The organism is Isoptericola sp. F-RaC21 (assembly GCF_038593535.1).
In the GTDB taxonomy this organism is placed as follows: domain Bacteria; phylum Actinomycetota; class Actinomycetes; order Actinomycetales; family Cellulomonadaceae; genus Isoptericola.
Genome location: NZ_JBCFYX010000001.1, coordinates 793,442 through 848,491 on the forward strand (window position 1 = coordinate 793,442; position 55,050 = coordinate 848,491).

The 55,050-nt window shown below is 75.2% G+C and carries 61 protein-coding genes (2 of these 61 only partly in view); 42 read left to right on the forward strand and 19 right to left on the reverse strand.

All coding sequences use genetic code 11. The annotated features are described in order from the left end of the window. A protein-coding gene (locus AAG589_RS03675; protein WP_430565879.1) for an MFS transporter crosses the window boundary here: on the reverse strand, positions 1-536 show its 5' end (the start). 826 nt of this gene lie to the left of the window's left edge; the window shows 536 of its 1,362 coding nt (coding positions 1-536); it begins with the start codon at positions 534-536; its stop codon lies beyond the left edge, outside the window. Then, the gene (locus AAG589_RS03680) at positions 533-1,543 is read right to left on the reverse strand and encodes an alcohol dehydrogenase catalytic domain-containing protein (protein ID WP_430565880.1); all 1,011 of its coding nucleotides are present in this window, start codon (positions 1,541-1,543) and stop codon (positions 533-535) included. Before AAG589_RS03680 ends, AAG589_RS03675 begins: the two co-directional genes overlap by 4 nt. A 73-nt stretch (positions 1,544-1,616) precedes the next feature. Here AAG589_RS03680 and soxR point away from each other — a divergent pair, with 73 nt between their 5' ends. The 13 genes from soxR to pyrF all read left to right on the forward strand — a co-directional run bounded on the left by soxR (position 1,617) and on the right by pyrF (position 14,129). Continuing rightward, positions 1,617-2,096, forward strand: a complete 480-nt coding sequence (soxR, locus tag AAG589_RS03685; protein ID WP_430565881.1) for a redox-sensitive transcriptional activator SoxR — start codon at positions 1,617-1,619, stop codon at positions 2,094-2,096. Between the two features lie 68 nt (positions 2,097-2,164). Further along, entirely contained in the window at positions 2,165-2,611 is a 447-nt protein-coding gene (locus tag AAG589_RS03690) for a type II 3-dehydroquinate dehydratase (RefSeq protein ID WP_430565882.1), read from the forward strand. 84 nt (positions 2,612-2,695) lie between these two features. Beyond that, positions 2,696-3,415 (forward strand): hypothetical protein, encoded by a 720-nt coding sequence (locus AAG589_RS03695; protein ID WP_430565883.1) that lies wholly within the window; start codon positions 2,696-2,698, stop codon positions 3,413-3,415. After that, on the forward strand, positions 3,412-3,789 hold the full coding sequence (locus AAG589_RS03700) for a hypothetical protein (RefSeq protein ID WP_430565884.1): 378 nt from the start codon (positions 3,412-3,414) through the stop codon (positions 3,787-3,789). The genes AAG589_RS03695 and AAG589_RS03700 overlap by 4 nt, the downstream gene beginning before the upstream one ends. Before the next feature lie 95 nt (positions 3,790-3,884). Beyond that, positions 3,885-4,448 (forward strand): elongation factor P, encoded by a 564-nt coding sequence (efp, locus tag AAG589_RS03705; RefSeq protein ID WP_430565885.1) that lies wholly within the window; start codon positions 3,885-3,887, stop codon positions 4,446-4,448. Positions 4,449-4,463: 15 nt separating this feature from the next. Next, positions 4,464-4,880, forward strand: a complete 417-nt coding sequence (gene nusB, locus AAG589_RS03710; RefSeq protein WP_430565886.1) for a transcription antitermination factor NusB — start codon at positions 4,464-4,466, stop codon at positions 4,878-4,880. A 210-nt stretch (positions 4,881-5,090) separates the two neighbouring features. Then, on the forward strand, positions 5,091-5,720 hold the full coding sequence (gene pyrR / locus AAG589_RS03715) for a bifunctional pyr operon transcriptional regulator/uracil phosphoribosyltransferase PyrR (RefSeq protein ID WP_446719668.1): 630 nt from the start codon (positions 5,091-5,093) through the stop codon (positions 5,718-5,720). Continuing rightward, a complete protein-coding gene (locus AAG589_RS03720; RefSeq protein ID WP_430565887.1) occupies positions 5,717-6,724 on the forward strand; it encodes an aspartate carbamoyltransferase catalytic subunit in 1,008 nt (335 codons plus the stop codon). Before pyrR ends, AAG589_RS03720 begins: the two co-directional genes overlap by 4 nt. Further along, positions 6,721-8,067 carry a dihydroorotase gene (locus tag AAG589_RS03725; protein WP_430565888.1) on the forward strand — a complete coding sequence of 449 codons (1,347 nt, stop codon included), beginning with the start codon at positions 6,721-6,723 and terminating at the stop codon, positions 8,065-8,067. Before AAG589_RS03720 ends, AAG589_RS03725 begins: the two co-directional genes overlap by 4 nt. Then, the gene (locus AAG589_RS03730; RefSeq protein ID WP_430565889.1) at positions 8,064-8,606 is read left to right on the forward strand and encodes a PH-like domain-containing protein; all 543 of its coding nucleotides are present in this window, start codon (positions 8,064-8,066) and stop codon (positions 8,604-8,606) included. Before AAG589_RS03725 ends, AAG589_RS03730 begins: the two co-directional genes overlap by 4 nt. Beyond that, positions 8,603-9,901, forward strand: coding sequence for a glutamine-hydrolyzing carbamoyl-phosphate synthase small subunit (gene carA, locus AAG589_RS03735; protein ID WP_430565890.1), 1,299 nt, complete (start codon positions 8,603-8,605; stop codon positions 9,899-9,901). The genes AAG589_RS03730 and carA overlap by 4 nt, the downstream gene beginning before the upstream one ends. Continuing rightward, positions 9,901-13,275, forward strand: a complete 3,375-nt coding sequence (gene carB / locus AAG589_RS03740) for a carbamoyl-phosphate synthase large subunit (protein ID WP_430565891.1) — start codon at positions 9,901-9,903, stop codon at positions 13,273-13,275. The genes carA and carB overlap by 1 nt, the downstream gene beginning before the upstream one ends. Next, positions 13,272-14,129: an orotidine-5'-phosphate decarboxylase gene (gene pyrF / locus AAG589_RS03745; protein ID WP_430565892.1), complete on the forward strand. Its 858-nt coding sequence runs from the start codon at positions 13,272-13,274 to the stop codon at positions 14,127-14,129. The genes carB and pyrF overlap by 4 nt, the downstream gene beginning before the upstream one ends. 67 nt (positions 14,130-14,196) lie before the next feature. On the opposite strand, the gene AAG589_RS03750 is transcribed toward pyrF, so the two are convergent. After that, complete coding sequence (locus AAG589_RS03750; RefSeq protein ID WP_430565893.1) at positions 14,197-14,985, reverse strand: class I SAM-dependent DNA methyltransferase; 789 nt, start codon at positions 14,983-14,985, stop codon at positions 14,197-14,199. A gap of 207 nt (positions 14,986-15,192) precedes the next feature. On the opposite strand from AAG589_RS03750, the gene mihF reads away from it, so the two are divergent. The 7 genes from mihF (at position 15,193) to AAG589_RS03785 (ending at position 22,441) form a co-directional block, all read left to right on the forward strand. After that, positions 15,193-15,504, forward strand: a complete 312-nt coding sequence (gene mihF / locus AAG589_RS03755) for an integration host factor, actinobacterial type (RefSeq protein WP_380323750.1) — start codon at positions 15,193-15,195, stop codon at positions 15,502-15,504. 103 nt (positions 15,505-15,607) lie between these two features. Beyond that, positions 15,608-16,186, forward strand: a complete 579-nt coding sequence (gene gmk, locus AAG589_RS03760; protein WP_430566224.1) for a guanylate kinase — start codon at positions 15,608-15,610, stop codon at positions 16,184-16,186. Between the two features lie 115 nt (positions 16,187-16,301). Then, complete coding sequence (gene rpoZ / locus AAG589_RS03765) at positions 16,302-16,619, forward strand: DNA-directed RNA polymerase subunit omega (RefSeq protein ID WP_430565894.1); 318 nt, start codon at positions 16,302-16,304, stop codon at positions 16,617-16,619. A gap of 66 nt (positions 16,620-16,685) precedes the next feature. Continuing rightward, positions 16,686-17,939 carry a bifunctional phosphopantothenoylcysteine decarboxylase/phosphopantothenate--cysteine ligase CoaBC gene (gene coaBC / locus AAG589_RS03770; protein ID WP_430565895.1) on the forward strand — a complete coding sequence of 418 codons (1,254 nt, stop codon included), beginning with the start codon at positions 16,686-16,688 and terminating at the stop codon, positions 17,937-17,939. 76 nt (positions 17,940-18,015) lie between these two features. Further along, entirely contained in the window at positions 18,016-19,233 is a 1,218-nt protein-coding gene (gene metK, locus AAG589_RS03775; RefSeq protein WP_430565896.1) for a methionine adenosyltransferase, read from the forward strand. A gap of 272 nt (positions 19,234-19,505) precedes the next feature. After that, complete coding sequence (locus AAG589_RS03780) at positions 19,506-21,779, forward strand: primosomal protein N' (RefSeq protein WP_430565897.1); 2,274 nt, start codon at positions 19,506-19,508, stop codon at positions 21,777-21,779. After that, positions 21,779-22,441, forward strand: coding sequence for an HAD family hydrolase (locus AAG589_RS03785; RefSeq protein WP_430565898.1), 663 nt, complete (start codon positions 21,779-21,781; stop codon positions 22,439-22,441). Before AAG589_RS03780 ends, AAG589_RS03785 begins: the two co-directional genes overlap by 1 nt. Positions 22,442-22,453: 12 nt before the next feature. Here the strand turns inward: AAG589_RS03785 and AAG589_RS03790 are convergent, their stop codons facing one another. After that, entirely contained in the window at positions 22,454-22,957 is a 504-nt protein-coding gene (locus AAG589_RS03790; protein ID WP_430565899.1) for a GNAT family N-acetyltransferase, read from the reverse strand. Between the two features lie 81 nt (positions 22,958-23,038). On the opposite strand from AAG589_RS03790, the gene fmt reads away from it, so the two are divergent. Further along, positions 23,039-24,022, forward strand: coding sequence for a methionyl-tRNA formyltransferase (fmt, locus tag AAG589_RS03795; protein WP_430565900.1), 984 nt, complete (start codon positions 23,039-23,041; stop codon positions 24,020-24,022). Beyond that, a complete protein-coding gene (locus AAG589_RS03800) occupies positions 24,019-25,569 on the forward strand; it encodes an RsmB/NOP family class I SAM-dependent RNA methyltransferase (RefSeq protein ID WP_430565901.1) in 1,551 nt (516 codons plus the stop codon). The genes fmt and AAG589_RS03800 overlap by 4 nt, the downstream gene beginning before the upstream one ends. A 26-nt stretch (positions 25,570-25,595) precedes the next feature. Here AAG589_RS03800 and AAG589_RS03805 read toward each other — a convergent pair whose 3' ends face one another. Further along, positions 25,596-26,147 (reverse strand): GNAT family N-acetyltransferase, encoded by a 552-nt coding sequence (locus AAG589_RS03805; protein ID WP_430565902.1) that lies wholly within the window; start codon positions 26,145-26,147, stop codon positions 25,596-25,598. Between the two features lie 38 nt (positions 26,148-26,185). Here AAG589_RS03805 and rpe point away from each other — a divergent pair, with 38 nt between their 5' ends. The 4 genes from rpe (at position 26,186) to AAG589_RS03825 (ending at position 28,710) form a co-directional block, all read left to right on the forward strand. Beyond that, entirely contained in the window at positions 26,186-26,848 is a 663-nt protein-coding gene (gene rpe, locus AAG589_RS03810; RefSeq protein WP_430565903.1) for a ribulose-phosphate 3-epimerase, read from the forward strand. 139 nt (positions 26,849-26,987) lie between these two features. Beyond that, entirely contained in the window at positions 26,988-27,251 is a 264-nt protein-coding gene (locus AAG589_RS03815; protein ID WP_430565904.1) for a phosphoribosyl-ATP diphosphatase, read from the forward strand. A gap of 102 nt (positions 27,252-27,353) precedes the next feature. Then, the gene (gene hisG / locus AAG589_RS03820) at positions 27,354-28,202 is read left to right on the forward strand and encodes an ATP phosphoribosyltransferase (protein ID WP_430565905.1); all 849 of its coding nucleotides are present in this window, start codon (positions 27,354-27,356) and stop codon (positions 28,200-28,202) included. A gap of 61 nt (positions 28,203-28,263) precedes the next feature. Beyond that, positions 28,264-28,710 carry a PH domain-containing protein gene (locus tag AAG589_RS03825; protein WP_430565906.1) on the forward strand — a complete coding sequence of 149 codons (447 nt, stop codon included), beginning with the start codon at positions 28,264-28,266 and terminating at the stop codon, positions 28,708-28,710. Positions 28,711-28,793: 83 nt separating this feature from the next. On the opposite strand, the gene AAG589_RS03830 is transcribed toward AAG589_RS03825, so the two are convergent. Further along, positions 28,794-30,671, reverse strand: a complete 1,878-nt coding sequence (locus AAG589_RS03830; protein ID WP_430565907.1) for a DEAD/DEAH box helicase — start codon at positions 30,669-30,671, stop codon at positions 28,794-28,796. Between the two features lie 237 nt (positions 30,672-30,908). On the opposite strand from AAG589_RS03830, the gene AAG589_RS03835 reads away from it, so the two are divergent. The 8 genes from AAG589_RS03835 to AAG589_RS03870 all read left to right on the forward strand — a co-directional run bounded on the left by AAG589_RS03835 (position 30,909) and on the right by AAG589_RS03870 (position 37,111). Next, complete coding sequence (locus AAG589_RS03835) at positions 30,909-31,520, forward strand: CDP-alcohol phosphatidyltransferase family protein (RefSeq protein ID WP_430565908.1); 612 nt, start codon at positions 30,909-30,911, stop codon at positions 31,518-31,520. Next, the gene (locus AAG589_RS03840; RefSeq protein ID WP_430565909.1) at positions 31,517-32,473 is read left to right on the forward strand and encodes a DUF881 domain-containing protein; all 957 of its coding nucleotides are present in this window, start codon (positions 31,517-31,519) and stop codon (positions 32,471-32,473) included. The genes AAG589_RS03835 and AAG589_RS03840 overlap by 4 nt, the downstream gene beginning before the upstream one ends. Continuing rightward, entirely contained in the window at positions 32,470-32,802 is a 333-nt protein-coding gene (locus AAG589_RS03845; RefSeq protein WP_430558803.1) for a small basic family protein, read from the forward strand. The genes AAG589_RS03840 and AAG589_RS03845 overlap by 4 nt, the downstream gene beginning before the upstream one ends. Before the next feature lie 7 nt (positions 32,803-32,809). After that, entirely contained in the window at positions 32,810-34,210 is a 1,401-nt protein-coding gene (locus AAG589_RS03850) for a DUF881 domain-containing protein (RefSeq protein WP_430565910.1), read from the forward strand. Between the two features lie 204 nt (positions 34,211-34,414). Continuing rightward, positions 34,415-34,891, forward strand: a complete 477-nt coding sequence (locus AAG589_RS03855) for an FHA domain-containing protein (RefSeq protein WP_430565911.1) — start codon at positions 34,415-34,417, stop codon at positions 34,889-34,891. Further along, positions 34,888-35,631, forward strand: coding sequence for a transcriptional regulator FtsR (gene ftsR / locus AAG589_RS03860; protein WP_430565912.1), 744 nt, complete (start codon positions 34,888-34,890; stop codon positions 35,629-35,631). The genes AAG589_RS03855 and ftsR overlap by 4 nt, the downstream gene beginning before the upstream one ends. Positions 35,632-35,788: 157 nt before the next feature. Further along, on the forward strand, positions 35,789-36,304 hold the full coding sequence (locus AAG589_RS03865) for a bifunctional nuclease family protein (protein WP_430566225.1): 516 nt from the start codon (positions 35,789-35,791) through the stop codon (positions 36,302-36,304). A 219-nt stretch (positions 36,305-36,523) separates the two neighbouring features. Further along, on the forward strand, positions 36,524-37,111 hold the full coding sequence (locus tag AAG589_RS03870; protein WP_430565913.1) for a MerR family transcriptional regulator: 588 nt from the start codon (positions 36,524-36,526) through the stop codon (positions 37,109-37,111). 78 nt (positions 37,112-37,189) lie between these two features. On the opposite strand, the gene AAG589_RS03875 is transcribed toward AAG589_RS03870, so the two are convergent. The 3 genes from AAG589_RS03875 to AAG589_RS03885 all read right to left on the reverse strand — a co-directional run bounded on the left by AAG589_RS03875 (position 37,190) and on the right by AAG589_RS03885 (position 40,360). Next, the gene (locus tag AAG589_RS03875; RefSeq protein WP_430565914.1) at positions 37,190-38,488 is read right to left on the reverse strand and encodes a phospholipase D-like domain-containing protein; all 1,299 of its coding nucleotides are present in this window, start codon (positions 38,486-38,488) and stop codon (positions 37,190-37,192) included. A 63-nt stretch (positions 38,489-38,551) separates the two neighbouring features. Further along, entirely contained in the window at positions 38,552-39,655 is a 1,104-nt protein-coding gene (locus tag AAG589_RS03880) for a tyrosine-type recombinase/integrase (RefSeq protein ID WP_430565915.1), read from the reverse strand. A 147-nt stretch (positions 39,656-39,802) separates the two neighbouring features. After that, the gene (locus AAG589_RS03885) at positions 39,803-40,360 is read right to left on the reverse strand and encodes a methylated-DNA--[protein]-cysteine S-methyltransferase (RefSeq protein ID WP_430565916.1); all 558 of its coding nucleotides are present in this window, start codon (positions 40,358-40,360) and stop codon (positions 39,803-39,805) included. A gap of 736 nt (positions 40,361-41,096) precedes the next feature. Between AAG589_RS03885 and arr the strand changes: the two genes are divergently transcribed. Together arr and AAG589_RS03895 are read left to right on the forward strand one after the other, a co-directional pair. Then, positions 41,097-41,522, forward strand: coding sequence for an NAD(+)--rifampin ADP-ribosyltransferase (arr, locus tag AAG589_RS03890; RefSeq protein ID WP_430565917.1), 426 nt, complete (start codon positions 41,097-41,099; stop codon positions 41,520-41,522). Between the two features lie 57 nt (positions 41,523-41,579). Further along, positions 41,580-41,717, forward strand: coding sequence for a hypothetical protein (locus AAG589_RS03895; RefSeq protein ID WP_430565918.1), 138 nt, complete (start codon positions 41,580-41,582; stop codon positions 41,715-41,717). Between the two features lie 38 nt (positions 41,718-41,755). On the opposite strand, the gene AAG589_RS03900 is transcribed toward AAG589_RS03895, so the two are convergent. The 5 genes from AAG589_RS03900 to AAG589_RS03920 form a co-directional block, all read right to left on the reverse strand. Beyond that, a complete protein-coding gene (locus tag AAG589_RS03900; protein ID WP_430565919.1) occupies positions 41,756-43,168 on the reverse strand; it encodes a type II toxin-antitoxin system HipA family toxin in 1,413 nt (470 codons plus the stop codon). After that, complete coding sequence (locus AAG589_RS03905) at positions 43,161-43,415, reverse strand: helix-turn-helix domain-containing protein (protein ID WP_430565920.1); 255 nt, start codon at positions 43,413-43,415, stop codon at positions 43,161-43,163. The genes AAG589_RS03900 and AAG589_RS03905 overlap by 8 nt, the downstream gene beginning before the upstream one ends. A 96-nt stretch (positions 43,416-43,511) precedes the next feature. Next, a complete protein-coding gene (locus tag AAG589_RS03910; protein WP_430565921.1) occupies positions 43,512-44,348 on the reverse strand; it encodes an SDR family NAD(P)-dependent oxidoreductase in 837 nt (278 codons plus the stop codon). Positions 44,349-44,383: 35 nt separating this feature from the next. After that, on the reverse strand, positions 44,384-45,184 hold the full coding sequence (locus AAG589_RS03915) for a GNAT family N-acetyltransferase (protein WP_430565922.1): 801 nt from the start codon (positions 45,182-45,184) through the stop codon (positions 44,384-44,386). 52 nt (positions 45,185-45,236) lie between these two features. After that, entirely contained in the window at positions 45,237-46,277 is a 1,041-nt protein-coding gene (locus tag AAG589_RS03920; protein WP_430565923.1) for a nitronate monooxygenase, read from the reverse strand. A gap of 183 nt (positions 46,278-46,460) precedes the next feature. Here AAG589_RS03920 and AAG589_RS03925 point away from each other — a divergent pair, with 183 nt between their 5' ends. Both AAG589_RS03925 and AAG589_RS03930 read left to right on the forward strand, forming a co-directional pair. Beyond that, positions 46,461-47,066: an AAA family ATPase gene (locus AAG589_RS03925; RefSeq protein ID WP_430565924.1), complete on the forward strand. Its 606-nt coding sequence runs from the start codon at positions 46,461-46,463 to the stop codon at positions 47,064-47,066. A gap of 10 nt (positions 47,067-47,076) precedes the next feature. After that, entirely contained in the window at positions 47,077-47,526 is a 450-nt protein-coding gene (locus AAG589_RS03930) for a pyridoxamine 5'-phosphate oxidase family protein (RefSeq protein WP_430565925.1), read from the forward strand. Positions 47,527-47,529: 3 nt separating this feature from the next. On the opposite strand, the gene AAG589_RS03935 is transcribed toward AAG589_RS03930, so the two are convergent. Further along, positions 47,530-48,549, reverse strand: a complete 1,020-nt coding sequence (locus tag AAG589_RS03935) for an LLM class flavin-dependent oxidoreductase (RefSeq protein ID WP_430565926.1) — start codon at positions 48,547-48,549, stop codon at positions 47,530-47,532. Positions 48,550-48,682: 133 nt separating this feature from the next. Here AAG589_RS03935 and AAG589_RS03940 point away from each other — a divergent pair, with 133 nt between their 5' ends. The 3 genes from AAG589_RS03940 (at position 48,683) to AAG589_RS03950 (ending at position 50,992) form a co-directional block, all read left to right on the forward strand. Beyond that, on the forward strand, positions 48,683-49,486 hold the full coding sequence (locus AAG589_RS03940) for an alpha/beta fold hydrolase (protein ID WP_430565927.1): 804 nt from the start codon (positions 48,683-48,685) through the stop codon (positions 49,484-49,486). 66 nt (positions 49,487-49,552) lie between these two features. Then, a complete protein-coding gene (locus AAG589_RS03945; RefSeq protein ID WP_430565928.1) occupies positions 49,553-50,077 on the forward strand; it encodes a GNAT family N-acetyltransferase in 525 nt (174 codons plus the stop codon). Positions 50,078-50,086: 9 nt separating this feature from the next. Further along, positions 50,087-50,992 carry an alpha/beta fold hydrolase gene (locus AAG589_RS03950; RefSeq protein ID WP_430565929.1) on the forward strand — a complete coding sequence of 302 codons (906 nt, stop codon included), beginning with the start codon at positions 50,087-50,089 and terminating at the stop codon, positions 50,990-50,992. Positions 50,993-50,995: 3 nt separating this feature from the next. Here AAG589_RS03950 and AAG589_RS03955 read toward each other — a convergent pair whose 3' ends face one another. Then, positions 50,996-51,451, reverse strand: coding sequence for an Lrp/AsnC family transcriptional regulator (locus tag AAG589_RS03955; RefSeq protein WP_430565930.1), 456 nt, complete (start codon positions 51,449-51,451; stop codon positions 50,996-50,998). A 253-nt stretch (positions 51,452-51,704) separates the two neighbouring features. Here AAG589_RS03955 and ald point away from each other — a divergent pair, with 253 nt between their 5' ends. Then, positions 51,705-52,817 carry an alanine dehydrogenase gene (ald, locus tag AAG589_RS03960; protein ID WP_430565931.1) on the forward strand — a complete coding sequence of 371 codons (1,113 nt, stop codon included), beginning with the start codon at positions 51,705-51,707 and terminating at the stop codon, positions 52,815-52,817. Positions 52,818-52,897: 80 nt separating this feature from the next. Here ald and AAG589_RS03965 read toward each other — a convergent pair whose 3' ends face one another. From AAG589_RS03965 to galE, 3 genes are all read right to left on the reverse strand, one after another. After that, positions 52,898-53,884: a ribonuclease Z gene (locus AAG589_RS03965; RefSeq protein WP_430565932.1), complete on the reverse strand. Its 987-nt coding sequence runs from the start codon at positions 53,882-53,884 to the stop codon at positions 52,898-52,900. 10 nt (positions 53,885-53,894) lie between these two features. Further along, a complete protein-coding gene (locus AAG589_RS03970; RefSeq protein WP_430565933.1) occupies positions 53,895-54,182 on the reverse strand; it encodes a hypothetical protein in 288 nt (95 codons plus the stop codon). A 74-nt stretch (positions 54,183-54,256) separates the two neighbouring features. Next, positions 54,257-55,050 carry the 3' portion of a UDP-glucose 4-epimerase GalE gene (galE, locus tag AAG589_RS03975; protein ID WP_430565934.1) on the reverse strand. 229 nt of this gene lie beyond the right edge of the window, so the window shows 794 of its 1,023 coding nt (coding positions 230-1,023); its start codon lies beyond the right edge, outside the window; its stop codon occupies positions 54,257-54,259.

Consider the following 55,050-nt stretch of genomic DNA (forward strand, 5'->3'; position numbering starts at 1 on the left):
GCCGGGACCGCCAGCACCGGCACGGCGAGGAACACCCACCGCCACCCGAGGTACTGCGTCACCGCCCCGGCGAGCAGCGGCCCCACCACTCCGGGCACCACCCAGGCCGCCGCGAACCACGCGAAGACCTTCGCCCGCCGCTCCTCGGGGAACACGCGCGCCACGAGCACGAACAGCGCCACCCCCTCGAGACCCGTGCCCGCGCCCTGCAGCGTGCGGCCGGCGAGCAGCACCGGCATGGTCGGCGCGAGCCCCGCCACCACCAGCCCCGTGAGGAACAGCGCGATGCCCGCCCACAGCGGCGGCGTCGGCCCGTGCCGGTCCGTCCACGGGCCGGCGACGAGCATCCCCGCCACCCCCGCGGCGGACGACGCCGCGAACGCGAGCGTGTACAGGCGCAGGCCGTCCAGCTCGGCCGCCACGGTCGGCATCGCCGTCGAGACCGCCAGGGACTCGAACGCCCCCAGCGCGACGTACGCGACCATGCCGACCAGCACCGTGCGCTGCGCGCACGGGTCGAGCAGGATGCCGGTCACCCGAGGACCACCTTCCCGACCGTGCGGCGCTCCTCCAGCTCCCGGTGCGCCCGCGCCGCCTCCGCGAAGGCGACCCGGTGGGTGAGCACGCGCCAGGCGCCCGACGCGGCCCGCTCCAGTGCACGCCGCTGGTAGGCGCGCAGGTCCCCGAACGCCGGCGCGCCCGGGCCGACGACCGGCCGCACCTCGACGGGGTCGCCCGCCGGGGTGACGGCGCTCGCGGCCACGGGGTTCGGGCTCCCGGAGGCCCAGCCCTGCACGACCAGCCGGCCGCCGGCCCCGAGCAGCGCGGCCGCCTCGCCGCCGAGGTCGCCGCCCACGCCGTCGATCAGCACCGACGCGGTCGCGGCGCGCAGACGCCCGAGCGCGCGCCGCGCGTCTGCGGGCCAGCCGTCCGCGGACACGTCGACGACGGCGAGCCGCTGCCCGGCGTCGGGCAGGAGCCCGCGCACCGCCCGGACCTTCCGCGCGCCACCGGCCAGGGCGAGGACCCGCGCGCCGGCCCCGATCGCCGACTGCACGAACAGGGAGCCGAGCCCGCCGGCCGCGGCCGTGACCACCACGACGTCGTCCGGGCGGAGCTGCGCGACCTCCAGCGTCATGAGCGCCATCCGGCCCGTGCCGATCATCGCGACGGCGTCCGCGAGGTCGAGCCGGTCGGGCAGGCGGTGCAGCGCCTCGACGGGCGCGACGGCGAGCCGCGCATACCCACCGCCGTCCGGGGTGGCGCCGAGGTGGGCGGCGACCCGTGCCCCGCGCCAGCCCTCCTCGACGTCGGGGCCGACGGCGACCACCGTCCCCGCGACCTCCCGCCCGGGGATCGCGGGCAGGTGCGGTGCCGGCAGCGGGCCGGAGGACTTTCCCCGGCGCAGGGTGGTGTCCAGGAGGTGCACGCCGTGCACGCGCGCGGCGACGAGGACCTCGCCCGATCCGGGCACGGGGTCGGGGACCTGCTCGAGGACGAGGGTCTCGGGCGGGCCGTAGGTGTGGTGTCGGATGGCGTCCATGCGGCCATGCTGTGACCTGAACTATGGTTGAGGTCAAGGGTCGCAGAGCCGCCGCACGGGAAGGACGTCGATCGTGCCGGAGCACGCCACCGAAAAGGTCCCGTGGGACCACGTCGAGCTGACCGTCGGCGAGGTGGCCGCGCGCAGCGGCGTCGCCGTCTCCGCCCTGCACTTCTACGAGCGGCGCGGTCTGATCGCCAGCCGTCGTACGTCGGGCAACCAGCGCCGCTATCGGCGTGACGTCCTGCGCCGGGTCTCCTTCATCCGCGTCTCCCAGCGCGTGGGCATCCCGCTGGCGCGCATCGCGGAGGCCCTCGACACGCTGCCCGCCGACCGTGCCCCGAACGTCCGGGACTGGGAGCGGTTGTCGAAGGCCTGGCGCGCGGACCTCGACGCGCGCATCGAGCAGCTCGAGCGCCTGCGCGACGACCTCACCGACTGCATCGGCTGCGGCTGCCTGTCCCTGAGCCGGTGCGTGCTCGCCAACCCGCGCGACGCGCTCGGCGACGACGGCCCCGGCCCGCGGCGGCTGCTCGTCGACGAGCCGGAGTGACCGGTCGGAGGGCGGCGCGGTCACGGACGGCCCGGACGGCGGTCGCGATGCCGCCGTACCCTCGGGCCATGACTCACGTCCTCGTCCTCAACGGTCCCAACCTCGGTCGGCTCGGCGTGCGCGAGCCGGAGATCTACGGTCATGCGTCCATGGCCGACCTCGAGCGGGAGGCCGCGGTCTGGGGGAGCGAGCTGGGCGTCACCGTGGACGTGCGCCAGACGGACGACGAGTCCGAGCTGGTGGGCTGGCTGCACGAGGCGGTGGACTCGCGCGCGCACGTGGTGCTCAACCCCGCCGCCTTCACGCACTACAGCTACGCGCTGCGCGACGCCGCCGCCCAGGTGACGACGTCCGGGCTGCTGCTCGTCGAGGTGCACCTGTCGAACCCCGCCTCGCGCGAGTCGTTCCGGCACTACTCCGTGGTGGCGGGCATCGCGACGGGGACGATCGCGGGCTTCGGCTTCGACTCGTACCGGCTGGCCCTCGGCGCCCTCGCGCACAAGCTCCAGTCCTGAAGCGTCCCGGATCAGGGACACAGCCTTGAGCTCTCCCAAGGTGTGAGGCTTGTCGATGCATGCACAAGGTCCTAGCCTTGAACGATGATCGTCCTGACTGCGGACCAGCGGGGCAGCACCCGGGGGCCCGACCGCGTGCCCGAGGCCCTCGCGCTCGTCGGCGCGCGGTCGAGCGGGAGGCCCGGCGTCGTGCTGCCGTTCGACCGGACGGTCGGGGACGAGCTGCAGGGCGTGCTGGCCGCGGACGACGACGGCGCCGCGCTGGCCGTGGACCTCGTCCTCGACCTGGTGCGCGACGGCGGCTGGTCGGTCGGCGTCGGGCTCGGCGCCGTCGACCGGCCGCTGCCGGAGGTGTCGCGCGCGGCGTCCGGCCCGGCGTTCGTCCGGGCACGGACGGCCGTCGACCGGGCGAAGCGGCGCGGTCGCGGCAGCGTGCCCCTGGCCGTCGTGGGGCCGGACGAGGAACCGCGCGCGACCGTCGCCGCGGACGCGCAGGCGCTCCTGCACCTGCTCGGGGCCGTCGTCGCGCGCCGTTCCGCGGCAGGGTGGGAGGCCGTCGACACGCTCGTCGCGCAGCGGGGCCCGGCGCCGCAGCGGGCCTCGGCCGCGGCACTGGGGGTCAGCGAGCAGGCGGTGAGCCAACGGCTGCGCGCGGCGCTGTGGGCCGAGGACGCGGCCGCCCGGCCGCTGGCGGCGCGCCTGCTGCGGGCGGCGGGCGCCGACCCGGACGATGGCCCGGACGACTCCGGCCGGGACGACGACCCGGACGGCACGGACGGGGCAGGGGAGGGGAGCGCGCGGTGAGCTTCGGAGCTGTGGCGGCGGACGTCGCGGTCTGGGTCGTGGGCCTGGCGGCCAGCGTGGGCGGCGGGGCCTGGCTCGTGCCCTGGGTGCTGCGGCACGCCGAGCGGGAACCGCAGGCGGCGGCCGAGGCGGTCGCGGTGCTGCGCGGCGGCACCTGGATCGGGCTGCTCGAGCGGCTGTGCGTCACGGGCTCGCTGCTGGCCGGCTACCCGGAGGGTGTGGCCGTGGTGGTCGCGGTCAAGGGGCTCGGCAGGTTCCCCGAGCTGCGCGAGCACCCCGTCGCGAGCGAGCGGTTCGTCGTCGGCACGCTGGCGTCGCTCGCGTGGTCCGCGGCGCTCGGCATCGCGGGGCACGTGCTGCTGGTGGGGCTGTAGACGCGCTGTAGAATGTCTCGGGCCCTCTGCGGCCCGGAACGTCGACATCTGCACGTCATCCGCTCAGCACCCGACCCCGAGGACGAACAAGAAACGTGGCTACCTCCAACGACATCAAGAACGGCACCGTGCTCCGCATCGACGGTCAGCTCTGGACGATCATCGAGTTCCAGCACGTCAAGCCGGGCAAGGGTGGCGCGTTCGTCCGCACCAAGATGAAGAACGTCCTGTCGGGCAAGGTCGTCGACAAGACCTTCAACGCGGGCACCAAGGTCGAGACCGCGAACGTGGACCGCCGCGACTTCCAGTACCTGTACATGGACGGCGCCGACTACGTCTTCATGGACACCGACACCTACGACCAGATCACCGTGCCCGGCGCCACCGTCGGCGACGCGGCGAACTACATGCTCGAGGGCATGAACATCATGGTCGCGTCGAACGACGGCACGCCGCTGTACGTCGAGCTGCCCTCGTCCGTGGTCCTCGAGATCACGTACACGGAGCCCGGCCTGCAGGGCGACCGCTCCACCGGCGGCACCAAGCCCGCCACGCTCGAGACGGGCGCGGAGATCCAGGTCCCGCTGTTCCTCGAGCAGGGCACCAAGGTCAAGGTCGACACGCGTGACGGGTCGTACCTGGGCCGCGTGAACGACTGACGGGCGCCTGCTGACATGGGCGCACGGACCAAGGCGCGCAAGCGCGCCGTCGACATCCTCTTCGAGGCGGAGCAGCGCGGGCTGGACCCGCAGGTGCTGGTCGCCGACCGCGTGATCGAGCCGCACACCGAGGCGGCGGTGCCGCAGTACACGGTCGACCTCGTCGAGGGCGTCGCCGCCCACCGCGAGCGCATCGACGAGCTGCTGGCCACCTACTCGCAGGGCTGGACGGTGGACCGCATGCCCGCGGTCGACCGGGCGCTGCTGCGGATCGGCACCTGGGAGCTGCTCTACAACGACGACGTCCCCGACGCCGTCGCCGTGGACGAGGCGGTCGACCTCGCCGGGCAGCTCTCGACGGACGACTCGCCGTCGTTCGTCAACGGCCTGCTGGGCCGGCTCGTCGACATCAAGCCGACGCTGCTGATCTGAGATCCCTCGATCGCCGAACAGGCGGTTGCGCACGCTCTCGGGACCGAGAGTGTGCGCAACCGCCTGTTCGGCGTTGTGGGGGCGTGTGACGCACGCCGCGCCCGCATCGTGGGCACGCCCACGGGCCGCCCGCCGTCGAAGGGATAGGGTGGAGGCCGTCAGAACGACACCCTTTAACACCGTCCCGTGAGGCGGAGAAGGAGGTCGCCAGTGACTGCTGGCACCGGCATGCCCGGAACACCCGAACCGCGCGACGTCCCCGAGGGGACCGTCGTGCTCGGCGCGAGCGACGTCGCCCGTGCCCTCACCCGCATCGCGCACGAGATCGTCGAGCGCGCCAAGGGGGCCCAGGACGTCGTCCTGCTCGGCATCCCGACCCGCGGGGTCACCCTCGCCGCGCGCCTCGCGCAGCGGCTCGCGAGCATCGACCCCGCCTTCGACCCCGAGCGCGACCTCGGCGAGCTCGACGTCACCATGTACCGCGACGACCTGCGCCGGCAGCCCACCCGCGCGGTCGGCGTCACCCGGCTGCCGGCGGCCGGGATCGAGGGCAAGACGGTCGTCCTCGTCGACGACGTCCTCTTCTCCGGCCGCACCATCCGGGCCGCCCTCGACGCCATCGGCGACCTCGGCCGCCCGCAGGCGGTCCGGCTCGCGTGCCTCGTGGACCGCGGCCACCGCGAGCTGCCGATCCGCCCCGACTTCGTCGGCAAGAACCTCCCCACGGCCCAGACGGAGCGCGTGCGCGTCCTGCTCGCCGAGGTCGACGGCACGGACGCCGTGGTGATCAGCGGTCGCGAGCCGGGCGCCGTCCTCCCGGGCGAAGGGAGCGACCGATGAGGCACCTGCTCTCCACCGCCGACCTGGCCAAGGACGAGGCGATCGAGCTCCTGGACACCGCCGCGCAGATGGCCGCGACGCAGTCCCGCGAGATCAAGAAGCTGCCGACGCTGCGCGGCCGCACCGTGGTGAACCTCTTCTTCGAGGACTCCACCCGCACCCGCATCTCGTTCGAGACGGCCGCCAAGCGGCTGTCCGCCGACGTCATCAACTTCTCGGCCAAGGGGTCGAGCGTCTCGAAGGGCGAGTCGCTCAAGGACACGGCGCTCACCCTGCACGCCATGGGGGCCGACGCCGTCGTCGTGCGGCACTGGGCCTCGGGGGCCCCGTACCAGCTCGCGCACGCGGGCTGGCTCGACGCCGCCGTGCTCAACGCCGGCGACGGCACCCACATGCACCCCACGCAGGCGCTGCTCGACGCCTACACGATCCGCCGGCACCTCGGCGGTCACGGGGGCGGCCTGCGCCGCGGCGGGGACGACGGCGTCGGGGCCGACCTCGCGGGCGTCAAGGTCGCGATCGTGGGCGACGTCCTGCACTCGCGCGTCGCCCGCGCCAACGTGTGGCTGCTGCGCACGCTCGGCGCGGAGGTGACGCTCGTCGCGCCGCCCACGCTCCTGCCCGTCGGCGTCGAGGCCTGGCCGTGCCGCACGTCCTACGACCTGGACGCCACCCTCGCCGACTGGCAGCCCGACGCCGTGATGATGCTGCGGGTGCAGCGCGAGCGGATGTCCGGGGGAGCGGGCGCCTTCTTCCCGAGCCCGCTGGAGTACACCCGCTACTTCGGCCTCGACGGCCGCCGCCTCGCCGTGCTGCCGGAGCACTCGATCGTCATGCACCCCGGACCGATGAACCGCGGGCTGGAGATCTCCGCCGAGGCGGCCGACTCCGACCGGGCCGTCATCGTGGAGCAGGTCGCCAACGGCGTCGCCGTGCGCATGGCCTCGCTCTACCTGCTGCTGTCCGGCACCTCCACGTCCGCCACCGAAGGGACCGCCCTGTGACCACCACCTATGTGCTGCGCGGGGTCCGCCCCCTCGGCGGCGAGCCCGCCGACGTCGTCCTGGCGGGCGGCGTGATCGCCCAGGTCGCGGCCGCCGGTGCCGCGGACGTGCCCGCCGGCGACGACGTCGTGGAGATCGACGCCGACGGCCACGTGCTCCTGCCCGGCCTGGTCGACCTGCACACCCACCTGCGCGAGCCGGGCCGCGAGGACGCCGAGACCGTCGCGTCCGGCACGCGCGCCGCCGCGGTCGGCGGCTTCACCGCCGTGCACGCGATGGCGAACACGTCGCCGGTGGCCGACACGGCCGGCGTCGTCGAGCAGGTGTGGCGCCTGGGCCAGGAGGCGGGCTGGGTCGACGTGCACCCGGTCGGCGCCGTGACCGTCGGCCTGGGCGGCGAGCGACTCGCCGAGCTGGGCGCGATGGCCGACTCGGCCGCGCGCGTGCGGGTCTTCTCCGACGACGGCAAGTGCGTGCACGACCCGATCCTCATGCGCCGCGCGCTGGAGTATGTCAAGGCGTTCGACGGCGTCGTCGCTCAGCACGCGCAGGAGCCGCGCCTCACCGAGGGCGCCCAGATGAACGAGGGCGTGGTCTCCGCGGAGATCGGGCTGGCCGGCTGGCCCGCCGTCGCCGAGGAGGCGATCATCGCCCGCGACGTGCTGCTCGCCGAGCACGTCGGCTCGCGCCTCCACGTGTGCCACCTGTCGACGGCCGGCTCGGTGGAGATCGTGCGCTGGGCCAAGGGCCGCGGCATCGACGTCACCGCCGAGGTGACGCCGCACCACCTGGTCCTCACGGACGAGCTGGCGCGCACCTACGACCCCACGTACAAGGTGAACCCGCCGCTGCGCACCGCCGAGGACGTCGAGGCGGTGCGCGCCGGCCTCGCCGACGGCACCATCGACATCGTCGCCACCGACCACGCCCCGCACACCCGCGAGGACAAGGACTGCGAGTGGGGCGCCGCCGCGTTCGGCATGACCGGGCTCGAGACCGCCCTGTCGGTCGTGCAGCAGACCATGGTCGACACCGGCCGCCTCACCTGGGCCGACGTCGCGCGCGTCCTGTCCGCCAACCCGGCGCGGATCGGCCGGGTCGCCGACCACGGCCGGCCGGTCGAGGTGGGCGAGCCCGCCAACCTCACGCTGGTCGACCCGGCCGCCACCCGCACGGTCGACGGCGCCGCCCAGGCCACCGCGAGCGGCAACACGCCGTTCGCCGGGCGCGAGCTGCCGGGTCGCGTCGTGGCGACGTTCCTGCGCGGCCGCGCCACCGTGCTCGACGGCGAGCCCGTCGGGCATGCCGCTGCGCCGGCGATCGAGCGGGGTGGCGCACGATGAACCTGCCCATGCCCGTGGCGGTCGGGATCTGGGTCGTCATCGGCGTCCTGCTCCTGCTGGTGGTCCTCACCGGCCGCCGCCGCCTCGCCGCGCGCACGCGCGACACCGTGCCCGTGCCGCCCGCCGTGCCCGAGAATCTCGGCGCCCTGCGCCTGGGCCCGCTCGACGCCACCTACGTCTCCTCGACCCTCGCGGGGGACTGGCTGGCACGGGTCGGTGCCCACCACCTCGGTGACCGGTCCACCGCCCACGTGAGCGTGCACGACGCCGGCGTGCTGGTCGAGCGCGACGGCGCCCCCGGCGTGTTCGTGCCCGTCGCCGCCCTGCGCGGCGTCGGCCTCGCCCCGGGCATGGCCGGCAAGTACGTCGGCGCCGACGGCCTGGTCGTCGTCAGCTGGGAGGACCCGGCCCGCGACGACGTGCCCGCCGTCGGCCTCGACACCGGACTGCGCACCCGCCTCGAGCCCGACCGCTCCCGCCTGGTCGACGCCGTGCGCCACCTCATGACCTCCGCCCCCGCACCGAAGGACGAGCAGTGACCTCCAGCTCTCTCCCCAGCCCCACCACGAGCCCCGCCGCTCGCCCGGACGCCGCCGTCCTGGTCCTCGAGGACGGCACGGTCGCGCGCGGCCGCGCCTACGGCGCCCGGGGCGTCACGTTCGGCGAGATCGTCTTCTCCACCGGCATGACCGGCTACCAGGAGACCCTCACCGACCCCTCCTACCACCGGCAGATCGTCGTGATGACCGCCCCGCACGTCGGGAACACGGGCATCAACGACGAGGACCCGGAGTCGGGCAAGATCTGGGTCGCCGGCTACGTGCTGCGCGATCCCGCGCGCCGCGTCTCCTCCTGGCGCGCGGACCGCTCCCTGGAGGCGGAGCTCGCCGCGCAGGGCGTCGTCGGCATCAGCGACGTCGACACCCGCAAGCTCACCCGGCACCTGCGGGAGCTGGGCGTCATGCGCGCCGGGATCTTCTCCGGCGACGCGCTGGTGCGCGAGGTCGCCGGCGGCACGCTCGTCGAGCGGTCGGTGCCCGAGCTGGTCGCCGAGGTGCAGGCCTCCCCGCAGATGGCCGGCGCCAACCTCTCCCCGGAGGTGACCACGAGCGAGGCGTACGTGGTCGAGCCCGCGGGTGACTTCGCCGGCCAGGAGCCCCTCGCGACGGTCGTGGCGGTCGACCTCGGCATCAAGGCCATGACGCCGGCCCGGCTCGCCGAGCGCGGCGTGCGCGTGCACGTCGTGCCGCAGTCGGCGACCATCGCCGACGTCGAGGCGCTGCTGCCGACCGACGGCTCGCCCACCGGTGTGTTCTTCTCCAACGGCCCCGGCGACCCGTCGTCGGCCACGCACGAGATCGAGCTGCTGCGCGGCGTGCTCGACCGCGGCATCCCGTTCTTCGGCATCTGCTTCGGCAACCAGCTGCTCGGCCGCGCGCTCGGCTACGGCACCTACAAGCTCGGCTACGGCCACCGCGGCATCAACCAGCCGGTGATGGACCGCACCACGGGCAAGGTCGAGGTCACGGCGCACAACCACGGCTTCGCCGTCGACGCCCCGCTCGACGCCGTGTCGACGGCGCCCCACGACGCGGAGCGCACCGACGGCCGCGCCTACGGCCGGGTCGTCGTGTCCCACGTCGGCCTCAACGACCAGGTGGTCGAGGGGCTGACGGCGCTGGACGTGCCCGCCTTCTCCGTGCAGTACCACCCCGAGGCCGCCGCCGGACCCCACGACAGCGCCTACCTCTTCGACCGCTTCGTCGCGCTCATGACGAGCCGCGAGCCCGTGACCGTCCCCGCCGCCACGCTGGCCGCGCTGAAGGAGAACTGATGCCCCGCCGTTCCGACCTCTCCTCCGTCCTGGTCATCGGCTCCGGCCCGATCGTCATCGGCCAGGCCTGCGAGTTCGACTACTCCGGCACGCAGGCCTGCCGGGTGCTCAAGGAGGAGGGCCTGCGGGTCGTCCTCGTGAACTCGAACCCGGCCACGATCATGACCGACCCGGAGTTCGCCGACGCCACGTACGTCGAGCCGATCACCACCGAGGTGCTCACCTCGATCATCGCCAAGGAGCGCCCCGACGCGCTCCTGCCCACCCTGGGCGGCCAGACGGCGCTCAACGCCGCCATCGCCCTCGACGAGGCCGGCGTCCTGGAGCAGTACGACGTCGAGCTCATCGGCGCGAACATCCCCGCCATCCAGAAGGGCGAGGACCGTCAGCAGTTCAAGGACGTCGTCGCCAAGTGCGGGGGCGAGTCGGCCCGGTCGGTCATCGTGCACACGGTCGACGAGGCCGTCGCGGCGGCCGCCGACCTCGGCTACCCGATGGTCGTGCGCCCGTCCTTCACGATGGGCGGCCTCGGCTCCGGCTTCGCCTACGACGAGTCGGACCTGCGCCGCATCGTCGGCCAGGGCCTGCACTACTCGCCGACCACTGAGGTGCTCCTCGAGGAGTCCATCCTCGGCTGGAAGGAGTACGAGCTCGAGCTGATGCGTGACAAGGACGACAACGTCGTGGTCGTCTGCTCGATCGAGAACGTCGACCCGGTCGGCGTGCACACGGGCGACTCGGTCACCGTCGCCCCCGCGATGACGCTCACCGACCGCGAGTACCAGAAGCTGCGCGACATCGGCATCGCCGTCATCCGCGAGGTGGGCGTCGACACCGGCGGCTGCAACATCCAGTTCGCCGTCGACCCGGACACCGGGCGCGTCATCGTCATCGAGATGAACCCGCGCGTGTCGCGCTCGTCGGCCCTCGCCTCGAAGGCGACCGGCTTCCCGATCGCGAAGATCGCCGCCAAGCTCGCCGTGGGCTACACGCTCGACGAGATCCCGAACGACATCACGCGCGTCACCCCGGCCAGCTTCGAGCCCACGCTCGACTACGTGGTCGTCAAGGTGCCCCGGTTCGCGTTCGAGAAGTTCCCGGCCGCCGACCCCACGCTGACCACCACCATGAAGTCGGTCGGCGAGGCGATGGCCCTGGGCCGCAACTTCACCGAGGCGCTCGGCAAGGCGCTGCGGTCCATCGACAAGGGCGGCGTCGCGTTCCACTGGGACGGCGCCGCGCCGTCCGGGGCGGAGCTCGACCAGCTGCTCGCCGAGATCGTGCGGCCCACCGAGCACCGCATGGTCGGCGTGCAGCAGGCCCTGCGCGCCGTCGTCGCCGGGCACACGACGCTCGAGGCGGTGTTCGACGCCACCAAGATCGACCCCTGGTTCCTCGACCAGATCCTGCTGATGAACGAGGTCGCCGCCGAGGTCGCCGCGAGCCCCACGCTCACCGAGGACGTGCTGCGCCGCGCCAAGCGGCACGGCCTGTCCGACGTGCAGGTCGCGCGCCTGCGCGGCATGGGCCCGAACGGCGAGGCCACGGTCCGCGAGGTGCGGCACGCGCTGGGGGTGCGCCCGGTCTACAAGACGGTCGACACCTGCGCCGCCGAGTTCGCGGCCCGCACGCCGTACCACTACTCGTCCTACGACGAGGAGACCGAGGTGGCGCCCCGCGAGCGCGAGGCCGTCATCATCCTGGGCTCGGGCCCGAACCGGATCGGGCAGGGCATCGAGTTCGACTACTCGTGCGTGCACGCCGCCCTGACCCTGTCCGAGCGGTACGAGACCGTGATGGTCAACTGCAACCCCGAGACGGTCTCGACGGACTACGACACGTCCGACCGCCTCTACTTCGAGCCCCTCACCTTCGAGGACGTCCTCGAGGTCTACGAGGCCGAGCTCGCCGCCGGGCCGGTCAAGGGCGTCATCGTGCAGCTCGGCGGGCAGACGCCGCTCGCCCTCGCGCAGCGGCTCGCGGACGCCGGCGTGCCGATCCTCGGCACCTCGCCGGAGGCCATCGACGCCGCTGAGGACCGCGGCATCTTCGGCCAGGTGCTGCTCGACGCCGGCCTGCCGGCGCCCGCGTTCGGCACCGCCCGCTCCCTCGGCCAGGCCCGCGAGGTCGCCGAGACCATCGGCTACCCCGTGCTGGTGCGCCCGTCGTACGTGCTGGGCGGCCGCGGCATGGAGATCGTGTACTCCGAGGAGCAGCTCACCGAGTACGTCGAGCGGGCGCTCGAGGCCGCCGCGGCGGACGAGCGCACGGCTGGCGGCCTGCTCCCGGCGCCGCTGCTCATCGACCGCTTCCTCGACGACGCGATGGAGATCGACGTCGACGCGCTGTACGACGGCGAGGAGATGTTCCTCGGCGGCGTCATGGAGCACATCGAGGAGGCCGGCATCCACTCCGGCGACTCGGCCTGCGTGCTGCCGCCGGTGTCCCTGTCGACCGCCGAGATCGAGCGCATCCGCCGCTCGACGGAGGCGATCGCGAAGGGCGTGGGCGTGCGCGGCCTGCTCAACGTGCAGTACGCGCTCGTCTCGGACGTCCTCTACGTGCTCGAGGCGAACCCGCGCGCGTCGCGCACGGTGCCGTTCGTGTCCAAGGCGACGGGCACCTCGATGTCCAAGGCCGCGGCGCGGGTGATGGTCGGCGAGTCGATCGCCGAGCTGCGCGCGGCCGGCGTCCTGCCGGCCGAGGGCGACGGCGGCACGCTCGACCTCGGGGCGCCGCTGGCCGTCAAGGAGGCCGTGCTGCCCTTCAAGCGGTTCCGCACCGCGGAGGGTCAGGTCGTCGACACGGTGCTCGGCCCGGAGATGCGCTCCACCGGCGAGGTCATGGGCTTCGACAAGGACTTCCCGCACGCCTTCGCCAAGTCGCAGGCCGCCGCGTTCGGCGGGCTGCCCACCGCGGGCCGGGTGTTCGTGTCGGTCGCCGACCGCGACAAGCGCTCGATCATCTTCCCGGTGAAGCGGCTCGCCGAGCTGGGCTTCGAGGTGCTCGCCACCTCCGGCACGGCGCAGGTGCTGCGCCGCAACGGCATCGGCAGCACGGTGGTGCGGAAGTTCTCCGAGGGCCGCGGCGCCGACGGGGAGCCGACGATCGTCGACCTCATCACCGACGGCGAGGTGGACCTCGTGGTCAACTCGCCGTCCGGGCAGGGCGCGCGCGCCGACGGCTACGAGATCCGCGCCGCCACGACGGCGGCCGACAAGCCGATGATCACGACGGTGGACCAGCTCGCCGCGGCGGTGCAGGGCATCGAGGCGGTGCGCGGCGGCCCGTTCGACGTCGCGAGCCTGCAGGAGCACACGGCGGCGACGCGCGAGCGCCTCGGCCTCGTGGCGCCGGCGGGGGTGACGGCGTGAGCGCCGCGACCGTGCCGTTCGGCGCCCGCCTCGCCGCGGCGATGGACGCCCACGGCCCGCTGTGCGTGGGCATCGACCCGCACGCCTCGCTCCTGGGGGCCTGGGGGCTGGGCGACGACGCCGCCGGCGTGCGCGAGTTCGGGCTGCGCGTCGTGGACGCCCTCGGCGGGCGGGTCGCGGCGTTCAAGCCGCAGGCGGCGTTCTTCGAGCGGCACGGCTCCGCCGGGGTGGCCGCTCTGGAGGACGTCATCGCGGCGGCGCGGTCCGTGGGCACGCTGACGATCGTCGACGCCAAGCGCGGCGACATCGGCTCGACGATGGGCGCGTACGCGGACGCCTTCCTCGCGGACGGCTCCCCGCTCGCGGGCGACGCCGTGACGGTGTCGCCGTACCTCGGCTTCGGCTCGCTCGCGCCGGCCGCCGAGCTGGCCGCCCGCACCGGGCGGGGCATCTTCGTGCTGTGCCTCACCTCCAACAAGGAGGGCCACGAGGTGCAGCACGCCGTCGGGCCCGACGGCGTGAGCGTCGCGGCGTCGGTCGCCGCCCAGGCGGCCGTGCTGAACGCCGGGGCCGACCCGATGGGCTCGGTGGGTCTCGTCGTCGGCGCCACGGTCGGGGACGCCGCCCGGGAGACCGGGACGGACCTGGTCGCGGTGAACGGCCCGCTGCTCGCGCCGGGCGTGGGGGCGCAGGGCGCGGGGGAGCGGGAGCTCGCTGCGGTCTTCGGTGCCGCGCGCCGCCACGTGCTGGCGTCGTCCTCCCGCGGCGTCCTCGCCGCCGGCCCGGACGCCGACGGGCTGCGCCAGGCCGCGGCGGCCGCCGTCGCGGACGCGCGCGCCGCGCTGCGGGGCTGACCTCCGGGCACGGGCGAAGGGCCGCACCCACCGGTGCGGCCCTTCGCGCGTCTCGGGAACGGACCGGTCAGGGAGCGGGCGGCACCTGCCAGACGGACACGTGCCGCTCGCTCTCGGCGGTGAACGGCGCGCGGTCCCAGTCCTCCCAGCGGTGCACGAGCCGCATCCCGGCGATCCTCGCCATGAGGTCCAGCTCGGCCGGCCACACGTACCGGAACGGCAGCCACCGGAACCGGCCCGTGCCGTCGGGCCCGACGGTCACGTGGTTCGACGTGAACCGCTGGGTGACCACGTCGAGCCGGTCGAAGCCCACGTACCCGCCGCCGGCGTCGTCGGGCGCGACCGTGAACGGCACCGTGTCCTGGCCGGGCGGCATCCGCCGCAGGGGCGGCACCCCGACCTCGACCACGAAGTGCCCGCCGGGGCGCAGGTGGGCCGCCGCGGTGCGGAAGCAGTCCACCTGGCCGTCCTGCGTCGTGACGTTCCCGATCGTGTTGAGCACGAGGTAGGCGACGGCGAACTCGCCGGGCACGCGGGTGGTGGTCATGTCGCCAATCGTCACGGCCACCCGGTCGCCGCCGGGCTTGTCCGCGACGCGCGCCGCCATCGCGCGCGACAGCTCGATGCCGTGGGTGGGCACGCCGCGCAGCGCGAGCGGCGCGGCGACGCGGCCCGTGCCGACCGCGAGCTCGAGGGCGGCGCCGTCGCCCGCGAGGCCGGCGAGCACGTCGACGGTGCGGGCGACGACCGCCGGGTCGAACTCGCGGTCGCCGGACGTGTCGTAGGCGGCCGCGACGCTCTCCGGGAACCAGCCGTCCGCGGCGGCGTCCGGTGTCGTGATCGGGTCGGATGACATGCCCCGACGGTAGGTCGCGGGGCACGGGCGGGAGGAGGCATTTTCGCGCGGTCGCGCGACCTGCGACGATGCGCTGACCCGAATGCCGCTTTCCTCCCGGTCGGCGGGCGGTCGGACCTGCGCTACGGATTGCCGCCTTCGCAGGTCGTGGCTACTTTCGAGGGAGCAGTTCCCTCATCAGGCGGACCGACAGAGTAGGTGACTTGCGTGGCTCTCCCCCCTCTCACCCCGGAACAGCGTGCTGCGGCTCTCGAGAAGGCGGCCGAGGCTCGGCGCGTCCGCGCGGAGATCAAGAACCGGTTGAAGTACTCCCAGGGCTCTCTCAAGGACGTGATCGAGCAGGGGCAGAAGGACGACGTCGTGGGCAAGCTCAAGGTCGTCTCGCTGCTCGAGTCGCTCCCCGGGGTCGGTAAGGTGAAGGCCCGGGCGATCATGGAGGAGATCGGGATCGCCGAGACCCGCCGGGTCCGCGGCCTCGGGCCGCACCAGGCTTCGGCGCTCATCGAGAGGTTTGGCTGACATTTCCGCACCACCCGCCGGCCGTCCGGCACCGCAGGGAGCATCCGTCACCGCGCCCGTCGACGTCCCCGTCGGCGACGCCGCAGCATCGGAGCCGGCTCGACTGACCGTCCTCGCCGGCCCGACGGCGGTCGGCAAGGGCACCGTCTCGGCCGACGTCCGCGCGCGGTACCCGCAGGTGTGGTTGTCGGTGTCGGCGACGACGCGGCCCCCGCGTCCCGGCGAGGTGCACGGCGTGCACTACCTGTTCGTGTCGCCCGAGGAGTTCGACCGGATGGTCGCCGAGGGGCAGATGCTGGAGTGGGCCGTGGTGCACGGCAGGCACCGGTACGGCACGCCGCGCGGCCCGGTCGAGGAGCACCTCGCCGCCGGCGTGCCCACCCTGCTGGAGATCGACCTGCAGGGGGCGCGGCAGGTGCGCGAGGCCGTCGAGGCGATGGGTCTCGCCGCGCAGTTCGTGTTCCTCGCCCCGCCGAGCTTCGACGAGCTCGTGCGCCGCCTCGTAGGCCGGGGCACCGAGGACTCCGAGGAGCGCGAGCGGCGTCTGCGCACGGCCCGGACCGAGCTCGCCGCGGAGGCGGAGTTCGACGTGACGATCGTCAACGACGACGTCACGCACGCCACGGACCGGCTCGCGCGGGTGATGGGCGTGACGTCGGCCACGCGCCGGGTCGCGCTGTAGGCCACCGACTGCAGGTCAGCGCCCGAGCGCGGGTAGGATGGACCGCTGACCCCCCTGACATCGCGTCACCGCGGCCGTCAGCGAATCCGTCACCGAACTTTCTGGAGTGTGACCCATGGCCGGAACCGTGGCCCAGCCCATCGGCATCACCGACCCGCCCATCGACGAGCTCCTCGAGCGCACCGACTCGAAGTACGGCCTGGTGCTGTACGCGTCCCAGCGCGCCCGGCAGATCAACGCCTACTACTCGCAGCTCAACGAGGGCCTGCTCGAGAACGTGGGCCCGCTGGTCGAGACCCGCAACCAGGAGAAGCCGCTCTCCATCGCGATGCGCGAGATCAACCAGGGCCTGCTCACCTCCACGCCCGTCGAGGAGAAGCCCGAGGCCACCGCGGAGCCCGTCGCCGAGCCCGGCGACGAGATCACCTTCTGATCATCTTCTGACGGTCCGAGGCCGGTCGGCGACCGGTGTCACCCTGCGGCGACGAGGTAGCGCGCGATGAGGATCCTGCTCGGCGTCAGCGGCGGCATCGCCGCGTACAAGGCCGTGCTGCTGCTGCGGCTGCTGCGCGAGGAGGGGCACGCGGTCCGCGTGATCCCCACCGCGTCGGCGCTGCGCTTCGTGGGTGCCCCGACGTTCGAGGCGCTGTCCGGCGAGCCCGTCACCGACGAGGTCTTTGAGGACGTCGCGCACGTCCCGCACGTCGCGCTCGGGCAGGGCGCCGACCTCGTCGTCGTGGCGCCCGCCACGGCGGACCTGCTCGCCCGGGCCGCCGGGGGGCGGGCGGACGACCTGCTCACCTCGACGCTGCTGACCGCCCGCTGCCCGGTCGTGATGGCGCCCGCCATGCACACCGAGATGTGGGAGCACCCCGCCACCCGCGCGAACGTGGCGACGCTGCGCGAGCGCGGTGTGGTCGTGATCGAGCCGGCCAGCGGCCGCCTCACCGGCGCCGACACAGGCCCGGGTCGCCTCCCCGAGCCGGAGGAGATCGCCCGCGTCGCCCTCGCGGCCGTCTCGTCCGCCCGGTCCGACAGGCCGGTCGAGGACGACGCGCGGGACGACGACCTCGCGGGCCGCACCGTCGTCGTGTCCGCCGGGGGCACCCGGGAACCGATCGACCCGGTGCGCTTCATCGGCAACCGCTCCAGCGGCCGGCAGGGCGCCGCGCTCGCCGAGGCCGCCCGCGCCCGCGGCGCCGACGTCACGCTGGTGGCCGCCAACCTCGACGACGCCGTGTGCGAGGCCGCGCGGGCGGCGGGCGTCGCCGTCGTCCCCGTGGAGACCACGGCCGAGCTGCGCGACGCCGTGCGGGCGGGGGCGGCGGACGCGGACGTCGTCGTCATGGCCGCGGCCGTCGCGGACTTCCGCCCGGCCGACGTGCCGGACGCCAAGATCAAGAAGGTGCCGGGCACGGGCCCGGCGCCGATCGCCCTCGTGGAGAACCCGGACGTGCTGGCGGAGCTCGCGCACGACCGGCTGCGCCCCGGCCAGCTCGTCGTCGGCTTCGCGGCCGAGACGGGCGACGCCGAGGGGTCCGTGCTCGAGCACGGCCGCCGCAAGGCACGGCGCAAGGGCGCCGACCTGCTCGCGGTGAACGCGGTGGGCTCGGGGCGCGGCTTCGGGGCCGCCACCAACGCTGTGACGGTGCTCGACGGGAGCGGCGAGGTCGTGACCGAGGCCGCGGGGACCAAGCGCGAGGTCGCGGACGCGATCTGGGACGCTGCGAGCAAGGCCCTGTCCGCCATCTGAGATTCACCCCAGCATGTGAGACTTTTCCGGTCTCGGGGGCCTGGTGCGGCGAGCCGGTGCCCGTAGGCTGTCCGCCATGACCGATGCGCTGCGCCTCTTCACGTCCGAGTCCGTGACCGAGGGCCACCCGGACAAGGTGTGCGACCAGATCTCCGACGCCATCCTGGACGCGCTGCTCGCCCAGGACCCGCGCTCGCGCGTGGCGGTGGAGACGATGGTGACCACGGGACTCGTGCACGTGGCGGGCGAGGTCACCACCGACGCGTACGTGGAGATCCCGCAGATCGTGCGCGAGGTCGTGCGCCGCATCGGCTACACGTCGTCGGCGATCGGTTTCGACGGCGACTCCTGCGGCGTGTCGGTGTCGATCGGGCAGCAGTCGCCCGACATCGCGCAGGGTGTCGACAAGAGCCTCGAGGAGCGCGACGACGCCTCCGGACCGGGCCTCGACCGCGACCCCCTCGACGCGCAGGGCGCGGGCGACCAGGGCCTGATGTTCGGCTACGCCACGGACGAGACGCCGTCGCTGATGCCGCTGCCCATCTGGACGTCGCACCGGCTCGCCGAGCGGCTGTCCGCCGTGCGCCGGTCGGGCGAGCTGCCCGGGCTGCGCCCGGACGGAAAGACCCAGGTGACGGTCGCGTACGACGGCGACCGGCCGGTGCGGATCGACACCGTGGTGCTGTCCACCCAGCACGACGCCGACATCGTGCAGGAGAAGCTCCAGCGCGAGGTCGCCGACGTCGTCATCGCCCCGGTGCTGGACCAGGTGGCCCGGGAGACGGGCGTCGAGACGGCGGGCGCGCGCCTCATCGTCAACCCGACCGGCAAGTTCGTCGTCGGCGGTCCGCAGGGCGACGCGGGCCTCACCGGCCGCAAGATCATCGTCGACACGTACGGCGGCATGGCCCGCCACGGCGGCGGAGCGTTCTCCGGCAAGGACCCGTCGAAGGTGGACCGCTCCGCCGCGTACGCGATGCGGTGGGTGGCGAAGAACGTCGTCGCGGCCGGGCTGGCGCGCCGGTGCGAGGTGCAGGTCGCCTACGCGATCGGCAAGGCTCACCCGGTGGGTCTGTACGTCGAGACGTTCGGCACGGAGACGGCGCCCACCGAGCGCATCGCCGCCGCGATCGAGGCCGTCTTCGACCTGCGCCCCGCCGCGATCATCCGCGACCTCGACCTCCTGCGGCCGGTGTACGCGGCGACCGCCGCCTACGGGCACTTCGGGCGCGACCTGCCCGGGTTCACGTGGGAGCGCACGGACCGCGTCGACGCGCTGCGCGCCGCCGTCTGACGCCGTCCCGCTGGTCGAGCCTGTCGAGACCCGTCCCGCTGGTCGACGGGTCGAGTCGCGGCCGCGTGGCGGCAAGGTTCCTTCGCGCGGACGCGTTCACGGGCGCCAGGGCGCCCTCCACTTCGGGAGGGATACGTCCGCGCGAAGGAACCTTGCCGCCACGCTCTACCTCCGTCTCACGGTTCTCGCCTGACCGGTACGCCGCGTCTCGTCGCCGTCGCTCCCCGTGGGGGCGGTGCCAGCTCGTGGGCGGCGCGTGATGGGATGGCCTCGTGACTGAGACCCCCGAGCCCGAGCAGCCCGCGCTGCTCGGGCTCGACGACGTCCCGGCCCCGCGCGACGCCGGGTCGAAGGGGCGCCGCAAGACCGGGAAGAGCGGCAAGGCCGCCCTGGGCGCGACGCCCGTGGCCGAGGAGCTGCCCGTCGCCCGGGTGGTGCTCGACCTGCAGCCCGCGCACCTGGACCGCCCGTACGACTACCTGGTGCCGGCCCCGATGGCCGACGACGCGCAGCCCGGGGTCCGGGTGCGCGCGAGGTTCGGCCCGCAGGAGGTGGCGGGGTACGTGGTGGAGCGTCGGGAGACGTCCGACCACGACGGGCGGCTCGTGCCGCTCAAGCGGGTGGTCTCGGGCGACCCGGTGCTGTCGGAGCCGGTCCTGCGCCTGGCCCGCGCGGTCGCCGACCGGTACGCGGGCACGCTCGCCGACGTGCTGCGCCTCGCGGTGCCGCCGCGGCACGCGCGCGTCGAGAAGGAGGTGCTCGCCGCTCTGACGCGCCCCGACGACGAGCCGGACCCGGGGGTGCCCGGTGAGGCCCCGGAGGGCCTCCAGGGCGCTTCTGACGGCGCTCCTGAGGGCGCTGAGGACGGGTCCCGGGGCACCGCGGAGGGCCGGGACGAGCCGCGACCCGTGCGCCCCGTCACGGCCGGGTCCACCGCGGCGTGGTCCTCCTACCTGGGTGGGGAGGCGTTCTGCCGGCACGTGCTGGCGGGGCAGGCACCTCGCGCCGTCTGGACGCCGCTGCCCGGGCTCGCGCCGCCTGCCGGGGACGGGCCGGCCCACGTGCCGCACTGGGCGGCCGCCGTGGCGCAGGCGGCCCGCGCCACGGTCGCCGGGGGTCGCCGCGTCCTCGTGGTGGCCCCGGACGCGCGCGACGTCGAGCGCGTCGTGGTGGCGCTCGCCGAGGCCGGGGTCGATGACGTCGTGCGCCTCCTGGCCGACGACGGGCCCGCCCCGCGCTACCGGGCGTTCCTGCGCGCCCGGCACGGGCTCGCGGACGTCGTCGTCGGCACGCGGGCCGCCATGTTCGCCCCCGTGCCGGACCTCGGGCTCGTCGTGCTCTGGGGGGACGGCGAGGACACGCTCGCGGAGCCGCACGCCCCCTACCCGCACGCACGCGACGTGCTCGCCCTGCGCAGCGACCTCGAGGACGCGGCCTACCTGCTCGCGTCCCCGGGGCGCACCGTGCAGGCCCAGGCCCTGCTGGCCGCCGGGTGGGCGCGGGAGATCGCCGCGCCCCGCGACGTGCTGCGGTCCCGCGCCCCGCGCGTGCGCGCGCTCACGTCGGTCGAGCTCGCCGCCGAGGGGCCGGGGGCGGCCGCCCGGCTGCCCACCGCCGCGTGGCGGGCCGCCCGCGACGGCCTGGCCCGCGGCCCCGTCCTCGTGCAGGTGCCCCGCACCGGCTACCTGCCCGTCGTCGCGTGCGCCCGCTGCCGCACCGCCGCCCGGTGCGGCGCCTGCCACGGCCCCCTCGGCATGCCCCGCGCCGGCGGCGCCCCCCAGTGCTCCTGGTGCGGTCGCCTCGCCGGCGGCTGGCGCTGCGAGGAGTGCGGCGACACCCGGCTGCGCGCCGTCCGCGTCGGGTCGGACCGCACCGCGGAGGAGCTCGGCCGCGCGTTCGCCGGCACCCCGGTGCGGGTGTCCGCGTCCTCCGCGCCGGGGGGAGTGCTCGACCGCGTCGGGCCCGAGCCGGCGCTCGTCGTCGCCACCCCGGGCGCCGAGCCCGTCGCCGACGGCGGCTACGCGGTCGCCCTGCTGCTGGACGCCGCGGTGGCGACCGCAGGCACCGGGCTCGCCACCGCCACGGAGGCCCTGCACCGGTGGCTGGCCGCCGCCGCCCTCGTGCACCCCGCCCGCACCGGCGGGCAGGTGCTCCTCGTGGGGGACGCCGCCCCCGCGCCGACCGGCGCCCTGGTGCGCTACGACCCGGGCGGGCTGGCCGACCGCGAGCTCGCCGAGCGCCGCGAGCTCGCCCTGCCGCCCGCCGTCCGGGTCGCGGCGGTCACCGGCGACCGGGGCGCCGTGGACGCCGTCGTCGGCAGGGTCGCGCTGGCCGGCCCGGACACCGTCCTCGGGCCCGTGGAGCAGCCCGATGCCGACCCGCGGCGCGGCGCCACCCTCGAGCCGCAGGTGCGCACCGTGCTGCGCGTCCCCCTCGCGCAGGGCGGCGAGCTCGCCGCGCAGCTGCGGGCCTCCCTCGCCGTCCGCTCCGCCCGGCGGGAGGGCGGCAGCGTCCGCGTGCAGGTCGACCCCAAGGAGATGCTCTGATGACCGACGCGCCCCCGTCCGACAGCCCGTCCGAGAACCAGTCCGGCGACCCGTCCGTCGACACCGTCGTGTACGACTTCGGCAACGTCCTGGTCGGCTGGGACCCGTACGGCGCGTTCCCCGACCGCACGCACGCCGAGGTGGACGCCTGGATGGCGGAGATCGACTTCCCGGCGTTCAACCACGCCCAGGACGCCGGGCGCAGCTGGGCCGACGCGCGGGCGGCGCTCGCGGACCGGCCCCACCTCGTGCCCCTGCTGGACGAGTACGTGGCGCACTTCGCCGGCACGCTCACGGGCCCCGTCGCCGGGTCCGCCGACCTGGTCGCCGAGCTGTGCGCCGCGGGCGTGCGCCTGGTCGGGCTCACCAACTGGTCCGCCGAGCTGTTCCACCACGCAGCGGACGCCGCGCCCGCGACCACGCTCATGGACGCCGTCGTCGTCTCCGGACGGGTGGGGCTCGCCAAGCCCGACCCGGCGATCTTCCGGCACCTGGCGACCGTGCACGGCGTCGACCCCGGCCGCGCCGTCTTCGTCGACGACAGCACCGCCAACGTCGCGGCCGCGCGTGACCTGGGCTTCCACGGGGTCAGGTTCACCGACACCGACGCCCTGCGGCGAGCGCTCCGGACGTACGGCCTGCCCCCGGCCGACCACGCCTGAGCCCGTCCGGCGTCAGCGCACCAGCCGGACCGACGCGATGCCGTGCGCCTCGTCGACGTGCCGGGCGCCGTCGGGCAGGAAGCCGTTGCGCGCGTAGAACCGTCGTGCCCGCGGGTTCTCCTCGGCCACCCACAGCTGCGCGGGGACCCCGGGGGAGATCACGGCGTCCAGCAGCGACTGGCCGACCCCCGTGCCGTGACGGGCCGCCAGCACGTACAGGGACCACAGCTCGCGCTCCCGCACGGGGGCGTGGCCGCTCATGGCGCGCCCCGGGCCGCCGATCGCGAGACCGACGACCCGGCCTCCGGACTCCGCCACCGCCACGACCGCACCCCCGTCGAGCTCCCGCCGCCACCCCGCCGTGCGCCGCTCCAGGGTGTCCGTCTCCCAGTGCGCGGCAGGCAGCAGCGCGGAGTACGTCTCCTTCCACGACGTGTGGTGCACGAGAGCGCACCCCGCCGCGTCGTCCGGCACGGCAGGGCGGACGACGAACGACGGCGCACGTGTCTCGGGCATGGCGGCATCCTGCCGCACGCCTCCTGGGCGGGGAACGGCGCTCGCGGGCTCGGCGCGCCGCGGCCCGACTACGATCGGCTGGTGCGCCTGCTCTTCGCCGGAACCCCCGAACCCGCCGTCCCGTCCCTGCGCGCCCTGCTGGCGTCGCGCCACGAGGTCGTGGCGGTCCTGACCCGGGCCGACGCGCCGGCCGGGCGGGGCCGCAGGCTCGTGCCCAGCCCGGTCCGCCTCGCGGCAGAGGAGGCAGGGATCCCCGTCCTGACCGAGCGACCCCGCGGGGAGGAGTTCCTCGCCCGCCTGCGGGAGCTCGACGTCGACGCCGCGCCCGTCGTGGCGTACGGGCACCTGCTGCGCCCCGACGTGCTGGCCGTCCCGCGGCTCGGCTGGGTCAACCTGCACTTCTCCGTGCTGCCCGCCTGGCGCGGCGCCGCCCCCGTCCAGCACGCCGTGCTCGCCGGCGACGAGGTCACCGGCGCCACCACGTTCCTCCTCGACGAGGGCATGGACACCGGCCCGGTGCTCGGCACCGCCACCGAGACCATCCGACCCCGCGACACCTCCGGCGACCTCCTCGGCCGGCTCGCCACGAGCGGCGCGGGCCTGCTCGTCGCCACCCTCGACGCCCTCGAGGACGGCACGCTCGTCCCGCAGCCGCAGCCCGCCGACGGCGCCTCGCTCGCCCCCAAGGTCACGACCGACGACGCCCGCGTCCGGTGGGACGACCCCGCCCTCGCCGTCGACCGCCGCATCCGGGCGGTCACGCCCGCACCCGGGGCGTGGACCACCCTGCCGTCCACGCCGGGCCCCGACGCCGCCCCCGGTGCCCGCCTCGGGCTCGGCCCCGTCACCCCCCGGCCCGAGGTGACCGACCTCGCCCCCGGCCAGGTGCGCCCCGGCAAGAAGGAGGTCCTCGTGGGGACCGCGACGTACGCCGTCGAGCTCGGGCACGTGCAGCCCGTCGGCAAGAAGCCGATGCCCGCCGCCGACTGGGCCCGCGGCGCCCGCGGTCTCTTCACCGGTGACACCGACGACGCCGACCTGCGCCTCGGGCAGGACGCCCGATGAGCGCCGACCGCCGCGACCGCGCACCCCGCCGGGACGACCACCGCGACAGCAAGGGCCGCCAGCGCGGCGCCGCCCGATCCCGGGGCGACGCGCAGCGCAGCGCCCAGGCGCCCGGCCAGCGCCGCCGCCGCACCGACCCCGCCCGCACCGCCGCCTACGACGTCCTGCGCCAGGTCGACGGCTCCGACGCCTACGCCAACCTCGTCCTGCCGCCCCTGCTGCGCGAGCGCCGCATCGCCGGCCGGGACGCCGCGTTCGCCACCGAGCTCGCCTACGGCACGCTGCGCCTGCGCGGGCGCTACGACGCCGTCCTCGCGCACTGCGTGACCCGCCCGCTGGACCAGCTCGACCCCGAGGTGCTCGACGTCCTCCGCCTGGGAGCCCACCAGCTCCTGGGCATGCGCGTGCCCTCCCACGCCGCCGTCTCCGAGACCGTCGCGCTCGCCCGCGACCGCGTGGGCGCAGGGCCCGCCCAGATGGTCAACGCCGTCCTGCGCGCCGTCGGGCGCACCCCGCTCGAGGACTGGCTCGCCCGCCTCACCGAGGAGGCGCCCGACCCCACGACGGGCCTCGCGACGGCCGGGTCGCACCCCGTGTGGATCGCCCGCGCCCTGCGGGAGGCGCTCGCGGGCCACGGCCGCAGCCCCGACGAGATCGTCGACCTGCTCGACGCCGACAACACCGCCCCCCGGGTGACGCTCGTCGCGCGCCCCGGCCTCGCCGACGCCGGCGCCCTGCGGGACCAGGCCCGCGACGCCGACGTGCGCCTCGAGCCCGGCCGCTGGGCGCCCACCGCGCTCGTCCTCGCCGCAGGGAGCGACCCCGCCGCCCTGCCCGCCGTCGCGGACGCCCGCGCGGGCGTGCAGGACGAGGGATCCCAGCTCGTCACCCTCGCGCTCGCGGGAGCGCCCCTGGAGGGCGCCGACGCCCGCTGGCTCGACCTGTGCGCCGGGCCGGGCGGCAAGGCCGCGCTCCTCGCGGCGCTCGCGGGGGAGCGGGGCGCCACCCTGGTGGCCAACGAGGTCCAGCCGCACCGCGCCCGGCTGGTCGAGCGCGCCCTGCGCGCCGTGCCGGACGGCGTCGTCGAGCGGGTGCGCACGGGCGACGGCCGGGAGGTCGGTGCCGACGAGCCCGCCGCGTACGACCGGGTGCTCGTCGACGCGCCGTGCACCGGGCTCGGCGCCCTGCGCCGTCGTCCGGAGTCGCGCTGGCGCCGCACGCCGGCCGACCTGGGCACGCTCACCGTGCTGCAGCGCGAGCTGCTCACGTCCGCGCTCGACGCCGTGCGGCCCGGCGGACTCGTGGCCTACGTGACGTGCTCGCCCCACCTCGCCGAGACGCGGCTCGTGGTCGACGACGTGCTGCGCCGTCGCGGCGGTGCGGAGCGGGTCGACGCCCGGGCGGCGCTGCGCGCCGCGCTGGTGCCCGGGGCGGAGATCGACCTGGGGGCCGACGACGGCGGCGCGCACGGGCTGGACGTCCAGCTGTGGCCGCACGTGCACGGCACCGACGCGATGCACCTCACGCTGCTGCGCCGCACGGCCTGAGCGCGCCGGCGGCTTCGGCGGGGCGGTCAGGCGAGCGTGCGCTGCAGCAGCGTGGTGCTCACGCTGCGGCCGTGCTTGACGCCGACGTCGCGCAGCACGCCGGCGACCTCGAAGCCGAGCCGACGGTGCAGGGGGATCGACCCGGCCGCGGCGGGGTCGTCGGCCACGACGGCGACCACCTGCCGCACTCCGACCAGCGCACAGGCGTCGAGCAGCGCCGACAGCAGCAGGGTCCCGACCCCGCGGCCCTGCGCCCCGGGCGCGAGGTAGACGGAGTCCTCGACGGTGTACCGGTAGGCCGCCTTGGGACGCCACGGCGTGGCGTACGCGTACCCGACGACGTCGCCGGCGTCCTCGGCGACGAGGAACGGCAGGCCGCGGGCCGCGAGGTCCGTGAACCGGGCGGCCCAGGCGTCGGCCGAGGGCGGGGTCTCGTCGAACGTCACGGCCGTCCGCAGCACGTAGGGCTCGAGGATCCGGGCGACCGCGGGCAGGTCGTCGGTCGTCGCGGCGCGCACGACCGGCCCGGTCGCGGCGAGCTCGGCCGGGCGTGCTGCGGGGGAGGGGAGGGCTGCCACGGGGCGAGCGTAGTGGCTGTGCCGCCTACGCTGGGCGCATGCCTGCGCTGATCAACCCGAGCATCCTGTCGGCCGACTTCGCGAACCTCGAGCGCGACCTGGGCGCCATCGCCACCGCCGACTACGCCCACGTGGACGTCATGGACAACCACTTCGTGCCGAACCTCACGCTGGGCCTGCCGGTCTTCGAGCGCCTGGCACAGATCTCGCCCGTGCCGCTGGACGCGCACCTGATGATCGAGGACCCGGACCGCTGGGCGCCCGCGTACGCGGAGGCGGGCGCCGCGTCGGTGACGTTCCACGCCGAGGCCGCCACCGCCCCGGTCCGGCTCGCGCGGGAGCTGCGGCGCCTGGGGGCGCGGGCGGGGGTCGCGCTGCGCCCCGCGACGCCCGTGGAGCCGTTCCTCGACCTGCTCGGGGAGATCGACATGATCCTCGTCATGACCGTCGAGCCGGGCTTCGGGGGGCAGTCGTTCATCGACGGCACCCTGCCCAAGATCCGGCGCGCCCGGCAGGCGGTGGGGGAGTCGGGGCTGGACGTGTGGATCCAGGTGGACGGCGGAGTGTCGCGCGAGACGATCGACCGTGCGGCGGACGCGGGCGCGAACGTCTTCGTGGCGGGCTCGGCGGTGTACGGGGCGGACGACGTCCCGGCGGAGATCGCTGCGCTGCGCGCCCTGGCGTCGGCGCACACGCACTGAGCCGGTCGACCCGGCACGAGCCGTGACGGGAGTTCATCCAGAAAAATAGTGTGCCAAGCGTCCTGAACACACAGGACTCACCGTCCCGAGGACCGGAACCCGGCCCGGAGCCCGGGGTCCCGGCGTCTAGGCTGGGCGGGTGAAGACGTTCGACTCCCTGTTCGCCGAGCTGACCGAGAAGGCCACGACCCGTCCTGCCGGGTCGGGGACCGTGGCCGAGCTGGACGCCGGCGTGCATGCGATCGGCAAGAAGGTCGTGGAGGAGGCGGCCGAGGTCTGGATGGCCGCCGAGCACGAGACCGACGAGGCCGCGGCGGAGGAGATCTCGCAGCTGCTGTACCACCTGCAGGTGCTCATGCTGGCCAAGGGGCTGACGCTCGAGGACGTGTACACGCATCTGTGAGCGCCCGGACCGGGGCCGCACCACCGTGGTGCGGCCCCGTCGTCCGTCGCGCGCGCCCAGACGCCCGACACGTCCCGACCTGATCCGAACGAGGTAACCTCCGTGCTCCGCATCGCCGTCCCCAACAAGGGATCCCTGTCCGCCCCGGCCTCCGACATGCTGCGCGAGGCGGGCTACCGCCAGCGCCGCGACACCCGCGAGCTCGTGCTCGCCGACCCCGACAACGGCGCCGAGTTCTTCTTCCTGCGCCCGCGCGACGTCGCGGTGTACGTGGGGTCGGGCACCGTCGACGTCGGCATCACCGGCCGCGACCTGCTGCTCGACTCGGGCGCCGACGCCGTCGAGCACCTGCCCCTCGGCTTCGCGGCCTCGACGTTCCGCTTCGCCGCGCCCGCCGGGACGGTGACGGACGTCGCGCAGATCGCGGGGCGCCGGGTGGCGTCGTCGTACGACACGCTGGTCCGCTCGTACCTGCGCGAGCGGGGGATCGAACCGTCGGCGGTGGTGCACCTGGACGGTGCGGTGGAGAGCTCCGTGCGCCTCGGCGTGGCGGACGTCATCGCCGACGTGGTCGAGACGGGGACCACGCTGCGCGCGGCGGGCCTCGAGGTGTTCGGCGAGCCGATCCTGCGCTCCGAGGCGCTGCTCATCCGTCGCAGCGACATGGCGGAGCCGGCGGGCCTGGACGTGCTCACCCGCCGCCTGCAGGGCGTGATCACGGCCCACGAGTACGTGCTCATGGACTACGACGTGCCGATGGAGCTGGTGGACGCCGCGGTGGCCGTCACCCCGGGCTTCGAGTCGCCGACCGTGTCCCCGCTGCACAACGGCGAGTCGGCGGCGGTGCGGTCGATGGTCAAGCGCTCGGAGACCAACCGCGTGATGGACGCGCTGTACGAGGTGGGGGCGCGCGGCATCATCGTGACCTCCATCCACGCCAGCCGGCTGTGACCCGTCGGGCCGGCGCCCGCCGGCCTAACGAGCACCCGTGGGCGGTGGCAGCGTGGTGGGCATGAGCACGCCGGAGTTCCGCACGTTCCGCCCGTTGTGGGGCCAGGTCTCCGCCTGGTTCGTGTGGGTCGTGGCCGGCGTGGGGAGCGTGGTGGTCGGCCTCGGCTCGAACGGACCGATGGGTGCCGCCGCGGTGAACAAGATCTCCTTCGTGGTCTTCGCGCTGGGCGTCAGCTGGCTGCTGTGGCGGCTCGGCGGCGTGCACGCCGTGCCGTCGGAGCGCGGCCTGCGGGTGCGCAACCTGGTCCGCTCCCGGACGCTCGCGTGGCCCGAGATCGTCGAGGTGCGGCTCGGCCCGAACGACCCGTGGGTGCGGCTCGACCTCGCCGACGGCGGCACGATCGCCGTGATGGGCATCCAGCGCGCCGACGGGGAGCGCGGCATGGCGGAGGCGCGGCGCCTGCGGTCCCTGGTCGTGCGCTTCGGCGAGGCGCCGGACCGCACCTGAACGCCCCGACGCCGTCCCGCACGACGAAGCCCCGCGAGCCGTTCGGCTCGCGGGGCTTCGTGCTGTCTCGACGTCCGGGGACGTCAGGCCGTGTGGGCCGGGCGCCGGTCGGTGCGGGGCCGCTCCGTGCGCGGGGCGCGCCGCTCGGGGGCGCCCTTGTCGACGGCGATGCGGAGCGCCTTCCCTGCCACGTGGGCACGGCCGATGCGGTTCATGTCCGCGTCGTCGAGCGGGCGGGTGATGTCGACCAGGGAGAAGTTCCCGAAGATGTCGATCTTGCCGATGTCGCTGCCCGACAGGCCGCCCTCGTGCGTGAGCGCCCCGACGATGCCGCGCGGCTGCGCGCCGTGGGTGTGCCCGACGGAGATGCGGTACCGCGTGCCGGCGGCGGGACGGCGGATGCCGCGGCCACGGTCGTCGCGGTCGGAGCGGGGGTGGCGTCCGGTGCGGTCGCCGTCGCGCTCGGTCCGCTCGGCGCGGTGCGTCTCGCGCGTGCGTCCGCCCTTCGCCTCGGCCCGCTCGCGCTCGTGCTCCTCCTGGGCCGCGCGCTGCTGCGGGCCGTCGTCGCCGACCGCGAGCGCCAGGAGGGCGGCCGCGACCTGCAGGGCGTCGTCGGCGCCCTCGGCGGGAGCCGGCGTGCCGTCGTCCTCCGAGCCCGCGGGCGTCGCGGTGGCGGCAGCGGCGCGCTCCTGCAGCATCCGGGTGTACAGGTCCAGCCGGCCCGCCTCGATGCGCGTGCCCACCGCGTCGAGGAGGCGCCGGGCGCGGTGCTCGGAGACGTCGCGGGGCGACGGGATCTCGACCTCGGCGAGGGTGGCGCGGATGGTGCGCTCGATGTGCTTGAGCTTGCCGCGCTCGTGGGGGGTGACGAACGACAGGGCACGGCCGGTGCGGCCGGCACGCCCGGTGCGGCCGATGCGGTGCACGTAGGCCTCGGCCTCGCGGGGGATGTCGAAGTTGACGACGAGGCCGATGCGGTCGACGTCGAGGCCGCGGGCGGCGACGTCGGTGGCGACGAGCACGTCGACGGCGCCGGACTTGAGGCGCTCGACGATCTTCTCGCGCTCCTTCTGGGCGACGTCGCCGGAGATGGTGGCGGCGGAGATGCCGCGCTCCACGAGGGCGGAGCCGACCTCCTCGGCGTCCTTGCGGGTGCGAGTGAAGACGATGGTGGCGTCGGCGTCGGAGGTGGCCAGCACGCGGACGAGGGAGCCGATCTTGTGCCGGAACGGCACGACGGCGTACGTCTGCTCGACGGTCGACACGGTGGAGGACTGGCGGGAGACGGCGATGGCGACCGGGTCGTTGAGGTGCGTCTCGGCGACGGCGCGGATGGCGGGCGGCATGGTCGCGGAGAACAGGGCGACCTGTCGCTTCGCGGGGGCCTGGCCGAAGATCGTCTCGACGTCCTCGGCGAAGCCCATGCGGAGCATCTCGTCGGCCTCGTCGAGCACGAGGAACTTCACGCCGTCGAGGGAGAGGGTGCCGCGCTCCAGGTGGTCCATGACGCGGCCGGGGGTGCCGACGACGACGTGGACGCCGTCGCGCAGGGCGCGCTGCTGCGGCTGGTAGGGGGATCCACCGTACACGGAGGTGACGCGCACGCCGGGCAGGTGGGTGGCGAAGGACTCGACGGCCTCGGAGACCTGGAGCGCGAGCTCGCGGGTGGGAGCGAGGACGAGGGCCTGCACGTGCCCGCCGGCGACGTCGGCCTGCGGGTCGAGGGCGGCGAGCAGCGGGATGCCGAACGCAGCCGTCTTGCCGGTACCGGTCTGGGCGACGCCGGTGATGTCGCGGCCGGCGAGGAGCTCGGGGATGGCGCGCGCCTGGATGGGCGACGGCGTCGTGAAGCCGAGGTCGTCGACGGCGGCCTGCAGCGGTGCGGGGAGGCCGAGGTCGGCGAAGGTGGGGTCCTGCTCGGCGGACTGGCCGGTGGGCAGGGTGGAGTCAGGGGTGCTCAAGAGCGGTCACCGTTCTGTGGGTGGTGGGGGAGGAGTCCTGCGCCGCCAGGGGCGGCGGCGCGGTCGCTCGGTCCCGGACACACACCTGCCCCGCTCTGAGCGGGGCACAACGAACACGCGGGAGGCACGACGAACTCCGAAGGTTCGTCCCAGTCTACCGGCCGGGGCGGTGTGCGGTCCGGCGGGTGCCGGTGAGTTCGGCCACTGGGCGCAGGGCGCGTGCGTAGGATGTGCCCCGTGCAGGAGGGCCAGGAGATCAGCAGCCGGGTCTTCACGATCCCGAACCTGGTGAGCGTGCTGCGTCTGGCGCTGGTGCCGGTGTTCGCGGTGCTGATCGTGGTGGGCGAGGACGTGTGGGCCCTGGCGGTCCTGGCCTTCTCCGGCTTCACGGACTGGCTCGACGGCGTGCTGGCGCGGCGCCTGCACCAGGTGACGCGGCTGGGGCAGATGCTCGACCCGGCGGCGGACCGCCTCTTCATCTTCGTCACCCTGATCGGCCTGACCTGGCGGGACGTCATCCCGCTGTGGATCCTCGTGGTGATCGTGGCCCGCGACGTGATGCTCGCGTGCCTGCTGCCGGTGCTCGCGCGGCACGGCTACGGGCCCCTGCCGGTGAGCTTCGTGGGCAAGGCCGGGACGTTCGCGCTCCTGTACGCGTTCCCGCTGCTCCTCCTGGCGACGGTGCCGGGCGCGGTCGGCGCGGCGGCGCACGTCGTGGGCTGGGCGTTCACGTGGTGGGGCGTCGGCCTGTACTGGGTGGCGGGCGTGCAGTACGTGCGGCAGGCGCGCGAGCTGCTGGGGTCCGCGAGCGCCGGCCCGGCCGCCGAGGGCACGGAGGGTGAGGCGTGACGACCCCCGTGCGCCCCCCGAGGCAGCGGCGCCCGGACGAGTCGATGACCCTGCTCGTCGAGGTGATGGAGAAGCCCCTCGACCCGGGGTACGCGGAGGAGGCCGAGCGGCGTGCGGAGGCGGCGCGGGCCGGCCGTCCGACGGGACGCCGGGGGCTCTCCGTCGTGCTCCTGCTGCTGCTCGCCGCGCTGCTGGGCCTGCTGACGGTGTCGGCGGCGCGGCAGCTGCGAGCGCCCCAGGCCGACGTGGCGGCGGCTCGCCAGGTGCTGGAGAACCAGATCGTGGACCGGCGCACGGAGGTGGAGTCGCTGCAGGGCCGGTCGGTGGCGCTGAGCGACGAGATCGAGGACCTGCAGCACACCGCGCTCGCCAGCGAGGACCCGGGCCTGCTGCAGACGCTGCAGCGCGACGGCGTGGTGAGCGGGTCGGCGGCCGTGAGCGGCCCGGGCCTGGTGGTCTCCCTGTCGGACGGCGACGCCGCGCAGTCGGAGTCGGAGCCGGACGCGAGCGCCCGTGTGCGGGACGCGGACGTGCAGACCGTGGTGAACGCGCTGTGGGCCGCGGGCGCGGAGGCGGTCTCCGTGGACGACCAGCGGCTGACGTCGCTGTCGGCGATCCGCAACGCGGGGGACGCCATCCTGGTGGACCTCGTGCCGCTGCCCGGGCCCACCTACACGATCCGGGCGATCGGTGACCCCGACGACCTGCAGACCGCGTACGCTCGCTCCGGCGCCCCGGCGTACCTGCAGCTGCTGGGGTCGCGCTACGGGATCCAGTCGAGCGTGACCCCGCAGAGCGACCTGTCGCTGCCGGGCGTGGGGAACCAGACCCTGCGGTACGCGTCGCCGTCGGGGGCGGGGGAGTCCTCGCAGCCGGGAGACGACCCGCAGGACAGCCAAGAGGGCACGTCACGGACGACGTCGCCGTCGGACACCGAGGAGGAACGCTCATGATCGCCGCGATCGGGCTCGTGATCGGCGTGGTCGCCGGTCTGGTGCTGCAGCCGACCGTGCCGGTGGCGTTGCAGCCGTACCTGCCGATCGCGGTGGTGGCCGCGCTGGACGCCCTGTTCGGGGGCCTGCGCGCCAAGCTGGACGGCCTGTTCGACGACAAGGTGTTCCTGGTGTCGTTCCTGTCGAACGTGGTCGTCGCGGCGTTCATCGTGTTCCTCGGCGACCAGCTGGGCGTGGGCGCCCAGCTGTCGACCGCGGTCGTGGTGGTGCTGGGCATCCGGATCTTCTCGAACGCGGCGGCGATCCGTCGTCACCTGTTCAAGGCGTGAGCGGCTGATGAGCGACCCGAGGGACGACCGTCCCGAGAACCCCGACGCCCCCGATGCCGCGAGCGGTCAGGACGACGACGTGACCACCGGGACGCCGGATCCGGTCACCCCGGACGACGGTGCGGGCACGTCCGCGAGCGCCGAGCAGGAGGACGGGGCCGAGGCCGGGCGGGAGGAGGCCCCGGACGCGGCGGGCGAGCAGCCCGACGCCCCGCAGGGCCCGGCGTCCCCCGAGGAGCCCGGGCCCGTGGCCGACGCCGCCGACACCCAGGTCACGGAGACCACCGCCCAGGACGTCGCGGACGGTGCGCCCTCGCCGGACGACGACCCGCAGGACGACGACCCGCAGGACGACACCCCGCAGGACGACACCGTCCCCGGCGGCGACCCGGGGACGGGCGAGGAGTCGCGCGCCGAGGCGGACGACACCCGCGAGGACGACGACGAGGTACCGGCGGACGTCGACGCGAGCGACGGCGTCGGGCCGGTGGCGGAGCCGTCCCCCGTCGACACGGACACGGAGCCGGCGGACCGCGGTCCGGAGCAAGACGTCCCCGGGACCTTGCCCGAGGCGGCCGAGGTGAACGAGCCGGAGGCGGACGCGCTCCCGCCGGACCCGGCGGAGGCCGGGACCGAGCCGAGGACCTCGGAGGCGTCAACCGCCACCGGGGCGGCCGCAGCCGATGCTCCGAGCGGGTGGCGTCGGCTGGGCGCCGCGCTGCGGCCCCGGGCGAGCCGGTCCCAGGTGCTGGCGGGCGTGCTGTGCGCGGCGCTGGGCTTCGCGCTCGTCGTGCAGGTGCAGCAGTCGGCGTCGGACCAACTGTCGTCGGCGCGGCAGGAGGACCTGGTGCGCCTGCTCGACGAGGTGACCGACCGCGCGCAGCAGCTGGGGGACGAGGTCTCCGGGCTCGAGGCGACGCGCGACGAGCTGGAGTCCGGCTCCGGGCAGGCACGGTCGGCGCTCGAGCTCGCGCAGCAGCGGGCGGAGTCCGAGGGCATCCTCTCGGGCCGCCTGCCGGCACAGGGCCCGGGGGTGCGCGTCACGATCCAGGACCCGGCGGGTGCGCTCAAGGCGTCGCAGATGTTCAACGTGCTCGAGGAGCTGCGCAACGCGGGGGCCGAGGTCGTCGAGCTCAACGGGGTGCGCCTCGTCACCTCGACCTGGTTCGAGGACAAAGGGGACGCGATCGTCGTCGACGGCACCACGCTGACCTCCCCGTACGAGTGGACCGTGGTGGGCGACCCCGAGACGTTGGACCGCGCGCTGGAGATCCCCGGCGGCGCGCTCGCGACGGTGCGCACGGCGGGGGCCGAGGCGTCGACCGCCCGCGAGGACGAGGTGAAGATCACGGCGGTGACGCCGCCGGGGGAGCCCGAGTACGCACAGCCGGAGCGCGAGCACGACTGACCGTCCCTCGTCGGGCCCTCCCACGTGCCCCGACGGCGCCTGACGGCGGTGGACGGGCTTCCCGCCCGTGGCCCGGTCGGGGTAGGTTTGTCGGACGACGGCGCACGTCGGACGCACAGCCGGCCATCCGTGGGCACCGGTCACCGGGGCCCGTTCGGCCGGCAGCGTCGCCCGACCCACCGGCCCGACCTCACAGGAGGACTGATGACGGACCCCCGCCCTCTCCCGCCGCACCAGGCGGCCGCGGACACCACCGCGCACCTGGGGCGCGTGGGCGCGCCCGCGGAGGAGCAGGCGTTCCGGATCCCGCTCACCGCGGAGGAGGCCGCCGCCGTCGCGGCGCTGCCGCGGCACTCGGCGCTCCTGGTGGTGCAGTACGGCTCGGGCGCGGTCGGCGAACGGTTCCTGCTCGACTCCGACCGAGCGGTCGCGGGCCGCAGCGAGCAGGCGGACATCTTCCTGGACGACGTGACCGTGTCGCGCAAGCACGCGGAGTTCGCCCGGGAGGGCGACCGGTTCGTCGTCCGCGACATCGGCTCCCTCAACGGCACGTACGTCAACCGGGAGCGTATCGACGCGGCGCCGCTGACGACCGGCGACGAGGTGCAGATCGGCAAGTTCCGCATGTCGTTCCACGCCAGCCCGCAGGCGCCGCGGGACCCGCAGGCGCCCGCGTCGTGACGGCGGCGCACGCCGCGCAGGGCGAGGAGCCGGCCGGCGCGCCCGAACCCTGGCCGCGGGGGATCTCGCGCCAGGCGACGATGCGGATCTCCGACGTGCTCGCCCAGCTCGGCCCGGAGTTCCCGTCCGTCTCGCACTCGAAGCTGCGGTTCCTCGAGGACCAGGGGCTGATCGACCCCGTGCGGACGCCGTCGGGCTACCGCCAGTACAGCCCCGCCGACGTCGAGCGGCTGCGGTTCGTCCTGACGGAGCAGCGTGACTCGTACCTGCCGCTGAAGGTCATCAAGGAGCGCCTCGCGGAGATGGACGCGGGGGAGCCCGCTCCCGGACCCGCGCCGCGCCTCGCGGACGCCGGCGGCGCGGCAGAGGTGTCCCGCCGGCGGTGGACGGTGGAGACCGTCGCGGAGGCGACCGGCACGTCGGCGACGTTCGTGCAGGAGCTCGTGGGTGCCGGCGTGCTGCAGGCCCGGGCGGGCAGCCGGCTCGACGACGGCGCCCCGGACGTGGTCCGGATCGCGGCCCGGCTCGCCGAGCACGGCATCGAGCCCCGGCACCTGCGGTCCCTGCGGGCGTCCGCCGACCGCCACGTCGGCCTGGTCGACCAGCTCGTCGCCCCGTACCGCTCGCAGCAGACCCCGTCCGCCCGCGCCCAGGGCGCGGAGCTCGCGGCCGAGGTGGGGGAGCTGCTCGCGCGGCTGCACTCGACCTGGGTGCGGCAGGGCTCGAACGACCTCGTCTGAGCGCCCGGCGCATCCCACGGCACGCTGAGGCTCGTCGACGCGACGCGGCTCGACCGCTACTCGATCGGACTCGATCAGGCCCGCTCCCCGGGCGACGTGCGGCACCTACCGGACGTACCGTGGATCGGTGGAACCCGACGAGTCGAGCGACGCACCGATGGTCCCGGTGGAGGTCCTCGGGGTGCGGCAGCAGCAGCACGACCAGGAGATCGTCGTGCTGCTCCTCGACGCCGCCGCGAACCTCGCCGTCCCCATCGTCATCGGGGCGCGTGAGGCGTCGGCCATCGCGATGGCGCAGGCCGGCCTCGTCACGCCTCGACCGATGACGCACGACCTGCTGCGCGACCTCCTCGGCGCGGTGGGTGTGGAGCTCGAGCAGGTCGAGATCGTGGCGCTCGACGGCGGGGTGTTCTTCGCCGAGCTCGTCCTGTCGAACGGCACCCGGCTGGACTCGCGCGCGTCGGACGCGATCGCCCTGGCCGTGCGGACGGGGAGCCCGGTGCTCTGCTCGGCCGAGGTCGTCGCGGTCGCCGGAGTCGAGGTGGTGGACGTCGAGCAGCAGCGCGAGGTCGAGAAGTTCCGCGACTTCCTCGACCACGTGACCGCCGCCGACTTCACCACGCCCGGAGGCCCGCACGAGCCCGGCACCCCGCCGGACGACGCGCCTCCCTGATCACGCGACGCCACGCCGGGACGACCCTCGACCTCGGGTTGACGGTCAGACTCGGCTACCGTAGGGGCGAACCTTCAAGTCGTGGTCGAAAGTTGAGGGTCGGGCGCGTGGCCCCGGACGGCGGGGCAGGAGAGCGCGACACGCGGTCGCGCTGGGCGCCGACGTCGTTGACGACCCCCCAGGGGCGTCCTAGCGTGGAGTCGAACACCAGGAGGCACAGTGAACAGCAGCGGTGAGGCAAGCGTCCCCACGGGTGCTTCGGTGCCGCACGGCGCCCAGGGGCTCCTCTTCGGCGAAGACCTCACGGAGCAGGACGCCGCCACGGGCTACCGGGGCACCACGGCGTGCCGGGTCGCCGGGATCACCTACCGCCAGCTCGACTACTGGGCCCGCACCGGGCTCGTGGAGCCGTCCATCCGGCCCGCGACGGGGTCCGGGACCCACCGCCTCTACAGCTTCCGCGACATCCTCGTGCTCAAGGTCGTCAAGCGGCTCCTCGACACGGGGGTCTCGCTGCACCAGATCCGCAGCGCCGTCACGCACCTGCGCGAGCGCGGCGTCGAGGACCTGGCGCAGATCACGCTGATGAGCGACGGCGCGTCCGTCTACGAGTGCACGTCCCCCGACGAGGTCGTGGACCTCGTCCAGGGCGGCCAGGGCGTGTTCGGCATCGCCGTCGGGCGGGTGTGGCGCGACATCGAGGGCACGCTGTCCGAGATGCCCACCGAGTCGCTCGAGGACGAGGAGCCCGCCCCGCACGAGGGCGACGAGCTCGCCGCCCGGCGTCGCGCACGCTCCGCCGGCTGACAGCGGCGCCCACGACGTCGGTCTCGGTGCCGTCCCGGCGCGTGCGTCGTCGTGCCGGTCGGCGGAGAGCCGCCTACCTCAGAGGAACGGGCGCAGGGGAGACATGAGGCGCTCGGCGACCTTCGACAGCGGGTGCCGGCGCTTCCACTCGTCGAGGGTGAGCTCGCGCGAGTTCGACTGGTCCATCCGGAACGCGTCCTCGAGCTGGGCCGCCAGGCCCCCGTCGACGACCTCGAGGTTGATCTCGTAGTTGCCCGTGAGGCTCAGCCGGTCGATGTTCGCAGTGCCGACCGTGGTCCAGCGACCGTCGATCGTGGCGGTCTTCGCGTGGATCATCGCCCCCTGGTACAGGAAGATCCGCACGCCGCCGCGCAGCAGCGTCGAGTAGTGGCCGCGGGCCAGCCAGTCGGCCACGACGTGGTTCGAACGCTCCGGCACGAGGACGCGCACGTCGACCCCGCGGGCCGCGGCGGCGAGCAGGCCGGCCTGGATGTCCTCGTCGGGGATGAAGTACGCCTGGGTGATGTACACGTGCGAGCAGGCGCGGTCGATCGCGTCGAGGTAGATCCCGCGGATGGGGAAGACCAGCTCCGACGGAGCGTTGCGCGCCGCCCGCAGCTCGGGCAGCCACAGGGGAGACCCGACGTCCTGCAGCACCGGCAGGTGCGGGCCGCGCCACCGGTTCCAGAAGTCGACGAACGCGTTGCGCAGCTCCCACGCGGACGGGCCGGTGAGGCGCAGGTGCGTGTCCCGCCACTGCGTCGCGTACAGGGAGCCGATGTTGTACCCGCCGACGAACGCGGTCTCGTCGTCCACGACCAGGATCTTGCGGTGGTCGCGGCCGGACCGGCGCACGTCGAGCAGGAACAGCCCCGGTCGCATCGCAGGGAAGCGGAGGACGTGCACGCCGGCCGGCATGTCGTAGAGGCTGCGGGGCACCACGAGGTTCGCGAAGCCGTCGTAGACGACGTACACCGCCACCCCGCGCTCGGACGCCTCTACGAGCGCCTGCTTGAAGTCGCGGCCGACCTCGTCGTCCTTCCAGATGTACGTCTCCAGGAAGATCTCCCGCTGGGCGCCGCGGATCGCCTCCAGCATCGCCGCGTACAGGTCGGCGCCGTAGGTGTAGAGGGTCGCCGTGGTGTCCTCGATCTCGGTGGAGGACGGCGGCGCCGTCGGGAACGGCGTGTCGAGCGGGTACTGGTGGCGCCGGAACCGCTCCAGGCCCATCACCGTCGCGGCGGCCGCCACCGGCACCGCCGCCGCGAGCGCAGCCCCGCGGGTGGCGTAGCGACGCAGGGCGGGCCAGTCGATCTGGACGCGGACGGGCTTGCGGATCCGGGGGGCGCGGGCGATGCGGGGGAAGCGAGGCGGCACGAGGCTCACCGTAGCCACGCGCCGAGGCGGGCGCGCGCCGAACTGTCGGGTACGTCGGTGATGTCACCCGTCGTGCGGCGGCTCGGAGGCGGTCGGCGCGGGACCTGCCAGACCGACCGAGAGCGGGTGCGAGCGGATCGCCGCCGCGAGCTCGCCCTCGATCCGGTCGAGGTACACCCCCGTGGTGGCGATGGACCGGTGCCCCAGCAGCTCCGCGACGACCTTGACGTCCCATCCCTCGGCCACGAGCAGGGTGGCGGTGGTGTGGCGCAGGGCGTGCGGCGTCGCGGGGCGGCGGTACGGGGCCGGCATCCGCTCGACGGCGCGTGCGAGGAGGGCGCGCACCGTCTGCGTGTCGACGCGCCGGCCCCGCCAGGTGAGCAGGAGCGCCCGCTGCGCGTCCGGGTCGTCGGGCCGCCGCGCGGCCAGGCGCGGCCGCAGCTCGTGCAGGTACTCCTCCAGCGCGGCCACGAGGGGCGGGGAGAGTGCGACCGTGCGGACCGTCCCACCCTTGCCCAGGATCCGCCAGCGCGTCTCCTCCGGTTCCCGCGTGAAGTCGACGACGTCGGCGCGCGCGAGCTCCGACACGCGCGGGCCCAGCACGAGGAGCAGGGCGACGACCAGCCGGTCCCGCAGGGCCAGCGCCTGGTCCGACCGCGGGGCGCGCGTCCCGGCGCCCGATGCGGGTACCGGCTGGTCGGGGGCCGCCGACGCCTGCAGGAGCGCCCCCGCGGCCGACGCCGAGAGCGCCGTCCGCTCCACCCGGAGACGGTCGCGGGAGCGAGCGGGCGGGGCGGCCCACTGCATCGGGTCCGCCTGCACCCAGCACTGCCGGGCGGCATGCGCGAAGAACCGGCTGACCGACTGACGGAAGCGGTTGACCGTGGCGACGGATCGGCCCGGTGCCCCCTTGCGGCCGGGATCGCTGAATCGGCCGTCGGGGCTGGCTTGATACCGGACGAGCGCGTCGTCGACGTCCTCCCCGGAGACGTCGTCGAGCACGCGGTCGCCGCCGACCAGCTCGGCGAACTCGCGGACGTCCCGCTCGTAGCTGCGCGCCGTCGCGGGGGAGAGCACCCCGCGCACGCTCTCCACCCGGACCGAGGCGAGGTAGCGGTCGACGGCGGTCGCGACCTCGACGCGGTCCAGCCGGGGCGGGGCGACCATCTCGTCCTCCAGGGCGTTGCTCTGACCGACGCGGACCTCCCGCGCTCGTGACCTGCGGCGACGCCCGCCGCACGGCCCGGCCCCAGGGTAGGTGCGCGCACCGACACCGCGGACGGGCGAGAGGTTTGTCGGGGGGCGCGGACGGCGTCAGACGTCGAAGAGGGTGGGGTGCTCGAGGTGCACGCCTTCGGCCTCGAGCATGCGCAGCTTGGTGCGCCGCCCGCCGGGTGCGGAGAAGCCCCCGACCTGCCGGCCGGCCGCGAGCACGCGGTGGCACGGCACGATCGGCGGGAAGGGGTTGCGGCCGAGGGCCTGGCCCACCGCCTGCGCCGCGCCGGGCGCGCCGAGGCGCGCCGCGACCTCGCCGTAGGTGAGGGTGGCGCCGGCCGGGACCGTGCGGACGACCTCGTACACGCGCCGGTCGAACTCGGGCACGGCGGCGAGGTCGAGGGCGATGCCGGACAGGTCCCCGCCGCCGGTCTCGAGCAGGGCCACCACCTCGCCGACGGCGGTGGCGATCGGGGCGTCAGGGGCGGCCTCACGGGCGGACGGGTACGACGTCGCGACGGCGTCACGCGTGGCCTGCGGCGAGTCGTGGGGGAGTGTCGAGCCCACGACGACGCCCGGCTCGCGCCACACGAGGGCGCAGTGCCCGATCGCGGTGGGGAAGACGTTGAAGGCGAGCCCGCCGAGGGGAGTGGCCATGTCGTTCACCGTAGCCGCGCCGTCCGACAGCGCCGCCGCGGCTTGCCAGCGGGCGACGCGCCAGTGGTGGAGGGGTGTCGACACATTCGCGCAAGACCACTGTGTTGTGTCATACACAATGGTTTGAACCGTATGTCCGAATCATCCTACCGCCCGTCGTCGTGGATGGCGAGACCTGGCCCTGCGCCTTGGCCGGTGCGCTTCCTCCGACGTGCGTGAGGTTTGCGGCGACGGAGGTCGTCCACGACCCGTACGGCGGGGGATCGGGGTGCGAGGAGCCCTCGACGGGAGCTGTCAGGCAAGGGGTGCCAGGCTGTGTCGCGCCTGGGCGATCGTCGTCGCCGGCGCGGCGCACGAGCGGCGCAGGCGACGGCCGATGCCGCGAGGGCGACGCAAAGGGCGGCGCGGAAGGCGGTCGACGAGATGCGTCATGGCGGATTGCGTCATGTCGGACGACGTCGGTGCAGCGTCCGACGGCGACAGCGTCAGCGCGCTGCGTCAGGCCAGGTCGGCTCAGGCGGACCGGCGCTCGCTGCCGCAGTCGTCGAGCCGGCGAACCCGGCGCCGCGCAGCGTGCGACCGCTCGAGCTCGACAGGTGATCGTCGGCCCCGCAGGTGCGTCACGAGGGAGGGGCTCCGGCGCTCTCTTCCTCTCGTAATGACATAATGTGCATTATCGGTCTGTCGTGTGGCGGGCCTCAGCCGGCCTCTGATGCCTGGCTGGGATGATCGTCGCGTGACGACAGCACCGCAGATCGACGACGGACCGTTCTTCCACGGCACGCGCGCGAGGCTTCGGCCCGGTGACCGGCTCACCGCCGGTTACGCCTCCAACTATCGGCCCGAGGTCGTCATGAACCACGTCTACTTCACCGCGCTGCGTGACGGCGCGGGCCTCGCAGCCGAGATCGCCGCGATGCTCGGACCGGACGGCGCCGAGCCGCACGTCTACCTCGTCGAGCCGACCGGCGCCTTCGAGGACGACCCGAACGTCACCGACAAGAAGTTCCCCGGCAACCCCACCCGCTCCTACCGGACGAGCTCGCCGCTGACCGTCGTCGAGGAGGTGACGGACTGGGTCCGGCAGACGCCCGAGGCGCTGGCCGCCTGGCGCGAGCGGATCACAGCCATGCGCTACGGCGACGCCGAGATCGTCAACTGACGATTCTCGGGCGCCCCGCAACGCCCGGTACTGTCGCCGCGTGCTCTGGACGTCGCCATGACCCGTCGCACGCTGTCCCGGTGGGCGGCCGTCGTCGTCGCGGCCGCCGTCGTCGTCTGGCTGGTGTCCGCATTCGCTCCGGACCTTGCCGCCGAGGCACGCGCCTTCCTGCGCGAGCTCATCCGCGCCCTCTGAAGCGAACGCCGCACGACGCGTCAAGCGCCCTGGACTCGTCAGCGCCCCGGGTGCGCCCGCCAGTGCCCGGCGACGGTTCGGCCGGCGCGCTCGTGCGCGGGGACCCAGGTGGCGCCGTCGCTCCGAGCGGGCGCCTCTCCCCCGTCGGCCGCCGTACCGAGCGCGCGGACGACGTCCCTGGCCCGAGCAGCGGCGCGGTCCACGAACTCCCCCGCGACGTCGTCGGGCACCAGGTCGCGCTCGTGCGCCACGGCGTCCCGGACGGCGTCGGGCCAGGCCGCGGCGTACGTGGCGGCGACGTCGAGGAGCCAGTCCGGGTCGACCCCGAGGTCGGCGGCGGCGCGCTCGACGTGCCGTGCCCCCAGCGCGCGCAGGCGGTACTCGCCGCCGAGCTTCATGGCGAGCCGCGCCTTGTAGCGCACCTCGTCGGCGGGCCACAGCAGGCTCGCGCTGAGAAGGTCGTACAGCGGGGCGAGCGCGGTGCGCGCACCGACGTGCAGCAGAGCCAGGTTCTTGGCGTGGGCGTCGGTGCCCGCCGCGACCCAGTTGAAGACGACGGCGCGCGCGAGGTCGTCGCGCGACCGTGCCAGGTCGCGGCGGTCGACGGCGCGGGCCACGAGCCGGGCCACCTCCCGCACGCCGGGGCCGCCGTCCGCCTCGTACTTCGCCGAGCGCCACAGACCCAGGGCCTGGCACAGGTCCTCCTGGTGCAGCCGCCGTGCGCCGTCGCCGGTGGCGAGCCGGTCGAAGCGCTCGACGACGACGGCGGCCTGGTCCTCGAACCAGGCCGACTCGACGCCGGCGACGGGCAGCCCGAGGGCCCGTGCGGCGCGCATGGTGACGAGCTCGGCCGCCGCCGAGTGCGCGACGCCGTCGACGCCGATCTTGAAGATGTGGGTGCTGGCACCCCGGCCGGTCGGCTGGTGCCACGACCCGTCGGCGCCGCGGGCGAGGGCGAACTTGCCCTGCTGGCCGCCCAACGAGAACCGGCCGCCGTGGCGCTCGAACGCCCACGAGCTGTCGTCGGCGCGCAGTTCGCGCAGGTGGGCGGCGATCTCGCGCGGGCCGAGCGGCCGGCTGCCGGCGCCGTCGTGCGGCTCCTCGCCCTCGGGCACCACCTGGACGGCGCCCGCGCAGTCGGCGCCCATGTGCCGCAGCAGGTTGAACGCCGTCGGGCGGCGCTCGTCGAACTGGGCGGCCCAGCGGGCGCGCACGGTGTCGTTGTCCGGCAGGAGGTTGTCGATCCACGGCATGGTCACGTGCGGCGGGTGCTCGGTGACGTGGCGGGGCATGCTCGCCGAGAGCGACGGCGCGGACCGGAGCGACTGGTAGGCCGGCGTATAGGCGAATGCGACGTCCCCCGCCCGGTCGCGACGCAGCGTGCCGGCGTGGGCGCCGTCGAGCCAGACGTCGAGCACGTCGCCCCGCCGGTCGGTAGGCCGGTCAGCCACGGGCGCGCCCCAGCACCGCGTCGAGGGCGTCGTCCGGCTCGTCGGGCACGACGTCGACGACGAGGTCGACGGCGCGCAGCGCGTCGAGCATCAGGTCGAGCCGCGCCGTGGGCGCCCCGGCCTCGGCCGCGACGACCCACTGGCGGGACACGTCGACGGCGGCGGCGAGCTGCGCCTGCGTCATCCCCTTGTCCTTGCGGGCGCGACGCAGCAGCGAGCCGAGCTGCTCGGCGTTCGCGACGATCATGGGCTCCCCTCCCCCGCCGGCCGCGCCCCGGACCGAGATGTCAACGGGCGACGACATCCGACGCGATGTCAACGCTAAGTAACATCTCACTCGGTGTCAACGATCGGTGACATCCGTGGCCGTCCCGGGAGCGTCGCGGTGGCGGTCTCCCCCGCCGCCCAGCGACTCGAAGTGCGCGAGCGGGCCCGCGAGGATGCCGCCGTCGACCGGCAGGGTGACGCCGGTGATCCACGCCGCGTCGTCGGAGGCGAGGAACGCGATCGCCGCGGCGACGTCGTCGGGCTCGCCGACGCGCCCGAGCGGATACAGCGGTGCGAGCCGGTCGGGGTCGTTCCGGCCCGTCCAGACGCGGGTGCGGATCGTGCCCGGGGCGACGACGTTGATCCGCACGCCCCGGCGCCCGAGCCGCACCGCGAGGTTCTGCGCCAGGGACACGAGGCCGGCCTTCGCGGCGGAGTAGTCCTCGTCCCCGAACGCCTGCAGCCCGTTCACGGAGCCGACGAGGACGACGGACCCGCCACGCGGCAGGTGCGGGGCCGCGGCGCGCACGCACCGGGCCGGCCCGGCCAGGTTGAGATCGACGCCGGCGGCCCAGGTGGCGTCGTCCATGCCGTCCAGGAGGCCCGGGTGGACGCCGGTGCCGCCGGCCACGCCGACGAGCACGTCGAGCCGGCCGTGCCGCTCGAGCGTCGTCGCCACGGCGGCGTCCACCGACGCGGAGTCCCGGATGTCGCACGGGACCACGGAGGCGCGCGGGCCACGGTCGAGGAGGTCGGCGGCGGCGCGGCGGGCCGCGTCCTCGTCGAGGTCGGCGACCACCACGGCCGCCCCCTCCGCGTGCAGCCGCCGCACGGCGGCCGCGCCGATGCCGTGCGCGCCGCCGGTGACCAGCGCGACGCGGTCGTCGAACCGTCCTGCCGTTCGTGCTGCCACGTTCTCCTCCTCGAGGGTGGTCCGACGCCGCGACGTCAGAGGGTGAGCCGGTAGTAGTTCTCCTCGCCGTACCGCTCGAACCCTGCCTTGCGCAGGATGCGCGCCGACGTGCTGACGCGGCCCTTGACCAGGGCGAGCGACGCGCCCGCGGCGGCCGCCAGCCGCAGCCGTTCGTCGAGCAGGGCGCGGTAGGCGCCGCGGCCGCGGCGGTCGGGCAGGGTGCCGGCGCCCCACAGCCGGGCGACGGTGCCGAGCTCGGGCAGCGGCGCCTCGGCCAGGGTGACGCCGGCGGCGGCCACGGGCACGCCGTCCTGGTACGCGACGACGCGGAGCTCGCGGCTGTCGTCGGCCAGCAGCGTGCGTGCGGCCTCGGCGAGGCGGTCGTCGTCCATGGGCTGCTGGTCCCAGACGGCGACGTCGACGCGGTCGGCGTCGCGCAGCCCGTCCGTGTCGGTCACGCGTCGCACGACGAGGCGCCCGTCGCGTTCCGGCGTCTCGCCGGGACCCGGCTCGAGGCCGCGCGCGAGCACGTCCACGGTGTCCTCGAGGCGGGCGCCGCGCGCGAGGAGCGCGTCGGTGAGGTCGGGGGTGCCGGTGGCGGAGACCCAGACGCCGAGGGTGTCGCTCCCCCAGTCCCGCGCCCGGTCGACGGCGTCGCGCAGGACGTCGTCCGCGCCGCGGGCGGAGGCCACTCCGGTGAGCACGACCCTGCCCTGCGCCCACGCGGGCCACCGGGTGAGGGTGACGTCGGTGACGACGCACTCCGCGTCCGGCGGCACCCACGACCACTCGGCGGCGGCGCGGAGCACGGTCGGCGGGTCCCAGGCGGCGGTCATGACGGCAACCTAGCGAACCCGCTCGGGGTCCGGGCGCCGGCGCGCGCGGACGTCACAGGCCGGCGGCGAGGCCGCGGACGACGTCGGCCGCGGGACCCGCGGCCGCGCTGCGGTACCCGGTGCCGGCCCACAGGTGCAGCCGGTCGGCGTCGCCGGCCGCCGCGGCCCGGCGGCGCAGCTCGCGCGTGAGGTGGTGCACCTGCGGGTAGCCGACCGGGGCGTGCGCGTCGTGCCGGACGAGGAAACCGTTGCGCAGCGCCCGGGCGGGCCGGCCCGTGAAGGCGCGCGTGACCGCCGTCGTCGTGAACCTCGGGTCGGCGAGGGCGTCCCGATGGGTCGCGGACGTGCCCGCCTCGTCGGCGCGCAGCAGCAGGGTCCCGACCGCGACCGCCTGGGCGCCGGCCCGCAGGAGGCGGGCGACGGCGGGCGCACCGTCCACTCCCCCGGCGGCGACCACCGGCAGGCGCGTCCCCGCGACGACCGCCGCGACGGCGTCGGCCGTCGCGCCGTCCCCGACGGACCGGCCCGGGTCCCACGTGCCGCTGTGCCCGCCCGCACGCGGACCCTGCACCACGAGGCCGTCCGCCCCGAGCTCCTCGGCCGCGGCGGCCTCCTGCGGCGTCGTGACGGTCACGAGGACGACGGAGCCGGCCGCGCGCAACGCGCCGACGTCGGCCACGGCGGGCGGCCCGAACGTGAAGGAGACGACGGGCACGGGGTCGCGGCGCAGCAGGTCGATCTTCGCCGCCCAGCCGTCGTCGTCGGTCGCGGGGACCGCGGCCAGCGCGGCGTCGAGGTCGACGCCGTGCGCGGCGGCGTCGTCCCCGATCCGCCGGGCGTAGGCCGCGAGCGCCGCCGGGTCGGGTGCGGGCGCGGTCGCGGGGACGAAGAGGTTGACGCCGAAGGGGCGTGCGTGGTCGTGGGCGCGGCGGACCTGCTCGGCGAGGGCGTCGGGGGTCTGGTAGCCGCCGGCGAGGAAGGCGAAGGCGCCGGCGTCGGTGGTGGCGGCGAGGAGGTCGAGGGTGGTGGGTCCGCCGGCCATGGGGGCGGCGGCGAGGGGCAGGTCGGTGCCGAGGAGCGTGGTGCTGGCCATGGTTCGCATCGTGCCACCGGGCGGGCGGGCTCTGCGCGGGAGCGGGGGCGGTCTCATCTGGCGCTCATGCGGGGCTGGCACGCTGGGCCCCCGCCCGACCGTCGTTGGGGTCGGTGCGGGGCGGGCACGGGTGGACGTGCGATGCGGTGCGGGAAGGGGTGTGGGCGCCGTATGACGGCGGTGGTGCACGAGCGTGCGACGGCGTGTGACGACGGGGCGGGGTCGTTCGTGCTGGTGGGTGGTGTGCCGGGGGCGGGCAAGAGCACGGCGTTGGCGGGGGTGGCGGGGCGTGCGGGGATACGGGTGCTGGACAGCGAGGCGGCGCGTCGGGACCTGCGGGCGCGGGTGCCCCGCGGGGTGCCGTACGCGGTGTACCGGCCGGTGGTCCACGTGCGGCACCTGGCGGGGGTGGTGCGGGCGGTGCTGGGTGGCCCGCGGGACGGCGCGCGGGTGCTGGTGGTGCACGACCCGGCGACGTCGCGGGTGCGGCGGTGGTGGTGGGCGTGCCTGGCGCGGCGGGCGGGGTGGCGTCCGGTGCTGGTGATGGTCGACGTGGGGCGCACCGAGGCGTTGGAGGGTCAGGAGGCTCGGGGTCGGGTGGTGCGGGCGGGGGCGTTCGCGCGGCACTGGCGACGGTGGGCGGCGCAGCGTGCCGGCCTGGTCGCGGCGGCGGGCGGTCCGGCCGGTGGCTGGGCCCGGGTGCACGTGGTGGGTCGGCGGGAGGCCGTGCCGTCGCTGGTGGGGGTGGTGGAGGCGGCGGCGCCCGTCCGGGGGCGTGGTGCCCGCTAGGGTCGCGCTCATGACGTCGTCGGGCCTGTCGGGTGGTGCGCTGGAGCGGGTGGTCGCGCAGGTGCGCGCGGCGGGTGACGGGGTGGTGTCGACGCTGGGCCCGGACGGTGGCCCGCAGGCCGCGTACCTGACGCTCGCGGTGACGGCGTCGGGCGAGCTGGTCTTCGACGCCCGGGAGGCGTCGCGCAAGGTGGCGAACGTGCGGCGTGATCCGCGGGTGGCGGTGGTGGTGGGTGGACCGGGCGGGACGACGCTGCAGCTCGAGGGCGTGGCGGACGTGCCCGTGGGGGTGGACCGGGAGCGGTGCGCGGTCGCGTACGGGTCGACGTTCCCGCAGTTCGCGGCGTCGCTCGCGGATCCGGGGATCGTGGTGGTGCGGGTGCAGGTGCGGTGGGCGCGCTGGGGCGACTATCGCACCTCTCCCCCGGTGGTGGAGGACCTGGTGGGCGGGGCGGGCTGAGCCTCAGCGCCAGCCGAGCGCGGGGGCGACGTGCTGGACGACGTTCTCGATGAGGTGCGCGTTGTACTCGACGCCGAGCTGGTTGGGCACGGTGAGCAGGAGGGTGTCGGCGGCAGCGACGGCCTCGTCGCCGGCGAGGTCGGTGACGACGTCGTCGATCTCCCCGGCGTAGGTCTTGCCGAAGCGGGCGCGCACCCCCTCGAGGACGCCGACCTGGTCGGTGCTGAGGGCTTCCATGCCGAAGTAGGCGCGGTCGCGGTCGTCGGTGATCGGGAAGATGCTGCGGGACACGGAGACGCGGGGCTGCCAGTCGTGGCCGGCGGCCGCCCAGGCGTCGCGGAAGCGCTGGATCTGCTCGGCCTGGAGCTGGTGGAACGGGACGCCGGTGTCCTCGGTGAGCAGGGTGGAGCTCATGAGGTTCATGCCGAGGGCCGCGGTCTGCTCGGCCGTGGCCCGCGAGCCTGCGCCCCACCAGACGCGCCGCCGGAGTCCTTCCGAGTGCGGCTCGACGCGCAGCAGGCCGGGCGGGTTCGGGAACATGGGCCGCGGGTTCGGCTCGGCGAAGCCCTCGCCGTCGAGCAGCTCGAGGAACCGGGCGGTGTGGCGGCGGGCCATGTCGGCGTCGGACTCGCCGGGCCGGGGCTCGTGCCCGAAGTGGCGGAACCCGTCGATCACCTGCTCGGGTGACCCGCGGCTGATGCCGAGCTGCAGGCGTCCGCCGGCGATGAGGTCGGCCGCGCCGGCGTCCTCCGCCATGTACAGGGGGTTCTCGTAGCGCATGTCGATGACCGCGGTGCCGATCTCGATGCGGCTGGTGCGGGCGCCGACGGCGGCGAGCAGCGGGAACGGTGAGGCGAGCTGGCGGGCGAAGTGGTGCACGCGGAAGTACGCGCCGTCGGCGCCGAGCTCCTCGGCCGCGACGGCGAGGTCGATCGACTGCAGGAGGGCGTCGGAGGCGGAGCGGGTCGCGGACTGCGGGTGCGGGGTCCAGTGGCCGAAGGACAGGAATCCGAGGTGCTTCACGGGGGTGTCAACCTCCTGCGGGTCGGGGTGCTTCCCGATCGTCGCCCAGGCACGGTCCGTTCGCGCAGCGTGCGGCCCGGCGGGGGTCGCGGGAGGCGTCGTGCCGGGGGCGACGACGCCCTAGCCTGGGCGCATGACCCTCGCTCACGACGTCGCCGGCGACGTCGGCTCACCCGCCGTCCTCCTGCTGCACGCCGGGGTGGCGGACCGCCGCATGTGGGACGCCGTCGCGCCCGCCCTGGCGCACACGTTCCGCGTGATCCGCCCGGACCTGCGCGGATATGGCGACTCCCCGCTGCCGGCGGACGCGCCCGCGTACTCCAACGCGGGCGACCTGGCCGCCCTCCTGGACGAGCTCGGTGTCGGTGACGCCGCCGTCGTCGGGTCGTCCTTCGGCGGCAAGGTCGCGCTCGAGCTCGCGTCCGCGCACCCGGGCCGGGTGCGCGAGCTCGTGCTGCTGTGCCCCGCCGCTCCCGGCGTGCCGGACACGCCGGCGTCCGACGCGTTCGACGCCGAGGAGGCGCGCCTGCTGGAGGCCGGGGACGTCGACGGGGCCGTGCGCCTCAACGTGGCGACCTGGCTCGGCCCGGACGCGGACGACGCCGCCCGCGCGGCGCTCGCCGTCATGCAGCGCCGCGCGTTCGACGTGCAGCTGGCCGCCGACGAGGCCGCGAGCGCCGCGGGCATGCCCGAGCCGGGGCCGGACGGTGTCGAGGTCGACCTGGCGGGGATCCGGGTGCCCACGTTCGTCGTCGAGGGGGCGCACGACATGGACCGGCTTCGCGCGTGCGCCCGGCACGTGGCCGCGTCGGTGCCGGGGGCGGAGCTGTCGGTGCTGGACTGGGCGGGGCACCTGCCGGTGCTGGAACGGCCGGACGCGATCCTGGCGCTGCTGCTGGACGTGCTGCGCGACGACCCGACCGTGCACGCCCCCTGACGGTCAGGTCGCCCCCGCTCGGGAGCGTGAAACGTGCGCGTCACATCGCGGCGCGACGATGTCCGCGTGATCATCGCCCCCGAGTCCCCGGCCGCCGCGGACGTGCGCGCGCTGCTGGACGAGCACCTGGCCGACATGTACGCCACCTCCCCCGCGGAGTCGGTGCACGCCCTCGACCTGACGGCGCTGCTGGCGCCGACGGTGACGTTCCTGACGGCGCGAGACGACGACGGGTCGCTGCTGGGCTGCGGCGCACTGAGCGAGCTCGAGCCGACCACCGCGACGTGCGCCGGCCGCGGCGAGGTGAAGTCGATGCGCACGGCCCGTCCCGCGCGCGGGCGCGGCGTGGCGGGCGCGGTCCTCGACCGGCTGGTGGACCTGGCCCGCGAGCGCGGGTATGCGTCGGTGAGCCTGGAGACCGGTCCGCAGGAGTACTTCGCGCCCGCGCGCCGTCTCTACGCGCGGCACGGGTTCGTGCCCTGCGGGCCGTTCGGCGCGTACTCCCCCGACCCGTCCAGCGTGTTCCGCACCCTCGACCTCACCGGCGAGCTCACCGACGGGCTGGACGCGGGTGTCGGGCCCGCCGCCTAGCCTCGCGGCATGACCGACGTACCGGCCCGCACCCCCGCCCGCGACGCGACGGGCACCGCGCCCCTGCTGGACCGGCGGTTCGCCTGGCGGGGCCGCGAGGTCGCGTGGACGGCGTTCGGCTCCGGCCCGCCGCTGGTGTTCTGCCACGGCACGCCGTGGTCGTCGTGGCTGTGGGAGCCGTACGCCCGCGCCCTGTCCGGGGAGTTCACCGTGCACCTGTGGGACATGCCGGGCTACGGGGCGTCGTCCAAGGACCCCGCGCACGACGTCGACCTCGGCACGCAGGGCGAGCTGTTCGCCGACCTGCTGGTGCACTGGCGGACCACCGCTTGGCCCGACGGCGCCGACGGGGGCACGCCGCCCCTGCCGCACGTCGTCGCGCACGACTACGGCGGCGCGGTGAGCCTGCGGGCCGCGCTGCTGCACGGCGCCCGGTACGCGTCGCTGTGCCTCGTGGACGTCGTGGCGCTGCGCCCGTGGGGCTCGCCCTACTTCGCGCTGGTGCGTGAGCACGCCGACGTCTTCGCGGCCGCCCCCGCCGCCGTGCACCGGGGTGCGCTCGAGGCGTACGTGCGCACGGCTGCGCACCGGCCGCTGCGCGAGGAGGACCTGGCCGCGCTCGTCGCGCCGTGGACGGGCGAGGCGGGGCAGGCCGCCTTCTACCGGCAGATCGCCCAGGCGGACGAGAGGTACACCGCCGAGCTCGAGCCGCTGCTGGGCGGCCTCGACCTCCCGGTGCGCGTGCTGTGGGGCGCGGAGGACACGTGGATCCCGCCCGACCGGGCACGGCGGCTGGCGGACGCCGTCCCCGGCGCCGGCGCCCGGCTGATCCCGGGGGCCGGGCACCTGGTGCAGCTCGACGCTCCGGTCGCGCTGGCCGTGGAGCTGCAGCGCTGGTTGTCCGCGACCCGCTGACGGTCAGTACCAGCTCGGGCGCGCGTGCTGGAAGATGAGGTTGGTCTCGGTGAGCGCCACGTCCGGGTCGGTGGACAGGTGCTCGATGACGAACTCGTTCAGCGCGTCGGAGTCGGCGGCGGCGACGTGCACGAAGAAGTCGTGCGCCCCGCCCAGGAGGAACACGTTCAGCACCCCCGGCAGCCCCGCGAGCCGCTGCAGGTAGCCGCTGAGGCGCGTGCGTGCCGCGCCGCGCATCTGCACCGCGATCATCGCTTGCAGCGGGTGCCCGGCGAGCGCCGGATCGACGTCGGCGTGGAAGCCGCGGATCACTCCCCGCTCGCGCAGCTGCCGCACCCGGGCCAGGCACGTGGACGGCGCGATCCCCGCCCTGGCGGCGAGGGCGTTGTTCGGGATGCGGGCGTCCTCCGCGAGCGCCGCGAGGAGCCGCTGGTCGACGTCGTCCAGCCGGGCGGGCACGGGTCCCCGACGCTCCAGGCCCCAGGACGGGTCCGGACGAACATCCTTCGGTCGTGGCTGGCGTGCCCCGGGCTGAGCCGGGCCTCGTGTCGACATCCCGGCAATCTACCGAAGGATCTGCGGATTCGTGGCGCGACGCCGAATCGGGCCGTCAGACTGGGCGGTGAGCGGGGTCACACGCCCCGTGCCACGCCCCCGCCGTCGTCCGGTCACGAGCCGGGCGCCGGTCACGAGCCACGAAGGCGGACTCACCATGCGCATCGGCGTCCCGAGGGAAGTCAAGAACCACGAGTACCGGGTGGCGATCACGCCGGCCGGCGTGCACGAGCTCGTCGCCCGCGGGCACGACGTCGCGGTGCAGGCCGGCGCCGGCGAGGGGTCCGCCATCCCGGACGACGAGTTCCGCGCCGCCGGTGCCGCCGTCGTCGCCGACGCGGACGAGGTGTGGGCGGGCGCCGAGACGGTGCTCAAGGTCAAGGAGCCCGTCGCGCAGGAGTACCACCGGCTGCGCCCGGGGCTCGTGCTGTTCACCTACCTGCACCTCGCCGCCGACAAGGCGCTCACCGAGGAACTGCTGGCCCGCGACGTCACCGCCGTCGCCTACGAGACGGTGCAGACCCCCGACGGGCGCCTTCCGCTGCTGGCCCCGATGTCGGAGGTCGCGGGGCGGCTCGCCCCGCAGGTCGGGGCCGCCACCCTGCTGCGCGCCGCGGGCGGTCGGGGCGTCCTGCTCGGCGGGGTGCCCGGCGTCGCCGCCGGCCACGTGGTGATCATCGGCGCCGGCGTGTCCGGCATGAACGCCGCGCGCATCGCCGTCGGGCTCGGCGCGCGCGTCACCCTGCTGGACACCAGCGCGGACGCCCTCAAGGCCGCGGACCGCGAGCTCGGCGGCCGGGTGCAGACCCTCGCGTCGAACCGCCTCACCCTCGCCGAGGCGGTGCTGGAGGCCGACCTCGTCATCGGCGCCGTCCTGGTGCCCGGCGCCAAGGCGCCGGTGCTCGTGCCGAACGACCTCGTGGCGCGCATGCGACCCGGCGCCGTGCTGGTCGACATCGCGATCGACCAGGGCGGCTGCTTCGAGGACTCACGCCCGACCACGCACGCCGACCCCACGTTCGCCGTGCACGACACCGTCTTCTACTGCGTGGCGAACATGCCCGGCGCCGTGCCCCGCACCTCGACGTACGCGCTGACGAACGTGACGCTGCCGTACGCCGCGGCGCTCGCGGACCACGGCTGGCGCGAGGCGCTGCGCCGCGACCCGGTCCTGGCGCGCGGCCTCAACGTGCACGACGGCCGCGTCACCAACGCCGGCGTCGCCGAGGCGCACTCCCTCGAGCACGTGGACGTCGCCGCCGTCCTGTAGCCCCGCGTCGGTCGAGCCTGTCGAGACCCGGTCACTCGTTGGTTGAGCCTGTCGAAAGCCGGTGCTGGGTTTCGACAGGCTCAACCAACGGTGAGGCGGCGGCGCGGGGGCAGGGAGACGCGGTCGAGGTCGGCCGCGACGGTGAGGCCGCCGTCGAACACCTCGCGCGCCTCGCGCTCGAACGCGGCGGGCAGCTCGTCGGGCACGCGGTAGCGCTGGGAGAAGTGGGTGAGCACGAGATGGCGCGCCCCGGCGCGGGCGGCGACGATCGCGGCCTGCCGGCACGTGAGGTGCGCCCAGCGGGCGGCGAGGTCGGCGTCGCGGCGCAGGAACGTCGACTCGATCACGAGCAGGTCGACGCCGTCGGCGAGCTCGCCGACGGCGTCGCACAGGCGCGTGTCCATGACGAACGCGACCGACTGCCCGGGCCGCGGCACGGACACGGCCTCGCGGCGCACGGTGCGGCCGTCGTCGAGCACCAGGACGCCGTCGCGCAGCAGCCGCCCCACCGCCGGGCCGGAGGGCACTCCCGCGGCCGCGAGCGCCGCCGGGTCCAGGGACACCTCGTCCGGCTCGTCGAGGCGGTAGCCGACGGCGTCGACGCGGTGGTCCAGCGGGCGGGCCGTGAGCACCGGGGCGCCCGGCCCGGCGCCGCGCTCGCCGTCCGCGCGCGGCAGCGTCGCCACGCGTGACCCGCCGGGGAACGCGACGGGCTGCAGGGCCACACGTTCGTGGTGGTCGTACGCGCTCGCGTCGAGCAGGTGGCGCACCCACGGCTCGCCGGAGGCGGGGAACGAGATAGGGACGGTGTGCCGCACCTGGTCCCCGGACAGGCGCTGCGCGACCCCCGCGAGGCCGAGGGAGTGGTCGCCGTGCAGGTGCGTGACGGCGATGCGGGTGAGGTCGGTGGCGGAGACGCCCGCGAGCGTCATCTGCCGCTGGGTCCCCTCGCCCGGGTCGAACAGGATCGCCGCGTCGTCGAAGAACAGCACGTACCCGTTGTGGTTGCGGGTGCGGGTGGGCACCATGCTCGCCGTGCCGAGCACGACCAGCTCGCGTCGGGACACGCGGCCGCGCTCAGCGGCCCAGCGCGCGCCCGACGACGCGCACCAGGCCGGTCGTCGCGTGCTGCACGGGTCGCCACAGGTCGCGGTCGAACACGGCCGTCCGGGTGGCCGGGCCGCGGCGCAGCCGCCCCGCCAGCCGGCGCGGTGCCGCCGTCGACAGCGTGGACGGCGTGGGCGGCGACGCCGGCGCGGGCCTCAGCGAGGGCAGCCCCGCGAGCACGGACGGCCGGTACCGGGCGCCCGGGTCCCACCGCAGATGGGGGCGCTGCGTCGCGTCGTCGGAGGTCGGGGCGGGCATGGGGTCATCGTGGCGCGACGCCGGGCGCCCCGCAAGACCGCGCCCCGTTGCCCTGGAGTCCCCGTGGCGCGCCGTCAGGCGCCCGGGAAGCCCTGCGGGTTCTGCGACTGCCAGCGCCAGGTGTCGGCGCACATGTCGTCGATCGACTTCACGGCGCGCCACCCGAGCTCGGTCTGCGCGCGGGTCGGGTCGGCCCAGAAGGCGGCGAGGTCGCCGGCACGGCGCGGCCCGATCTCGTACGGCAGCTCCCGGCCCACGGCCCGCTCGAAGGCGTGCAGCATCTGCAGCACGGACGTGCCCGTGCCGGTGCCGAGGTTGAAGGCGCGCACGGGCTCGGCCATCGCGTCCAGGTGGTTCAGCGCGGCCACGTGCCCGGCGGCCAGGTCCTCCACGTGCAGGTAGTCGCGCTCGCACGTGCCGTCGGCGGTCGGGTAGTCGTCGCCGAAGATCACCAGCTTGTCGCGCTTGCCGACGGCGACCTGCGCCAGGAACGGCATGAGGTTGTTCGGGATGCCCTGCGGGTCCTCGCCGATCTGCCCCGACGGGTGCGCGCCCACGGGGTTGAAGTAGCGCAGCAGCGCCACCTTGAGGCCGCCGACGGCGACCGCGGCGTCGGCCATGATGCGCTCGATCATCACCTTCGTCTGCCCGTACGGGGACGACGACGACAGGTAGTCGTAGTCCTCGCGGTAGGGCACCGGCGCCTTCTCGCCGTACACGGTGGCCGAGGAGGAGAACACCAGGCGCGGCACGTCGTGGCGGCGCATCGCCTCCAGCAGCGACAGCGTGGAGTCGAGGTTGTTGCGGTAGTACTCCAGCGGCTTGGCCACGGACTCGCCCACCGCCTTGAAGCCGGCGAAGTGCACGA

Coding starts and splice junctions, on each gene's coding strand:
- AAG589_RS03845 (WP_430558803.1), top strand. CDS start 32,470: ATGATCGCCGCGATCGGGCTCGTGATCGGCGTGGTCGCCGGTCTGGTG.
- ald (WP_430565931.1), top strand. CDS start 51,705: ATGCGCATCGGCGTCCCGAGGGAAGTCAAGAACCACGAGTACCGGGTG.
- metK (WP_430565896.1), top strand. CDS start 18,016: ATGACCGATGCGCTGCGCCTCTTCACGTCCGAGTCCGTGACCGAGGGC.
- AAG589_RS03865 (WP_430566225.1), top strand. CDS start 35,789: ATGGTCCCGGTGGAGGTCCTCGGGGTGCGGCAGCAGCAGCACGACCAG.
- AAG589_RS03850 (WP_430565910.1), top strand. CDS start 32,810: ATGAGCGACCCGAGGGACGACCGTCCCGAGAACCCCGACGCCCCCGAT.
- coaBC (WP_430565895.1), top strand. CDS start 16,686: ATGAGGATCCTGCTCGGCGTCAGCGGCGGCATCGCCGCGTACAAGGCC.
- AAG589_RS03915 (WP_430565922.1), bottom strand. CDS start 45,184: ATGACCGCCGCCTGGGACCCGCCGACCGTGCTCCGCGCCGCCGCCGAG.
- AAG589_RS03790 (WP_430565899.1), bottom strand. CDS start 22,957: ATGCCCGAGACACGTGCGCCGTCGTTCGTCGTCCGCCCTGCCGTGCCG.
- AAG589_RS03880 (WP_430565915.1), bottom strand. CDS start 39,655: ATGGTCGCCCCGCCCCGGCTGGACCGCGTCGAGGTCGCGACCGCCGTC.
- AAG589_RS03800 (WP_430565901.1), top strand. CDS start 24,019: ATGAGCGCCGACCGCCGCGACCGCGCACCCCGCCGGGACGACCACCGC.
- carB (WP_430565891.1), top strand. CDS start 9,901: ATGCCCCGCCGTTCCGACCTCTCCTCCGTCCTGGTCATCGGCTCCGGC.
- AAG589_RS03825 (WP_430565906.1), top strand. CDS start 28,264: ATGAGCACGCCGGAGTTCCGCACGTTCCGCCCGTTGTGGGGCCAGGTC.
- rpe (WP_430565903.1), top strand. CDS start 26,186: ATGCCTGCGCTGATCAACCCGAGCATCCTGTCGGCCGACTTCGCGAAC.
- AAG589_RS03785 (WP_430565898.1), top strand. CDS start 21,779: ATGACCGACGCGCCCCCGTCCGACAGCCCGTCCGAGAACCAGTCCGGC.
- AAG589_RS03730 (WP_430565889.1), top strand. CDS start 8,064: ATGAACCTGCCCATGCCCGTGGCGGTCGGGATCTGGGTCGTCATCGGC.
- nusB (WP_430565886.1), top strand. CDS start 4,464: ATGGGCGCACGGACCAAGGCGCGCAAGCGCGCCGTCGACATCCTCTTC.
- rpoZ (WP_430565894.1), top strand. CDS start 16,302: ATGGCCGGAACCGTGGCCCAGCCCATCGGCATCACCGACCCGCCCATC.
- AAG589_RS03750 (WP_430565893.1), bottom strand. CDS start 14,985: ATGTCATCCGACCCGATCACGACACCGGACGCCGCCGCGGACGGCTGG.
- AAG589_RS03855 (WP_430565911.1), top strand. CDS start 34,415: ATGACGGACCCCCGCCCTCTCCCGCCGCACCAGGCGGCCGCGGACACC.
- AAG589_RS03895 (WP_430565918.1), top strand. CDS start 41,580: ATGACCCGTCGCACGCTGTCCCGGTGGGCGGCCGTCGTCGTCGCGGCC.
- AAG589_RS03690 (WP_430565882.1), top strand. CDS start 2,165: ATGACTCACGTCCTCGTCCTCAACGGTCCCAACCTCGGTCGGCTCGGC.
- AAG589_RS03720 (WP_430565887.1), top strand. CDS start 5,717: ATGAGGCACCTGCTCTCCACCGCCGACCTGGCCAAGGACGAGGCGATC.
- AAG589_RS03695 (WP_430565883.1), top strand. CDS start 2,696: ATGATCGTCCTGACTGCGGACCAGCGGGGCAGCACCCGGGGGCCCGAC.
- AAG589_RS03950 (WP_430565929.1), top strand. CDS start 50,087: ATGACCGACGTACCGGCCCGCACCCCCGCCCGCGACGCGACGGGCACC.
- AAG589_RS03970 (WP_430565933.1), bottom strand. CDS start 54,182: ATGCCCGCCCCGACCTCCGACGACGCGACGCAGCGCCCCCATCTGCGG.
- AAG589_RS03940 (WP_430565927.1), top strand. CDS start 48,683: ATGACCCTCGCTCACGACGTCGCCGGCGACGTCGGCTCACCCGCCGTC.
- AAG589_RS03885 (WP_430565916.1), bottom strand. CDS start 40,360: ATGGCCACTCCCCTCGGCGGGCTCGCCTTCAACGTCTTCCCCACCGCG.
- AAG589_RS03920 (WP_430565923.1), bottom strand. CDS start 46,277: ATGGCCAGCACCACGCTCCTCGGCACCGACCTGCCCCTCGCCGCCGCC.
- AAG589_RS03680 (WP_430565880.1), bottom strand. CDS start 1,543: ATGGACGCCATCCGACACCACACCTACGGCCCGCCCGAGACCCTCGTC.
- AAG589_RS03930 (WP_430565925.1), top strand. CDS start 47,077: ATGACGTCGTCGGGCCTGTCGGGTGGTGCGCTGGAGCGGGTGGTCGCG.
- AAG589_RS03905 (WP_430565920.1), bottom strand. CDS start 43,415: ATGATCGTCGCGAACGCCGAGCAGCTCGGCTCGCTGCTGCGTCGCGCC.